Origin of the sequence: Collinsella sp. AF31-11, assembly GCF_003475605.1 — a bacterium.
Classification (GTDB): domain Bacteria; phylum Actinomycetota; class Coriobacteriia; order Coriobacteriales; family Coriobacteriaceae; genus Collinsella.
The window spans coordinates 59,214-116,884 of record NZ_QRQS01000005.1; the positions used below are offsets into that span (position 1 = coordinate 59,214).

General features: G+C 60.5%; 53 protein-coding genes (2 of these 53 cut by a window edge). 50 read left to right on the forward strand and 3 right to left on the reverse strand.

The features are described from left to right. From DWZ22_RS04205 to DWZ22_RS04255, 11 genes are all read left to right on the forward strand, one after another. Positions 1–806: the 3' portion of a tyrosine recombinase gene (locus DWZ22_RS04205; RefSeq protein ID WP_118405514.1), read on the forward strand. 91 nt of this gene lie to the left of the window's left edge; only the last 806 of its 897 coding nucleotides appear in the window; its start codon lies beyond the left edge, outside the window; the stop codon is at positions 804–806. Between the two features lie 219 nt (positions 807–1,025). After that, a complete protein-coding gene (rpsB, locus tag DWZ22_RS04210; RefSeq protein WP_006236109.1) occupies positions 1,026–1,754 on the forward strand; it encodes a 30S ribosomal protein S2 in 729 nt (242 codons plus the stop codon). Between the two features lie 45 nt (positions 1,755–1,799). After that, positions 1,800–2,669, forward strand: coding sequence for a translation elongation factor Ts (gene tsf / locus DWZ22_RS04215; RefSeq protein ID WP_118405515.1), 870 nt, complete (start codon positions 1,800–1,802; stop codon positions 2,667–2,669). A gap of 117 nt (positions 2,670–2,786) precedes the next feature. Next, positions 2,787–3,509, forward strand: a complete 723-nt coding sequence (pyrH, locus tag DWZ22_RS04220) for a UMP kinase (RefSeq protein WP_035138557.1) — start codon at positions 2,787–2,789, stop codon at positions 3,507–3,509. A gap of 2 nt (positions 3,510–3,511) precedes the next feature. Beyond that, positions 3,512–4,048, forward strand: a complete 537-nt coding sequence (frr, locus tag DWZ22_RS04225; RefSeq protein WP_118405516.1) for a ribosome recycling factor — start codon at positions 3,512–3,514, stop codon at positions 4,046–4,048. A gap of 1 nt (position 4,049) precedes the next feature. Further along, the gene (locus tag DWZ22_RS04230) at positions 4,050–4,844 is read left to right on the forward strand and encodes an isoprenyl transferase (protein ID WP_118405517.1); all 795 of its coding nucleotides are present in this window, start codon (positions 4,050–4,052) and stop codon (positions 4,842–4,844) included. Between the two features lie 2 nt (positions 4,845–4,846). After that, complete coding sequence (locus DWZ22_RS04235; protein ID WP_233546445.1) at positions 4,847–5,746, forward strand: phosphatidate cytidylyltransferase; 900 nt, start codon at positions 4,847–4,849, stop codon at positions 5,744–5,746. Continuing rightward, complete coding sequence (gene dxr, locus DWZ22_RS04240; RefSeq protein ID WP_118405518.1) at positions 5,746–6,933, forward strand: 1-deoxy-D-xylulose-5-phosphate reductoisomerase; 1,188 nt, start codon at positions 5,746–5,748, stop codon at positions 6,931–6,933. The genes DWZ22_RS04235 and dxr overlap by 1 nt, the downstream gene beginning before the upstream one ends. Positions 6,934–6,958: 25 nt before the next feature. Beyond that, the gene (locus tag DWZ22_RS04245) at positions 6,959–8,320 is read left to right on the forward strand and encodes an RIP metalloprotease (protein ID WP_117742731.1); all 1,362 of its coding nucleotides are present in this window, start codon (positions 6,959–6,961) and stop codon (positions 8,318–8,320) included. Positions 8,321–8,333: 13 nt separating this feature from the next. Next, positions 8,334–9,416 carry a flavodoxin-dependent (E)-4-hydroxy-3-methylbut-2-enyl-diphosphate synthase gene (gene ispG / locus DWZ22_RS04250; RefSeq protein WP_118405519.1) on the forward strand — a complete coding sequence of 361 codons (1,083 nt, stop codon included), beginning with the start codon at positions 8,334–8,336 and terminating at the stop codon, positions 9,414–9,416. Beyond that, positions 9,417–11,138 (forward strand): proline--tRNA ligase, encoded by a 1,722-nt coding sequence (locus DWZ22_RS04255; RefSeq protein ID WP_233546446.1) that lies wholly within the window; start codon positions 9,417–9,419, stop codon positions 11,136–11,138. It abuts the gene before it with no gap. Positions 11,139–11,318: 180 nt separating this feature from the next. Here the strand turns inward: DWZ22_RS04255 and DWZ22_RS04260 are convergent, their stop codons facing one another. Both DWZ22_RS04260 and adhE read right to left on the reverse strand, forming a co-directional pair. Next, a complete protein-coding gene (locus DWZ22_RS04260) occupies positions 11,319–12,083 on the reverse strand; it encodes an aminoglycoside phosphotransferase family protein (RefSeq protein WP_118405520.1) in 765 nt (254 codons plus the stop codon). A gap of 88 nt (positions 12,084–12,171) precedes the next feature. After that, on the reverse strand, positions 12,172–14,820 hold the full coding sequence (gene adhE, locus DWZ22_RS04265) for a bifunctional acetaldehyde-CoA/alcohol dehydrogenase (protein ID WP_117742734.1): 2,649 nt from the start codon (positions 14,818–14,820) through the stop codon (positions 12,172–12,174). Positions 14,821–15,152: 332 nt separating this feature from the next. On the opposite strand from adhE, the gene DWZ22_RS04270 reads away from it, so the two are divergent. Further along, positions 15,153–15,929, forward strand: coding sequence for a transposase (locus tag DWZ22_RS04270; protein WP_118405521.1), 777 nt, complete (start codon positions 15,153–15,155; stop codon positions 15,927–15,929). A gap of 226 nt (positions 15,930–16,155) precedes the next feature. Here the strand turns inward: DWZ22_RS04270 and rpmB are convergent, their stop codons facing one another. After that, positions 16,156–16,344 (reverse strand): 50S ribosomal protein L28, encoded by a 189-nt coding sequence (gene rpmB, locus DWZ22_RS04275; protein WP_022094725.1) that lies wholly within the window; start codon positions 16,342–16,344, stop codon positions 16,156–16,158. Between the two features lie 451 nt (positions 16,345–16,795). On the opposite strand from rpmB, the gene pyrR reads away from it, so the two are divergent. The 38 genes from pyrR to DWZ22_RS04465 all read left to right on the forward strand — a co-directional run. After that, complete coding sequence (pyrR, locus tag DWZ22_RS04280; protein WP_117742736.1) at positions 16,796–17,380, forward strand: bifunctional pyr operon transcriptional regulator/uracil phosphoribosyltransferase PyrR; 585 nt, start codon at positions 16,796–16,798, stop codon at positions 17,378–17,380. A 4-nt stretch (positions 17,381–17,384) separates the two neighbouring features. Then, positions 17,385–18,329, forward strand: coding sequence for an aspartate carbamoyltransferase catalytic subunit (locus tag DWZ22_RS04285; RefSeq protein ID WP_035138537.1), 945 nt, complete (start codon positions 17,385–17,387; stop codon positions 18,327–18,329). Further along, positions 18,313–19,602, forward strand: a complete 1,290-nt coding sequence (locus DWZ22_RS04290) for a dihydroorotase (protein ID WP_117799092.1) — start codon at positions 18,313–18,315, stop codon at positions 19,600–19,602. The genes DWZ22_RS04285 and DWZ22_RS04290 overlap by 17 nt, the downstream gene beginning before the upstream one ends. Before the next feature lie 116 nt (positions 19,603–19,718). Continuing rightward, a complete protein-coding gene (locus DWZ22_RS04295) occupies positions 19,719–20,486 on the forward strand; it encodes a dihydroorotate dehydrogenase electron transfer subunit (protein WP_117742738.1) in 768 nt (255 codons plus the stop codon). 14 nt (positions 20,487–20,500) lie between these two features. After that, positions 20,501–21,409 (forward strand): dihydroorotate dehydrogenase, encoded by a 909-nt coding sequence (locus tag DWZ22_RS04300; protein WP_006236128.1) that lies wholly within the window; start codon positions 20,501–20,503, stop codon positions 21,407–21,409. Further along, entirely contained in the window at positions 21,403–22,119 is a 717-nt protein-coding gene (gene pyrF, locus DWZ22_RS04305; protein ID WP_118405522.1) for an orotidine-5'-phosphate decarboxylase, read from the forward strand. Before DWZ22_RS04300 ends, pyrF begins: the two co-directional genes overlap by 7 nt. A 240-nt stretch (positions 22,120–22,359) precedes the next feature. Beyond that, positions 22,360–22,668: an integration host factor, actinobacterial type gene (mihF, locus tag DWZ22_RS04310; protein WP_006236130.1), complete on the forward strand. Its 309-nt coding sequence runs from the start codon at positions 22,360–22,362 to the stop codon at positions 22,666–22,668. After that, the gene (gmk, locus tag DWZ22_RS04315) at positions 22,669–23,238 is read left to right on the forward strand and encodes a guanylate kinase (protein WP_117742740.1); all 570 of its coding nucleotides are present in this window, start codon (positions 22,669–22,671) and stop codon (positions 23,236–23,238) included. It abuts the gene before it with no gap. Positions 23,239–23,243: 5 nt separating this feature from the next. Beyond that, positions 23,244–23,525, forward strand: a complete 282-nt coding sequence (locus DWZ22_RS04320) for a DNA-directed RNA polymerase subunit omega (RefSeq protein WP_035138532.1) — start codon at positions 23,244–23,246, stop codon at positions 23,523–23,525. Next, entirely contained in the window at positions 23,526–24,770 is a 1,245-nt protein-coding gene (gene thiI / locus DWZ22_RS04325) for a tRNA uracil 4-sulfurtransferase ThiI (protein WP_118273341.1), read from the forward strand. A gap of 213 nt (positions 24,771–24,983) precedes the next feature. Then, complete coding sequence (locus DWZ22_RS04330; protein ID WP_117735174.1) at positions 24,984–25,697, forward strand: helix-hairpin-helix domain-containing protein; 714 nt, start codon at positions 24,984–24,986, stop codon at positions 25,695–25,697. Continuing rightward, positions 25,694–27,997, forward strand: a complete 2,304-nt coding sequence (locus DWZ22_RS04335; RefSeq protein ID WP_117742742.1) for a DNA internalization-related competence protein ComEC/Rec2 — start codon at positions 25,694–25,696, stop codon at positions 27,995–27,997. Before DWZ22_RS04330 ends, DWZ22_RS04335 begins: the two co-directional genes overlap by 4 nt. A gap of 78 nt (positions 27,998–28,075) precedes the next feature. Continuing rightward, on the forward strand, positions 28,076–29,038 hold the full coding sequence (gene holA / locus DWZ22_RS04340) for a DNA polymerase III subunit delta (RefSeq protein WP_117735176.1): 963 nt from the start codon (positions 28,076–28,078) through the stop codon (positions 29,036–29,038). 133 nt (positions 29,039–29,171) lie between these two features. After that, positions 29,172–29,438 carry a 30S ribosomal protein S20 gene (rpsT, locus tag DWZ22_RS04345; protein ID WP_022094714.1) on the forward strand — a complete coding sequence of 89 codons (267 nt, stop codon included), beginning with the start codon at positions 29,172–29,174 and terminating at the stop codon, positions 29,436–29,438. Positions 29,439–29,534: 96 nt separating this feature from the next. Further along, complete coding sequence (gene lepA / locus DWZ22_RS04350; RefSeq protein ID WP_117735177.1) at positions 29,535–31,346, forward strand: translation elongation factor 4; 1,812 nt, start codon at positions 29,535–29,537, stop codon at positions 31,344–31,346. A gap of 4 nt (positions 31,347–31,350) precedes the next feature. Then, positions 31,351–32,394, forward strand: coding sequence for a tRNA dihydrouridine synthase DusB (dusB, locus tag DWZ22_RS04355; RefSeq protein ID WP_117735178.1), 1,044 nt, complete (start codon positions 31,351–31,353; stop codon positions 32,392–32,394). Between the two features lie 2 nt (positions 32,395–32,396). Next, complete coding sequence (gene hemW, locus DWZ22_RS04360; protein ID WP_118405523.1) at positions 32,397–33,629, forward strand: radical SAM family heme chaperone HemW; 1,233 nt, start codon at positions 32,397–32,399, stop codon at positions 33,627–33,629. 58 nt (positions 33,630–33,687) lie between these two features. Beyond that, positions 33,688–34,791: a DnaJ domain-containing protein gene (locus DWZ22_RS04365; protein WP_199568964.1), complete on the forward strand. Its 1,104-nt coding sequence runs from the start codon at positions 33,688–33,690 to the stop codon at positions 34,789–34,791. Positions 34,792–34,872: 81 nt separating this feature from the next. Then, positions 34,873–36,021: a molecular chaperone DnaJ gene (gene dnaJ / locus DWZ22_RS04370; protein ID WP_117735180.1), complete on the forward strand. Its 1,149-nt coding sequence runs from the start codon at positions 34,873–34,875 to the stop codon at positions 36,019–36,021. 9 nt (positions 36,022–36,030) lie between these two features. Further along, positions 36,031–37,323, forward strand: coding sequence for a MiaB/RimO family radical SAM methylthiotransferase (locus tag DWZ22_RS04375; protein WP_118405524.1), 1,293 nt, complete (start codon positions 36,031–36,033; stop codon positions 37,321–37,323). Next, positions 37,304–38,290 (forward strand): PhoH family protein, encoded by a 987-nt coding sequence (locus tag DWZ22_RS04380; RefSeq protein ID WP_118405525.1) that lies wholly within the window; start codon positions 37,304–37,306, stop codon positions 38,288–38,290. The genes DWZ22_RS04375 and DWZ22_RS04380 overlap by 20 nt, the downstream gene beginning before the upstream one ends. Beyond that, positions 38,287–38,796, forward strand: coding sequence for an rRNA maturation RNase YbeY (gene ybeY, locus DWZ22_RS04385; RefSeq protein ID WP_118405526.1), 510 nt, complete (start codon positions 38,287–38,289; stop codon positions 38,794–38,796). The genes DWZ22_RS04380 and ybeY overlap by 4 nt, the downstream gene beginning before the upstream one ends. Before the next feature lie 9 nt (positions 38,797–38,805). Next, complete coding sequence (locus DWZ22_RS04390; protein ID WP_117735184.1) at positions 38,806–39,183, forward strand: diacylglycerol kinase family protein; 378 nt, start codon at positions 38,806–38,808, stop codon at positions 39,181–39,183. A gap of 12 nt (positions 39,184–39,195) precedes the next feature. After that, positions 39,196–40,224 (forward strand): GTPase Era, encoded by a 1,029-nt coding sequence (gene era / locus DWZ22_RS04395; RefSeq protein ID WP_118405527.1) that lies wholly within the window; start codon positions 39,196–39,198, stop codon positions 40,222–40,224. A 15-nt stretch (positions 40,225–40,239) separates the two neighbouring features. Continuing rightward, positions 40,240–40,989: a DNA repair protein RecO gene (recO, locus tag DWZ22_RS04400; RefSeq protein WP_117742747.1), complete on the forward strand. Its 750-nt coding sequence runs from the start codon at positions 40,240–40,242 to the stop codon at positions 40,987–40,989. Between the two features lie 138 nt (positions 40,990–41,127). After that, positions 41,128–41,406: a 30S ribosomal protein S15 gene (gene rpsO, locus DWZ22_RS04405; RefSeq protein WP_117762997.1), complete on the forward strand. Its 279-nt coding sequence runs from the start codon at positions 41,128–41,130 to the stop codon at positions 41,404–41,406. Positions 41,407–41,555: 149 nt separating this feature from the next. Further along, positions 41,556–43,802, forward strand: a complete 2,247-nt coding sequence (locus tag DWZ22_RS04410) for a polyribonucleotide nucleotidyltransferase (RefSeq protein WP_118405528.1) — start codon at positions 41,556–41,558, stop codon at positions 43,800–43,802. Between the two features lie 375 nt (positions 43,803–44,177). Then, a complete protein-coding gene (locus DWZ22_RS04415) occupies positions 44,178–45,848 on the forward strand; it encodes a ribonuclease J (RefSeq protein WP_089573381.1) in 1,671 nt (556 codons plus the stop codon). Position 45,849: 1 nt separating this feature from the next. Continuing rightward, the gene (locus DWZ22_RS04420; protein ID WP_233546447.1) at positions 45,850–48,630 is read left to right on the forward strand and encodes a DNA translocase FtsK; all 2,781 of its coding nucleotides are present in this window, start codon (positions 45,850–45,852) and stop codon (positions 48,628–48,630) included. Then, positions 48,630–50,141 carry a RodZ family helix-turn-helix domain-containing protein gene (locus DWZ22_RS04425; RefSeq protein WP_118405529.1) on the forward strand — a complete coding sequence of 504 codons (1,512 nt, stop codon included), beginning with the start codon at positions 48,630–48,632 and terminating at the stop codon, positions 50,139–50,141. The genes DWZ22_RS04420 and DWZ22_RS04425 overlap by 1 nt, the downstream gene beginning before the upstream one ends. Positions 50,142–50,167: 26 nt before the next feature. Continuing rightward, a complete protein-coding gene (locus DWZ22_RS04430) occupies positions 50,168–50,665 on the forward strand; it encodes a YajQ family cyclic di-GMP-binding protein (RefSeq protein ID WP_117735189.1) in 498 nt (165 codons plus the stop codon). A 27-nt stretch (positions 50,666–50,692) separates the two neighbouring features. Further along, entirely contained in the window at positions 50,693–52,042 is a 1,350-nt protein-coding gene (gene rimO / locus DWZ22_RS04435) for a 30S ribosomal protein S12 methylthiotransferase RimO (protein ID WP_118405530.1), read from the forward strand. Between the two features lie 99 nt (positions 52,043–52,141). Continuing rightward, entirely contained in the window at positions 52,142–52,690 is a 549-nt protein-coding gene (gene pgsA / locus DWZ22_RS04440; RefSeq protein ID WP_233546452.1) for a CDP-diacylglycerol--glycerol-3-phosphate 3-phosphatidyltransferase, read from the forward strand. Positions 52,691–52,702: 12 nt separating this feature from the next. Continuing rightward, positions 52,703–53,233 (forward strand): CinA family protein, encoded by a 531-nt coding sequence (locus DWZ22_RS04445; protein WP_117742753.1) that lies wholly within the window; start codon positions 52,703–52,705, stop codon positions 53,231–53,233. Between the two features lie 257 nt (positions 53,234–53,490). Beyond that, positions 53,491–54,654 (forward strand): recombinase RecA, encoded by a 1,164-nt coding sequence (gene recA / locus DWZ22_RS04450; RefSeq protein WP_304485477.1) that lies wholly within the window; start codon positions 53,491–53,493, stop codon positions 54,652–54,654. 11 nt (positions 54,655–54,665) lie between these two features. After that, positions 54,666–55,343 (forward strand): regulatory protein RecX, encoded by a 678-nt coding sequence (locus DWZ22_RS04455; protein ID WP_117762991.1) that lies wholly within the window; start codon positions 54,666–54,668, stop codon positions 55,341–55,343. A 272-nt stretch (positions 55,344–55,615) separates the two neighbouring features. Further along, entirely contained in the window at positions 55,616–57,166 is a 1,551-nt protein-coding gene (gene rny, locus DWZ22_RS04460) for a ribonuclease Y (RefSeq protein WP_089573375.1), read from the forward strand. Between the two features lies 1 nt (position 57,167). Continuing rightward, a protein-coding gene (locus DWZ22_RS04465) for an ATP-binding protein (protein WP_118405532.1) crosses the window boundary here: on the forward strand, positions 57,168–57,671 show its 5' portion. Its footprint extends 582 nt past the window's final position; the window shows 504 of its 1,086 coding nt (coding positions 1–504); the start codon lies at positions 57,168–57,170; the stop codon falls past the right edge of the window.

Genomic DNA, 57,671 nt, shown 5'->3' on the forward strand with positions numbered 1-57,671 from the left:
TATGGTGCGAGCGCGAAGGCGTCGATGCGCGTGCCGCCGACGTACGGACGGTTCGCTCCTATTTGGCCGAGCTGTCGCGTGACCAGGTGGCGGCTCGGACCCTTGCGGCGCACTTGTCTGCCATTCGCTCACTTTATCGGTGGATGGCGGCAGAGGGGATCGTTGAGGGCGATGCGGTCTCGGCAATTTCCTCGCCCAAGCTCCCGCGTGATCTGCCCGGTGTGCTGACGAACCAACAGGTGGAGGCGCTCCTCAATGCCCCCGATACCTCAACTCCCGCGGGACTGCGCGATGCGGCGATGCTCGAACTGCTCTATGCATCCGGCGCGCGTATCTCTGAGCTCGCAGCACTCAATATGGAGTCCATCGCTTGGTCCGAGCGAACGTTGCGACTTTGGGGTAAGGGGAGCAAGGAGCGTATCGTGCCGCTCTATCGGCGCGCGCTCGAGGCGACGCGTCTCTATATTGAGGGGGGCAGGCCGGAGTTGCTTGCTCGGGCAAAGCGCCGTGACCCCGCTACCGGGCCGCATCCGCTGCTTATATCGGCGCACGGCAATCGCATGAGCGCCGCCATGCTCAGGCGGCGGTTCCATACGCTGGCGACGCTCGCCGGCATTCCGGCCGACATCGCCCCGCATGCGATGCGCCATACCTTTGCGACCGACTTGCTCGAGGGCGGTGCGGACCTTCGCTCGGTTCAAGAGCTGCTGGGTCATGCGAGCCTGTCCACGACGCAGATCTACACGCATCTCACGCCCGATCGGCTTAAGCGGGCCGTGGCTCAAGCCCATCCCCGCGGCGAATAGTGGCTGGGACGTCCTGCGCCGCACTCAGGTGTGTGGTTTTGATTTCGGGTTGGCAGGAAGATGCATTCCTGCTATCATTCATCGGGTTGCTTCACGGCAACAGGTTTTTATCACGCACGCGCGGCTACTTCATACCGTGGTGCCCGGGCTTTGGTAGCACATGTCCGGGTTGGTTTTGGAGGATGACCCCGCGCGGAGGCAAACCACAGGAGGTTTAACATGGCTACCAAGATTAATATCCGCACCCTGCTCGAGGCCGGCTGCCACTTCGGTCACCAGACCCGTCGCTGGAACCCCAAGATGAAGCCGTTCATCTTCGGTGAGCGCAACGGCATCTACATTCTCGACCTCAAGCAGACCATCCTCGACGCCGACCAGGCCTACACCTTCGTCAAGAACGTCGCCAAGGGTGGCAACGTGCTGTTCGTCGGCACCAAGAAGCAGGCTCAGGAGGCCGTCAAGAACGCCGCTGAGCGCGCCAACATGCCCTACATCAACCAGCGTTGGCTCGGCGGCATGCTGACCAACTTCGTCACCATCCGCTCCCGCATCAACCGCATGGAGGAGCTCGAGGCCATGGTCGAGGACGGCCGCATGGCGGTGCTCCCCAAGAAGGAGCAGGCTGTGCTTGGTAAGGAGCTCACCAAGCTCCAGACCAACCTCGGTGGCGCCCGCGACATGAAGGGTCTGCCCCAGGCTCTCTTCGTCATCGACACCAAGCGCGAGGAGAACGCTATCAAGGAGGCCCAGCGCCTGAACATCCCCGTCGTCGCTCTGATCGACACCAACTCCGATCCCGACGAGGTCGAGTACGGCATCCCCTGCAACGATGACGCTATCTCCGCTGTCACCCTTATGTGCGAGCTCATGGCTGACGCCTGCCTCGCTGGCTCCGGCAAGGAGCAGGTCTCCGAGGCCGAGATGGCCGCTGAGCCCAAGGCCGAGTAAATCAGTCTTAGTTAATTCTTTTTCATCTCTTTGAAAGGAACCACAATGGCCCAGATTACCGCCGCTATGGTCAAGCAGCTCCGCGAGATGACCGACTCCCCGATGATGGAGTGCAAGAAGGCTCTCGTCGAGGCTGACGGCGACATGGACGCCGCTGTCGACGTTCTGCGCAAGAACGGTCTTGCCAAGGCTGCCAAGAAGGCTGGCCGTGAGACCAACGAGGGCGCTGTCGCCTCGTTCGTCTCCGAGGATGGCAAGACCGGCGCTCTGCTCGAGCTCTCCTGCGAGACCGACTTCGTTGGCTCCAACGCCAAGTTCACCGGCTTTGCTTCCAAGGTCGCCGGGGTTGTCGCTACCACCGAGCCTGCTGACGTCGACGCTCTGCTCGAGAAGCCGATGGGCGAGGAGACCGTTTCCTCCGAGCTCACCGAGATGATTCACATCATGGGCGAGAACATGAAGATCTCCCGCTTCGCCGCCCGCAAGGCCGAGAACGGCGCTCTCGCTTCTTACATCCACATGGGTGGTAAGATCGGCGTCCTCGTCGAGTTCGCCTTCGAGAAGGCCGAGACCGCTCAGTCTGAGTCCTTCAAGACCTTCGCTCACGACGTTGCCCTTCAGGTTGCCGCCGTCGCCCCGATCTGTGCCACCCGCGATCAGGTTCCGGCCGAGACCGTCGAGCACGAGAAGCAGATCTACATGGCTCAGGCTGCCGAGTCCGGCAAGCCCGAGGCTATCCAGGAGAAGATGGCTGTCGGCCGTCTGGAGAAGTTCTACAAGCAGTCCGTGCTCACCGAGCAGGAGTTCATCAAGGACAGCTCCCTCACCATCAAGAAGTACGCTGAGCAGGTCTCCAAGGAGCTCGGCGACACCATTACCGTCGTTGCCTTTGACCGTCTGGTCCGTGGCGAGTAAATAAGCTCTTGTAGCTGGTAATGAGCAGGCTGTGGGTTTTACTCACAGCCTGCTTTTTCATGGCTCCCCGTTAAGCCTTTGTTATCATATTGAAAGTCTAATTAAAGGAGGATCGCTTTGTCCGACATCCGATATAAACGCGTGCTTCTGAAGCTTTCCGGCGAAGCACTGATGGGCGACGGCCAATATGGCATCGACCCCAAGGTTACCGACCATCTTGCCAAGCAGGTCAAGGAGCTGCTCGCCGTTGGTCATGAGGTCGGCGTCGTTGTCGGTGGTGGCAATATTTTCCGCGGCATGGCCGGCGCTGCCGGTGGCATGGAGCGTGCTCAGGCCGACTACATGGGCATGCTGGCAACCGTTATGAACGCGCTTGCCCTGCAGGATGCCTTCGAGCATAACGATGTTCCCTGCCGCGTGATGAGCGCTATCCAGATGAACGAGATCTGCGAGCCCTATATTCGCCGTCGCGCCATCAATCACCTTTCCAAGGGCAACGTCGTTATTTTTGCCGCCGGTTCGGGCAATCCGTACTTTACGACCGACACCGCTGCGGCTCTTCGTGCGTGCGAGATCGGCGCCGAGATTCTGATTAAAGCCACCAAGGTTGACGGCATCTACGACAAGGATCCCGTCAAGTGTGCCGACGCCGTCCGCTTTGACAAGATTACCTATCACGAGGTTCTCGTCCGCGGTCTGCAGGTAATGGATTCCACGGCTACGGCACTGTGCCAGGATAACCGTATGCCGATTTTGGTCCTCAACATCGATGGCGAGGACACCGTCAAGCGCGCGCTTTCGGGTGAGCCCGTCGGCACGCTCGTCTATCAGGAGGATTAAGCATGGCAGAGAACATCACCGCCCACATGGACAAGTCACTCGAGTCGCTCAAGCACAACTTCTCCAAGGTCCGTACCGGCCGCGCCAACGCTAACATTCTGTCCGACATCACCGTCGATTATTACGGCGTTCCCACGCCGGTTACCCAGGTTGCCGCCGTTAAGACTCCCGAAGCCCACATGCTGCTCATCGAGCCCTGGGACAAGGCGCTCGTCAACGCAATCGTGAAGGCCATCAGCGCTTCCGATCTTGGTATTACCCCCAACTCCGATGGCACCGTCGTTCGTCTGCCGTTCCCGGCTCCCACCGAGGAGCGCCGTCGCGAGCTCGTCAAGGAGTGCCGCGAGTACGCTGAGCAGGCCAAGGTGTCTATCCGTAACATCCGTCGCGACTTCAACAACAAGCTCGAGCGCGATGAGGAGCTCACCGAGGACGATGTCCGTCGCGAGCAGGCCAAGGTCCAGAAGCACACCGATGAGTATGTCGCCAAGGTCGAGGAGCTTCTGAAGGAAAAAGAAGCCGAGGTCATGGAGATCTAAGGTGCAATACGACGAGCATAAACTGGTCGAGTACTTTGCCGACGCCCCTGTGGGCGTCGGTTTTTCCGACCTTGACCTCAATAACATTCCGCATCATATCTCGTGCATCATGGACGGCAACGGTCGTTGGGCCACATCGCGCGGTCTTGCACGCACCGAGGGCCACAAGGCGGGTATCGTCTCCCTTCGCGAGATTATTACCGCCTGCGTGCGTCTGGGCGTCGACGTGCTTTCGGCCTATGCGTTTTCTACCGAAAACTGGAACCGCCCGCAGCATGAGGTCAACGTCTTGATGCACCTGTTTGCCAAGACGTTTATCGACGAGCTGCCGCTTCTGAAGCGCGAAAACGTGCGCGTCGTCTTTTTGGGTGACATTTCCGCGCTGCCCAAGAAGACCCGCGACGTTTTTGAACGCGGTCTTGCCGAGTGCGCCGATCACACCGGTATGACGCTGGCGCTTGCCGTCAACTACGGCGCGCGTGCCGAGATTACCCGCGCTGTCCGTCAGATTGCGCTCGACGCTGCCGCCGGTAAGATCGATCCTGCCGCAATTGATGACGACATGGTGGCTTCCCACCTCTATACCGCCGGTCTTCCCGATCCTGAGCTTGTGATTCGCACCTCTGGTGAGCTGCGCCTTTCGAACTATCTGCTGTGGCAGGTGGCTTATTCCGAGTTCTACGTCACCGATACCTATTGGCCCGACTTTGATCGCTGGGGCCTTGTCGACGCCATTTTGGCCTATCAGGGCCGTGACCGTAGGTTTGGTGGACTGAACAAGACCGAGGAGGCTTAATCGTGTCCGATCGTCCCAAGGGATCTGCTCCCAAGACGCCTGCGCGCAAAGGTGGCACTGCGGGAGCGCCTGCAGCGAAGAGCGGCACCGGTTCGTGGCTGGCGGGCTTTATTACCCGTGCCGCCGCCGGTATCGTCTACGCCGTCGTCTTTATCCTGTGCCTGGTTTTGGGTATCGTGCCCACGGCCATCTTTGTTTCCGTCATGAGCGGTCTGTGCTGCTATGAGTTTTTCCGTATGACAAGGCTCGATGGCAAGATGGCGAACGAGCGTATGGGTATCGCTGCCGCCGTGCTCTTTCCGCTGTCGGCGTTGGGCGATTCGATGTTGTTGAATGCCCTGCTTTTTGCCCTGATGCTCGCGGTGGGCATTTGGTATGTCTGGTCGCCGCGTACCCGCATCTCTGATGTGGCCGTGACGCTCATGGGTCCCATCTACACTGGCTTTATGCTGTCGGCTATCGTGCTGCTGCGCGATTCCGTGCCCGGTTTTGCCGGCGCTCTGCTTTCGGTGGGCGTTTGCGCGTCCCTTTGGGTCTCCGATTCGTTTGCCTACATCGTGGGCAGCCGTATCGGCAAGCACAAGATGGTTCCCAAGATCTCTCCAAAAAAGAGCTGGGAGGGGTTTGTTGGTGGCATCCTGGGCTCGGTTTTGATTTGGCTCATCCTGTGGGCGACGCACTTCTACAAGCTCAGCCTGCCCTATGCGCTGCTGTGCGGCGTGGTCGTGTCCGTCCTGGGCGTTATCGGCGACCTCATCGAGTCACGCATCAAGCGTGGCGTGGGCGTCAAGGATTCCGGCAATCTTATCCCGGGCCATGGCGGCATGCTCGATCGTAGCGATTCGCTTATCTTCGGCTGCATTACCGCGCAGCTGCTTTTGATGATCGGAGGCGTGCTGTAATGTCATTCCAGACGACGTATGGCCCCGATGGATGCCTCCGTGTTGCCATCCTGGGTTGTACGGGCTCTATCGGCACCCAGGCGCTCGATGTGTGCCGCCAGCATGCCGATCGCCTACAGGTGACGGCGCTGTCCGTTAATTCCAGCACCTCGGAGCTCGTTGCCGCTGCCCGCGAGTTTTCGGTTCCGGCGGTTGCCGTGGCCGATGTCGCTCATGGCGATGACGCCGTGCTGCAGGAGTTGCCCGAGGGAACTAAGCTCGGCGTTGGCGCGCAGGCGGTTTGCGAGCTCGCGCGTCGCGACGATGTCGACTGCGTGCTCGTCGCTATTGTGGGCGCTGCCGGTCTCGAGGCGAGCCATGCGGCCTTGACCTCGAATAAGCGCCTTGCTCTTGCCAACAAGGAGTCCCTCGTCGTCGGTGGCGACTTGCTTATGCCGTTGGCGCAACCGGGCCAGCTTATTCCGGTCGACTCTGAGCACTCAGCCATTTACCAGTGCTATCTGGGGGAGAACCCGCGCGAGGCTCATTGTATTTGGCTCACCTGCTCGGGCGGTCCGTTCTTTGGCCGCACGCGCGACGAGCTCGATTGCGTGACGCGTGTCGATGCCCTCGCACACCCCACGTGGGCCATGGGTGCCAAGATCACTATCGACTCCGCTACCCTCATGAACAAGGGCCTGGAGCGTATTGAGGCCATGCATCTGTTTAACTGCGACCTCGATTTCATTAACGTGGTCGTGCAGCGTCAGTCCAAGATTCACTCTATGGTCGAGTTCGCCGACGGCTCCGTGATGGCGCATCTCGGTGCTTCCGACATGCGTATTCCCATCCAGTTCGCGTTCTCGTATCCCGAGCGTTGGGATACGCCGGCGCCTCGTATCGATTTTCGCGAGTTGGGGCAGCTCACGTTTGATGCTGCCGACATGGATACCTTCCGCTGTCTGGCACTGGCCGAGCGTGCCGGCAAGACGGGTGGCACCATGCCGTGCGTGCTCAATGCCGCCAACGAGGTTGCCGTCGATGCCTTCCTGCACGATGGCTGCAGCTTTACCGATATCGATCGCATTGTGGAATCCTGCTTGGATGCCCACGATATGCAGGCGGTCGATTCGTTTGAGCAGCTTCGCGACATCGATGCGTGGGCGCGTGAAAAGGCTGTGCAGGTGCTCGTCGCAACCCGTTCCTAACCCATAAGGATTGCTATTTCGTTTTATGGATACTGTTCTGAGCGTTCTCTCATCGGTCTTTTGGGGCCTGCTGATGCTTTCCGTCCTCGTGTTTTTGCACGAGGGCGGCCACTTTTTGGCGGCGCGTGCCTGCGGCGTCCGTGTGACCGAGTTCTTTTTGGGCCTGCCGTGCCGCTTTGACATCCATTACACGTCGCGTCGCATTGGAACCAAGTTTGGCGTGACCCCGCTGCTGCTGGGTGGCTACGCTGCCATCTGCGGTATGGACCCGACCGACGTCTCGTGCGCCGATCGCGTGCTCGCGGCTATCTATCGTCATGGTCGCGTGACCGTGGCCGATCTTGCTGTCGAGCTCGAGCTTTCCGAGGAGGATGTGCTCGAGGCATGCGCCCTATTGCTGGGCTGGGGCTCCATCGCACCCTGGTATGAGGAAGGGGAGAAGCCCTCGCCGAGCTACTATCCCACCAAGTATCAGACGCTGCCGCGAGACACGGCAGGCTATACCACCTTTGACGGTCGCCGTTTCGATCGCGAACATTCAACTGCCGAGGGCGATGTGTGGGAGCTGCCGTGCGGCGAGGCCGAGTTCCTTGCGCAAGAACGTTCGCACACCTATCTTGGCCAAGGCTTTCTCAAGCGTGCCTTTATGCTGCTCGCGGGCATTATTGTCAATATCTTGACGGGCTTTTTGCTCCTTATGAGTATCTATTCCATTGCGGGTGTCACCGTGCCGATCGATACCAACGTGATCGGTCAGGTTGACGAGGGGTCTATTGCCGCCAGGGCGGGTATCGAGTCCGGTGATGCGATCCTTTCGGTTGACGGTGTCTCATGTTCCACTTGGATGGACGTCTACGATGCCATCGGTAAGGCCGCCGGTAAGGACGATATTGCTATTGAGTATGAGCGCGATGGCAAGCAGTGCTCGACCTCGGTCGCACTCAAAGAGGATGAACGTCTGGGCGTTTATGCCTCTACGCAGGTGGTCCGCTTGGACCCCATCACCTCGGCGCGCCTTTCCTTCTCGTATGTTGCGCAGACAGCGGAGGGCGTGATGCGCCTGCTCCAGCCGCAGCACACGATGGAGATCCTCGATCAGTCCTCTTCGATCGTGGGTATTAGCGTCATGTCCTCGCAGGCAGCTGCTGCCGGTCCCATCACGTTCTTGTCGTTTGCCGCGCTCATTTCGTTCTCACTGGGCTTTATGAACTTGCTGCCCATCCCGCCGCTCGACGGCGGCAAGCTGCTAATTGAGATCATTCAAAAGATTGCTGGCCGCGAGCTGCCGCTCAAGGTCCAGACGATCGTGAGCTATGTGGGCGTCGCGCTCTTCGCATTGCTGTTTGTCTATATGCTTCGTTCCGACATCCTTCGATTTATTCTGTAGGGGAGTGCTTGGATTGTCTCTATCCCATTCTTCGCCGCGCGAGCTGACGCGCCCCGTGCATGTGGGCGGGGTGCAGATCGGCGGCGGCGCGCCGGTCGTGGTCCAGTCTATGACCTGCACCGATACCGTCGATGGTCTGGCAACGCTTGGGCAGGTCCGCGCTTTGGCACAGGCGGGCTGCGATATCGTGCGCGTGAGTGTACCCACCGAAGCCGCGCTCGAGGGCTTCCGTACCATCTGTGCCGAGTCTCCGGTGCCAATCGTTGCCGATATTCACTTTAACCATAAGCTCGCCATCGGCGCCGTCGAAGCTGGTGCCGCCAAGCTGCGCATCAATCCCGGCAACATCGGCGATTGGGCTAAGGTCGATGCCGTCATCGACGCCGCCGGCGCTGCGGGCTGTGCGATTCGCATCGGTGTCAACGCCGGCTCGCTCGAGCAGGATATCGCCGAGCGCGGCGAGCTTACGCAGCCAGAGAAGCTCGTGATGTCGAGCGAGCGCTTTGTGCGGCACTTTGAGGACCGCGGCTTTACCAATATCGTGCTTTCCGCCAAGGCCCATAGTGTACAGACGACGCTTGATACCTATCGTGCCCTGTCGCGCGAGATTCCCCATGTTCCGCTCCACCTGGGCGTGACGGAGGCGGGGACCAAGCTGCAGGGCACCATCAAGAGCTCGGTGGGGCTGGGCATCCTGCTCTCCGAGGGCATTGGCGACACCATGCGCGTCTCGCTTACGGCCGATCCGGTTGAGGAGCCGCCGGTCGCTTGGGGTATTCTGCAGTCGCTGGGCCTGCGTCGCCGTGGCCCCGAGATTGTCTCGTGTCCCACATGTGCGCGCTGCCAGGTCAATCTCATCGCAATCGCCGAGGAGGTCACCGAGCGGCTTAAGAACTATTCGGCGCCGCTTTCGATTGCCGTGATGGGATGTGCGGTCAATGGCCCCGGCGAGGCTTCTGATGCCGACTTGGGGGTTGCCTGTGGACGAGGTCAGGGCCTGCTCTTTTCGCACGGCCAGATCATTGGTAAAGTAGCTGAGGACCAAATTGTCGACGCGCTGATGGCCGAGGTCGACAAACTTATTGAGGAGAAGTAAATGACTCGAGCAATGTATATGTCTAAGCTGTATGCTCCGACGCTCAAAGAGGATCCGGCCGACGCCGAGCTTGCGAGCCATCGCCTGCTGCTCCGTGCTGGCATGATTCGCAAGGAGGCCGCCGGTCTCTATTCCTATCTGCCGCTCGCATGGCGCTCGATCCGCAAGATCGAGAATATCGTGCGTGACGAGATGGACGCCGCCGGCGCCCAGGAGCTCATGATGCCCATTATGGTCGATGCCGAGCTGTGGCGTGAGTCCGGCCGTATCGATGCCTATGGCAAGGAGCTCGTGCGCTTTGATGACCGCCACGGCCGCGAGTTTGTGCTGGGTCCCACGCACGAGGAGACTGTGACTGCCTTAGTGCGCAACGAGCTACGTTCCTATAAGCAGCTGCCCGTCAATCTGTACCACATTCAGGACAAGTTCCGCGACGAGTTCCGTCCCCGTTTTGGCCTGATGCGCGGCCGCGAGTTCATCATGAAGGACGCCTACAGCTTCTCCGCTACGCAGGAGAGCCTGCAGGAGGAGTACGACAAGATGAAGCAGGCGTACGCCAATATCTGCGAGCGCTGCTACATCAAGGCTCTGCCCGTTGTCGCCGATTCCGGTGAGATCGGTGGCGACACCTCCGTCGAGTACATGGCTCTTGCTGACGCCGGCGAGGCTTCGTTGGTTTACTGCGACGATTGTGGCTTTGCTGCTGACGACGAGGCGGCAAGCACCAAGGTTGTCGTGACCGAGGGCCCCGGCGACGGTACGCTCACCAAGGTCGAGACCCCGGGCATGGGCACCATCGAGGCAGTTGCAAAGTTCTTCGGCTTCCCCGAGAACGGCACGCGCAAGTCGCTGGCACTCATCGACGCTGAGGGCAAGCCTGTCGTGGCCATTGTCCCGGGCGATCATGAGCTCAACGACTGCAAGGCCGAGCACGTCTTTGGCAAGGGCTATCGCATGATGACCGACGAGGAACTCCAGACCTACGGTCTGCATAAGGGCTTTATCGGACCGGTTAACCTGCCCGAGGGCATCCGTCTGGTGTGCGACGAGAGCCTGCGTGAGTCTAAGCAGTGGGCCTGTGGCGCCAACGAGGTCGACTACCACTTTACCGGTGCCTGCCCCGAGCGCGACTTTACCGTCGATGAGTGGGCCGACCTGGTCACCGTCGTCGCCGGCGATCCCTGCCCGCACTGCGGCAAGCCGCTCTCCGCTGCTCGCGGTATCGAGGTCTCCCAGGTGTTCCAGCTGGGCACCAAGTATTCCGAGGCCATGGGTGCCACCTTTATGGACGAGGACGGCAAGGAGAAGCCGCTTATCATGGGTTGCTACGGCGTGGGTGTGTCCCGCTCGCTCGCTGCCGTCGTGGAGCAGCACAACGATGAGCACGGTATCGTCTGGCCGGTCTCCGTTGCCCCGTACGAGGTCGCGGTGATTCCGCTCGATCCCAAGAAGGAGGAGTGCGCTGCCGTTTGTGAGCAGATCGTCGACGGTCTGTGCGCCGAGGGTATCGAGGTCGTCGTCGACGACCGCGATGAGCGTCCCGGCTTTAAGTTTGCCGATAACGACCTCATGGGCTTCCCGTATCAGGTGGTTTTGGGCAAGCGCGGTCTTAAGAATGGCACCGTTGAGCTCAAGGACCGTGCCACGGGCGAGCGCGAGGACGTGGCGATTGACGAGATCGTCGCCAAGGTTGCCGAGCTTGTTAAGGCTGCCCGCCGCTAATCGGCGATTTCGCTTGTAGTTCGATATACGGGACGGCCCCGTATTTCTCCAGATCGGGGAGATGTGGGGCCGTCCTTTTATCTTGTGGCATCCTCGATATCTAAAAGGAAAACCCCACGGCCCATGCGAGCTGCGGGGTTTCCCTTTTGTGCCTCCGATGCGAAATAAATCGCTCAGATATTACTGATAATCGACGACGTCGATCCAGTTCTTAAGGAACTCATCGTTCACGTTGCGCTTACGAGCGAGCTCGGAAGCGGCGACGATGCTCGTCCACTGACGCACGACCTGCATAGGCATGTCGGCGCGGTCGCAGTAGAGCTCCAGGTAGGCCTCGGCCTGGTCCTTGCTGCTGAGGGCAAAGAGCAGGTAGGTGGTGGCAACGTCGGCAGCAGGGGAGCCCTGGGTGGCATGTGCCCAGTCGCAGACGTACAGCTGACCGTCGTCGCCAACGATGACGTTGGAGGGGTTGAAGTCGCCGTGGCAGACCTTGAACTCCTTGGTCATGCCGTCCAGACGCTCCTGAAGGTTGTAGCGCGTGGTGGCATTGAGCTGATCAAGGCTGTCGATCATGCGGGCGAACTTGTCGCGCTGACGGTTGAGCAGCGGGGAGGTGTAGCCGTGGATCTCGATCTGGAGGTCGACGAACATCTCGAGGTACTCACCAAAGCGTTGGGGCTCGGCAGCCATCTTGTCGGCGAGGGTGGTGCCAGCAACCTTCTCGGTCACAAGCGCCCAGCCGTTGGCGTTCTCGAGCTGAGAAACCTCGAGCGCCTTGGGGCTGCGGATGCCGCACTCATTGATGCGGGCAAGATTCAAAGCCTCGTTGAACACGTCGGAGACGGGCTTGGTCTCGTTAAAGACCTTGACAATCTTGTCGCCCAGGTCGTAAACGACCTTGTTGCCACGACGGACGAGCTCGGTCTTGGAATCGGGAAGCAGCATGATTGCATCCTTTCAACGATGCGATAGAAGCAACGGCGGGGGCGTGCGTACACCCGTGCACCCCCGCCGCAAATAACCGTGCTAAAGACTAGCAGACGGCGTAGTCCTGGGGCTCGCGGCCATAGTAGGCGTCCAGGTAGAGCTCCTTGATCTCGCTCATGAGCGGGTAGCGCGGGTTAGCGCCGGTGCACTGGTCGTTGAATGCCTGCTCGGTCATCTCGTCGAGGGTGTCGAGGAAGTACTGCTCGTCAACACCGTAGTCGGCGATGGTCTTCTTGACGCCGATGAAGTCCTTGAGCTCCTCGAGCTTCGTGATGAAGTTCTCGAAGACCTCCTTGTCGTCCTTGCCCTCGATGCCGCAGTACTTGGCCATCTCGGCGTAGTTGTGCAGCGCGTTGGGGTAAGGATACTGGGAGAACGTGCCCATCTTGACGGGAGCCTCGGCGGCGTTGTAGCGCATGACGCGCGTCAGGATGATGGCATTGGCGATGCCGTGGGGCAGGTGATGGAAGGCGCCGAGCTTGTGGGCCATGGAGTGGTTGAGGCCCAGGAAGGCGTTGGCGAAGGCCATACCGGCCATGCATGAGGCGTTGTGCATCTCCTCGCGGGCGTGCGGGTCCTTGGCGCCGTTCTCGAAGCTGGAGGGCAGGTTCTCGAAAACGAGCTTGGCAGCGCGCTCGGAGAGGCCCTTGGTGTAGTCGGAAGCCATGATGGAGACATAGGACTCGATGGCGTGGGTCATGACGTCGATGCCGGAGGCAGCGGTCAGGCCGCGCGGGGCGGTCATGCAGTTGTCGGCGTCGACGATAGCCATGTTGGGGAGCAGCGCGTAGTCGGCAAGCGGCCACTTGATGCCGGTCTCCTTGTCGGTGATGATGGCGAACGGCGTGCACTCGGAGCCGGTACCCGAAGAGGTCGGGACGGCGACGAAGTAGGCCTTCTTGCCCATCTCGGGGAAGGTGAAGATACGCTTGCGGATGTCCATGAAGTCCATGGCCATGTCCTCAAACTTGCACTCGGGGTGCTCGTACATCATCCACATGATCTTGCCGGCGTCCATAGCGGAGCCACCGCCGACGGCGATGATGACGTCCGGCTCAAAGAGAGCCATCTGCTTGGCGCCGCGACGTGCGCACTGCAGCGACGGATCGGGCTCGACGTCGTAGAAGCAGTCGTGGGCGATGCCCATCTCGTCGAGCTTGGCCTCGATGGCGCGGGTGTTGCCATTCTTGAAGAGGAACTGGTCGGTGACGATGAAGGCGCGCTTCTTGCCCATGACGGTGCCGAGCTCGTCGAGAGCGACGGGCGTGGAACCCTTCTTGAAGTAGACCTTCTCGGGAGCGCGGAACCACAGCATGTTCTCACGGCGCTCGGCCACAGTCTTAACGTTGATCAAGTGCTTCACCCCAACGTTCTCGGAGACGGAGTTGCCGCCCCAGGAGCCGCAGCCCAGGGTCAGAGACGGCTTCATGCCAAAGTTGTACAGGTCACCGATGCCGCCATGCGAAGACGGGGTGTTGATGACGATACGGCAGGCCTTCATGACGTGCTCGAACAGGCTGATCTTCTCGGCCTGGGCGGGGTGCACGTACAGAGAGGCGGTGTGGCCCGGGCCACCGGCGAGCACCAGGTGCTCGGCCTTGTCGACGGCCTCCTGGAAGTCCTTGGCGTGATACATGGCCAGGACCGGGGAGAGCTTCTCGTGGGAGAACTCCTCCTTGGCCGGATCGGTGGAGGTGACCTCGGCGATCAGGATCTTGGTCTTAGCGGGAACCTCGATGCCGGCGAGCTCGGCGATCTTGGCGGCAGCCATGCCGGGGATGCGGTGATCGAGAGCGCCGTTCTTGAACATGGCGCCACGCAGGGCCTCCATCTCGGCACCCTGCTTGACGAAGTAGCAGCCGCGCTTCTGGAACTCGGCCTTAACCTGGTCATAGATGCTGTCGATGACGGTCACGGACTGCTCGGAAGCGCAGATCATGCCGTTGTCGAAGGTCTTGGAGTGGATGATGGAGTTGACGGCGAGCAGCACGTCGGCGGTGTCGTCGATGATGACCGGGGTGTTACCGGCGCCAACGCCCAGGGCGGGCTTGCCCGAGGAGTAGGCAGCCTTGACCATGCCCGGGCCACCGGTGGCGAGGATGATGTCGACGTCGCGCATGACCATGTTGGTTAGCTCGATGGAGGGGACATCGACCCAGCCGATGATGCCCTCGGGGGCGCCGGCCTTGACGGCGGCGTCAAGCACGAGCTTGGCGGCGGCGATGGTGCACTTGGCGGCAGCCGGGTGCGGGGAGATGATGATGGCGTTGCGGGTCTTCAGGCTGATCAGCGTCTTGAAGATCGCGGTGGAGGTGGGGTTGGTCGTCGGGATGACGGCGCCCACGATGCCGATGGGCTCGGCAATCTTGGTGATGCCGTAGGCCTCGTCGCGCTCCAGGACACCACAGGTCTTGGTGTTCTTGTAAGCGTTGTAGATGTACTCTGCGGCGTAGTGGTTCTTGATGACCTTGTCCTCAAGAACGCCGCGGCCGGTCTCCTCGATGGCCATCTTCGCCAACGGGATACGAGCCTTGTTGGCGGCCATGGCGGCCTCGTAGAAGATCTTGTCGACCTGCTCCTGCGTGTACGTAGCAAAAAGCGCCTGGGCCTCTCGCATCTGAGCGAGCTTAGCCTCAAGCGCCTCTACGTTGTCCACAATTGCGGGAGTAGTGTTTTCCGGTGACTTTTTCACCATTTGTGTCTCCTTGCGATCGGAGATTTACCCTACGCCTTGCATGATAGCAATAAATAATTCGGTGAGTGGCAAGATTCCTGTAAAAGGCACACTAAAACGCTTCAACAAACTGAAACGTTTCAACTAAAACAATCTTTCTGCTGCATCGCCCCGCTCATTGGGGACAGGCTTACATGAGTGCTTTCACTCATTTGGGACAGACATCGTTTTGCCATTTTGCCGTTCTGGGCCTGTTATTGCCGCTCATTGGATATAAATAGGTTACAGGCTCAGCATTTCGCGTTGCGTCTCTCCTTTTAGGTGTTGCCTGTACAGTTTTGAAAGGAGAGGCTATGCCCCGATGTGCCCGCGCCGTTTCGCTCACCGGCTATTACCACGTCTTTGACCGTGGCAACTCCAAACAGATTATTTTTGAAGATGATTCCGACCGTTATCGTTTCTTATCGGACATCTCGGACAGGTTTGCGCGTCATAAAGTGGCGGTGTTGGCTTGGTGCCTTATGGACAACCACTTCCATTTGATGGTTGATGACCCATATGACAACCTTTCAAAGGCAATGCAGTGCGCACTGACGGCGTATGCTAAGTATTTCAATGGGAAAACGGGAAGAAAGGGCCATCTGTTTGACAATCGCTATTCGCGGGTCGCTGTTGAGACGGACACGCAGGCGGTGCAGCTGCTCGACTATATTCATCTCAATCCCGTGAAAGGTGCGCTCGACTCACTCGAGGCATACCGCTGGTCAAGCTACAAGGCATATCAGCTGGGCTATGATCCCTTTGATATCTGCGATGCGGCCCCCATGCTCGATATTGTCGGAGGCTCCCGTTGCTATTGCGAGCATCTCAAGGAAGTTGCTGGGCGCATCTGGTCAGTGGGGGTTCTTCCACGCCGGCGGATCCCCGATGAGGATGCCCTTGCCGTCGCGCACGAAGTGTTGCCGAGCATAGATCCTGCGCTGCTCAAGGCCCTGCCTCGTCCCGAACGTGATGCGTGTCTGCTGAGGCTCAGGCGGGCGCATCTCACGGTCAAGCAAATTGCCCGTATCACCGGTATCGGCGCTACGAGCGTAACCAAGGCCACCACAGGCTGGAAAGAGGCGGCGTGAGGTATGGATTGGGGCCGATCGAAACGCCGTGAGTTCATCGATGCGCTGCGAGCTTAGGAAAGCGCTCATCTAAGTCTGTCCCCAATGCGTGAAAACACTTATGTAAGTCTGTCCCCAATGAGTGCAAAAGGGCGCCCTCCGTAGGGGAGGACGCCCTTGGTAAGTTCTATGTGAACGCGAGGTCTTTGACCCGGAGAGTCCGAGGTACTTGTTGGTAAGACCTTATTTAGGAGCGCGCAACCTTGCCGGACTTGAGGCAGGTGGAGCAAACGTTCATCTTGCGACGGTGACCATCGACGACGACGTAGACGCGCTGGATGTTGGGGCGGAACTTACGGTTGGTGACGCGGTGAGAGTGGCTGATGGAGCGACCGGCAACGGGGTGCTTACCGCAAACTTCGCAAACTTTGGACATAACTGACCCTCCTTGGGCGACAAACGAACATGTCGCGTTAACAAACAAGCCTGAACTATAGCACAGAAGTCGCTCCCTGTGCGCAATCTACACAGAGATATTCCTCTTTTGGCGATAGTGCGCACGCCACGGCCCTGGACGTAGATCCGATTTGCGTGCAGCAGAGGGGATTATGCCAGCTCGAACCGAGGTTTTCAAGTTCGTCCCACAAATATATATAGGTTTATGGAGCGCCTGCGCCCGTTTATGGATTGCTTTGTATTTATGCTCGCAATTACGCTCGAGGTTGGCTACACTATACCTTGACCATTAAAGGGGTACGAGATACCCACATGGAATTACATAGCTGCCAAAGAGCAGCCCTTCCTGTGGGTGTCTGGTCCGCTTTAAGCGGTCGGGCATCTATTTTTTTGACTGTGTCAGCAGTCAAGACATGTGAGGAAGGAGATCGATGGGCACGACTTCCCCCAAGGCGGTCATCATGGACGAGACCGCCGTCAATCGAGCTATGACCCGCATCGCGCACGAGATTCTCGAGCGCAACGAGGGCTGTGAAGACCTCGCTCTGGTCGGCATCGTCACGCGCGGCGACCTTCTGGCAAAGAAGCTCGTCGAGGAGATCAAGGAGATCGAGGGCGTCGACGTTCCGCTCGGCAGCCTCGACATCAGCTTCTACCGCGATGACTACGCTACCAATTTCGCTCCCGCGATCCACGCCACCAACATTCCCTTTAGCGTCGACGGCAAACGCGTCGTGCTGGTGGACGACATCCTGTATACGGGCCGTACCATCCGCGCCGCTCTCGACGCCGTCATGGACCTGGGTCGTCCGAGCCGCATCGAGCTGGCGGTCCTCGTCGACCGCGGCCACCGCGAGCTCCCCATCTCGCCGGACTTTGTCGGCAAGAACGTTCCCTCGTCGCATGAGGAGAACGTGCACCTATATATGAAAGAAGTCGACGGCCACACCGCCGTCGAGATCAACGACGTCGCGCCGGGTTCCCGCGTGGGCTCCGCGCCGCTGGGAGGTGAGTAGTACCGTGGCGTTCAATCATAAGCACCTGATCGACATTACCGAGTACTCCGAAGAGGACATCAAGCTCATCCTCGAGACCGCCAAGGCGTTCTCCGAGGTCAACGAGCGTGCGATCAAGAAGGTTCCCACGCTCAAGGGCAAGACCATCGTCAACATGTTCAACGAGCCCTCGACGCGAACCCGTAGCTCCTTCGAGCTTGCCGAGAAGCGTCTTTCGGCCGACAGCCTCAACTTCGGCGGCTCCTCGACCTCTACGGTCAAGGGCGAGAGCCTCGTCGACACCGTCGAGACCCTCAACGCCTACAAGATCGACTGCATCGTCGTGCGCGACAAGCACGCCGGCGCTCCCTATATCGTCACGCAGAACTCGCCTGCGAGCGTCATCTGCGCCGGCGACGGCAAGCACAACCATCCCACGCAGGCCCTGCTCGACCTGTACACCATCTGGGAGCACAAGGGTGACTTCCACGGTCTGAAGGTCGCCGTCGTCGGCGATATCGCGCACTCCCGCGTCTGCGGCTCGCTGATCCCCGCCCTTAAGATCATGGGCTGCGAGACCTACGCCGTCGCTCCCGGCACGCTGCTGCCGCCGGCGCCCGAGGTCCTGGGCTGCGACCACGTGACGAGTGACCTCGATTCCGTCCTGCCCGAGCTGGACGTCGTCTACATGCTGCGCGTGCAGCAGGAGCGCCTCGAGGGCGCCCCGTTCCCGACCATTCGCGAGTACCACAAGCTCTTCGGCCTGACCAAGGATCGCGAGAAGCTCATGAAGCCCGATGCGATCATCTGCCACCCGGGCCCCATCAACCGCGGCGTCGAGTTCGACTCCTATATGGCCGACCACCCGCAACGCTCCGTCATCCTGGAGCAGGTCTACGCCGGTATCTGCGTGCGTATGGCTATCCTGTATCTGCTGCTTGGAGGTGCCGATAATGGCCTTGCTTCTTAAGAATGCCCACGTCGTCGACCCGTCCGTCGAGCTTGACGGTGTCGTTGACGTCCTGATTGACGGCGACAAGATCGCCGAGGTCGGCGAGAATCTCGCCGTCGAGGGGGCCGAGGTCCGCGACCTTTCCGGCAAGTACCTCGTCCCCGGCCTGGTGGATATGCACGTTCACCTTCGCGAGCCCGGTTACGAGGTCAAAGAGGACATCGAGAGCGGCACCCGCGCAGCTGCCAAGGGCGGCTTTACCGGCGTGTGCTCCATGCCCAACACCGATCCCGTCACCGATAACGGCACCGTCGTGGAGTTCGTCAAGTCCCGTGCTGCCGAGGTCGGTCACTGCCGCGTCTATCCGTCGGGCGCCATGACCCGCGGTCTTAAGGGCGAGGCCATGTCCGAGATGGGCGATATGGCCGCCCACGGCGCCGTCGCCTTCACCGACGACGGTCGCGGCGTGCAGGGCGCGGGCATGCTCCGCCGCTGCATGGACTACGGCAAGATGTTCGGCAAGGTCTTTATGAGCCACTGCCAGGACGAGGACCTGGTCGGCCACGGCCAGATCAATGAGGGCAAGGTCTCGACCCGTCTGGCTCTCGAGGGCTGGCCGGCTGCCGGCGAGGAGCTCCAGATCGCCCGCGACATCGAGATTGCCAAGCTGACCGGTGCCAAGCTGCACATCCAGCACATCTCAACCGCCCATGGCCTGGAGATCGTGCGTGCCGGTAAGGCCGCTGGCGTTCAGGTTACCTGCGAGGCCACCCCGCACCACATGTTCCTGACCGAGAACGACCTGGACGAGACCTACAACACCTCGCTCAAGGTCAATCCGCCGCTGCGTACCGAGGAGGACGCCGAGGCCATCCGTCAGGGCGTCATCGACGGTACCGTCGACGTTATCGTCACCGATCACGCTCCCCACACCCCGTGGGAGAAGGCCCGCGAGTTCGAGCTTGCACCTTTTGGCATGATCGGCCTCGAGACTTCGCTGTCGCTCGTGCTCACCGAGCTGGTCAATACGGGCAAGATGAGCATGGGCCGCATGGTCGAGCTCATGGCCATCAAACCGCGTGAGATCCTGGGCCTCGACCAGGTTCAGGTCAAGGTGGGCTCCGTCGCCGACCTGACCGTGTTCGACACGTCCGCCACTTGGACGGTCGGCGAGGACGGTTACGAGTCGCGCGCCGAGAACTCCGGTTTTGCCGGCCGCACGCTCACCGGTCGTGCCACCGATGTGTTTGTCGGCGGTAAGCAGACGCTCGCCGACGGCTGCATCTGCTAGCATAGCCTTATCGCTTTTGTGCGCGGTGCCCTTGCGGTGCCGCGCTTTCTGTTCGTTTTGACCATGCAACCGCATGGGGGATTGGAGCGTCTATGCCCACACCTTCCACTGCACGCATGCACGACTTCGAGGTCGTCTCGAACCAGGAGATCGCCGAGGGCATCTTCTCGCTCGTAATCTCGGCCCCCAAGCTTGCAAGTGCGCTCAAGCCCGGTCAGTTTGTGAACATCGCCGTGCCCGGCGATGCGTCCTCGCTGCTTCGCGTGCCCCTGAGCTTCTATCGCGCCGACGCCCAGGCCGGCACCGTCGAGCTGTGGTACACCGTCGTGGGCGACGACACCCGCCGTCTGTCGCAGATGGCCTCTGGTTCCACTTCTAACCTGCTGGGCCCTGGCGGTCGCGGCTGGCTGGTGCCCGAGGGCGCCAAGAAGGCGCTGCTCGTGGCGGGCGGCATCGGTGTCCCGCCCGTGCTCTGCCTGGCGGGCATGCTTGCCGAGCAGGGTGTGGCCGTCGACGTGTGCATGGGCTTTGGCACCGCGTCCAAGGCCGTGGGTATCGATGAGTTCCGCGCGTTGGGCGCCACGGTTAATGTATGCACCGACGACGGCTCGCTTGGCACGCATGGTTTTTGCACCGATCCGGCCGCCGAGCTGCTTGGCGAGGGTGGCTACGACTATGTCGCCAGCTGCGGTCCCGCCGTCATGATGAAGAAGGTCGCCGCCGCTGCCGCCGAGGCCGGTGTGTACTGCGAGGTGTCGCTTGAGCGCATGATGAGCTGCGGCTTTGGCGCCTGCAACACCTGTAACGTCGAGACGGTTGACGGTATGAAGGGCGCCTGCATGTGCGGCCCCGTGTTCGATGCTTCCAAGGTGGTGGTCTTCTAGTGGGTACCGTGAACATGGCCGTCGATTTCGGCGGCGTCAAGATGCAAAACCCCATCAACACCGCAGCCGGCACTTTTGGTTACGGCTGGCAGTTCCAGAACTTCTTCGATGTTTCCCAGCTGGGCGCCATCACCACCAAGGGCTGCGCTGCCGAGCCCTGGCCCGGCAACCCCGCACCCCGTATGGCCGAGATCCCCGGCGGTATGATCAACTCGGTGGGCCTTCAGAACCCCGGCGTGGCCGCCTTTGCCCGTGAGTCCGGCCCTTGGCTGGAGCAGCTTTCCAAGGACGGCTGCCAGGTCATCTGCCAGGTTGCCGGTCACTCTGTTGACGAGTTTGTCCGCGCACTCGAGATGTATGTCGAGCTGTGCCCTTGGGCTGCCGGCTACGAGATCAACGTGAGCTGCCCTAATATCGCCGCTGGCGGTGCCGCCATGGGCTCCACGCCCGAGGGCGCCTCTTCCGTTATGGCTGCCTGCCGCAAGGTGACCGATAAGCCGCTGTTCGTGAAGATGGCGCCGGTCAACGTCGCCGAGATCGCCAAGGCCCTCGAGGCTGCCGGCGCCGACGGCCTTTCGGTCATCAACTCCATTCAGGGCATGGCCATCGACGTCCATACCCGTAAGTCCCGCGTGGCCAAGCCCAAGGGCGGCCTTTCGGGCCCGCTGTGCCACCACATCGCCGTGCGCATGGTCTGGGAGGTTGCCCAGGCCGTCGATATCCCCATCAACGGTGTCGGCGGTGTCATGACCGGCGAGGATGCGGCTGAGTTTATCCTGGCCGGTGCCACCTGCGTGTCGGTCGGCATGGCCAACTTTGTCGATCCGTGTGCTTCGCTCAAGATCGCGCATGAGCTCGAGGCTTGGGCTGAGTCCCAGGGCGTGAAGGACATCAACGAGCTGGTAGGTGCTTTCGAATGCTAGAGACCGATGCCCGCGACCGTGTTATCGTCGCCCTCGACTGCGACCGTGAGCGTGCGCTCGAGCTCGCCCATGAGCTTTCGGGCCATGCCGCCTGGCTCAAGGTGGGCATGACGCTCTATTACGCCGAGGGTCCCGAGATCGTCAAGACGTTCAAGGGCCTGGGTTTTAAGGTCTTCCTTGACCTTAAGTTCCATGATATTCCGCATCAGGTTCGCGGTGCCGCCCGCTCGGCCTCGCTTGCCGGTGCCGACCTGCTTTCGGTTCACGGCTTGGGTTCGGGTGCTATGCTCGCCGCCTGCCGTGAGGGTGCCGAGGAGGCGCGCGAGGACCGCGCCAAGCTCGTTGCCATCACCGTGCTCACGAGCATGAATCAGGATGCCTTGAGCGAGATCGGCGTCGAGTCGCCTGTGGCCGAGGAGGCCGTCCGCCTGGCAAAGCTTGCTCAGGCCAACGGCATCGATGGCATCGTGTGCTCGCCGATGGAGGCTCACGACATGCGTGAGCTGCTGGGTCCCGATACCCTGATCGTTACTCCGGGTGTGCGTCCGATGGGTGCCGCTCTTGGTGACCAGTCTCGCGTGGCGACGCCTTCCCAGGCTATCGAGCGTGGCGCAAGCCACATTGTGGTGGGCCGTCCCATTACTGGTGCCGACGATCCGGTTGCCGCATTTGACGCTATTGTTTCCGAGCTGGTCGAAAACGTCGCCTAAAAGATTCCCTCAAGTCACCACTTTTGGGTATCATTAGCACAAATTTGCCCCTGTACCTGCGAAAACTTTCCTACCCTTTGTGTGGAATCGCAGGGCAGGGGCTTAACTTTGACCTCCGCATATTGCACTTTTCGTAGGTATCGTCTAATCTATGGAGCCGTCGATTGGGCATTTAGTGCGTTTGACGTGCTAAAATGCCAATTACTGCATCAGATATAACCCAACTATTTGGAGGTTCGAATGGCACTCCCTCAGCTTACCGACGAGCAGCGCAAGCAGGCACTTGAGAAGGCTGCTGCCGCACGTCACGCCCGCGCTGAGCTTCGCGAGCAGATCAAGAAGGGCGAGAAGTCCCTCGAGTCCGTGCTCAACTCCGATGACCCCATCGCTTCCCGCATGAAGGTTTCCACCCTCATCGAGTCTCTCCCTGGTTATGGCAAGGCCAAGGCCGCCAAGATCATGGAGGAGCTCGGTATCTCCGCTACCCGTCGCGTCCAGGGCCTCGGCGTCCGTCAGCGCGAGCAGCTCCTCGAGCAGCTGACCAAATAAGTGAGCGCTCAGGATTCCAAGCTCTTTGTGATTTCTGGACCGTCAGGCGCAGGCAAGGGCACGCTCGTCACTCGTGTGCGCGAGCTCCGCTCGAACCTGGGCCTGACGGTTTCGGCTACCACGCGAGCACCACGCAAAGGTGAGGTCGACGGCGTCAACTACTTTTTTCTGACGCGCGAGGAGTTCGACCGCCGCGTGGCAAACGGTGAGTTTGTTGAATGGGCCGAGGTCCACGGTAACTGCTACGGCACGTTGGTGAGCGAGGTCACATCCAAGCTCGCCTCGGGCGCGTCACTGATTTTGGAGATCGATGTCCAGGGCGCCCTGCAGGTGAAGGAGCGTTTCCCCGAGGCCGTGCTGATTTTTATCAAGCCGCCTTCGCTTGAGGTGCTCCGCGAGCGTCTAGTCGGTCGCGGTACCGAGACGCCCGAGACGATTGAGCTGCGCATGGCAAACGCCGCCGATGAGCTTGCCCTTGCCGACCGCTACGACGACGTCGTGGTTAATGACGATCTCGACCGCGCGACCGATGAGCTCGTTCGCGTTCTCGATATGCATGAAAGGATCTGAGGTCCGTGTCCGTTGTAAAGCCTTGCATTGACGATCTTCTGGAGAAGACCGATCACAACCGCTTCCTGCTCGCTTCGCTTGCCTCCAAGCGCGCCTGCGACATCAATAGCATGCTGCGTGGCCAGCACAATCGCGTGCTTGCCGTCCAGGATGTCGATGACATCACCATCGGGCTTTCCGGTGCCGATACTATCTCGATGGCTATGGACGAGATTGTCGATGGCGACATCTCTTACGATGAGGCTCGTTACGAGAAGGCGCTCGGCCACAAGGTTGCTGAAGCCTAAATGGCAGCTCGCGTCTGCCTGGTCCACTATCACGAGGTTGGACTGAAGGGCAAGAACCGCGCACATTTTGAGCATATCCTCATGGATAACATCAAGGCGGCCTTGGCCGCCTTTTCCGTGAATGCCGTGTCTCGAATTTCCGGTTATATCCTCGTGACCTTTAACCAGCATCAGGCCGACGAGGCGGCGCGTGTCATTCGCACCGTTCCCGGCGTTGCTCGTGTGTCTTTGGCGTATCACACCAACCGCGACCCGCAGGAGTACTGCGCCGCCGCCGTGAAGGCGCTGCGCGAGTTTGGTTCCTTCGATTCGTTTAAGGTGCACGCCAAGCGCTCCAACACCGACTATGAGCTCACCTCGATTGATATCAATCGTCAGGTGGGCGAGGTGCTGTGTGAGGCCTTCCCCGATAAAAAGGTTCAAATGCACGACCCCGATGCGATGGTGCATGTGTTGGTGGTCCAGGGCAGCGTTTATGTGTATGCGCGTTCCGAGCGCGGCGTGGGTGGCCTGCCGGTGGGTTCTGCCGGTAAGGTCGTGACGCTGCTGTCGTCGGGTATCGATTCTCCGGTGGCGACCTGGATGCTCGCGCGTCGCGGTGCGGTGTGCGTGCCGGTGCATTTCTCCGGTCGTCCGCAGACGCCCGATACGAGCGAGTATTTGGTGCAGGACATCATCCGTGCGCTTGCACCGGGTGTCCAGATCGGCCGCTTGTACGTAGTCCCGTTTGGCGACTGCCAGCGTGAGATTTCGGTCACCTGCCCCAGCAACTTGCGTGTGATCATGTATCGCCGGATTATGTATTCGGTTGCCGAGCGCATTGCACACATCGAGGGTGCCAAGGCCATCGTTACGGGCGAATCACTTGGGCAGGTTGCCTCCCAAACGCTCGAGAACATCATGGCCGTCAACGAGGCCGTGAAGATCCCTGTGTTCCGTCCGCTCATCGGTTCGGACAAGCAGGAGATCATCGCGCGCGCCGAGGAGATCGGTACGTTCGATATCTCGACTGAGGCCGCTCCCGACTGCTGCACGCTGTTTATGCCGCGCCGTCCCGAGACGCATGCTAAACTCGATGCCGTGCATGAGGCCTGGGAGTTGTTCGATCACGAGGAGATGATCGAGCGTCTGCTCAAGCAGACCGAGTACATCGACTTCGATAGCAACACGTATAAGGCGCCTAAGACCTTAAAACGCAAACATTCGGAGCTTGCTCCGCGTGAGATTTACCAAGATCACGAGTAAATTTGTGCATAGACCGACGATGCGCCTGCATCGTCGGTTTTTTGCCATCTGGGCATTTTGCGACTAAGTGTTCATTTGCTGACGTGTGCCTGAATAAATGGACAGATTTGTGCAAGGTTTTGGTCGGCTTTTGGTTTGACCGCGATAACCGGTTTTGAAGCATGGCTGTTGCAGGGCTCTTTTCCTGACACGATGTTGTTGGGAGGTTTTGCTATGGCGCAGCGCGAACAACACGAACGGGTCAAAAAGATGGACCGCTGGGCGGGCAAGCTGCTCGGTCATAAGGCAGTGGTGGTGGCGATGCTGGGCGTCATTGCGATGGCGAGCGGCTTGGCGATGGCGAACCTTGGCGGCGGTGCCGGCGGTGTGTCGTTTGAGCGCACTGATGGTTCGGGCTCGTTAGTGGAGCCGGGATCCGGCGATGCTTCGAGCGGAAAGACATCCGAAGGATCTTCGACTAAGGCTTCTGCCGCGGCAGAGGTCTATGTCGATGTCGATGGCGCCGTTGTGTCGCCCGGTGTATATCGCCTCAAGGACGGCGCGCGGGTGGCTCAGGCGATTGATGCCGCCGGCGGGCTGGCGCCCGAGGCAGACGTTACGGGGCTCAATCGGGCATCTAAGGTCATCGATGGACAGAAGATTCACGTTCCAACGGTAGGGGAACAGCGGGCGTCCATTGCGGAAGCCGGTGTCGATGGTGGGGCTTCAGCATCATCGGGCGTGAGTGGCGCAAAAGGCCTAGTAAACATCAATACGGCAAGCGCGGCAGAGCTGCAGACGCTTTCGGGCATCGGTCCCTCCATGGCTCAGTCGATTATCGATGAGCGGACAAAGAACGGTGCCTTTGCCTCGGTTGACGATCTGATGCGTGTGTCGGGAATCGGCGAGAAGAAGCTTGCCAAAATCAAAGATTGCATCTGCGTATGAGTGCGACCGAGCGCGAGCATGTGATGCCTCCGCGGCCCCTGATTCCGTGGACGATGGCCCTGTGTGTCGGCATGTGCGTGAGCTGCGCCTTGGTGCTCAACTTGGCCGCTGATGCGCTACTGGGGGAGCAGGCGCCAGCGTTCGGGCCGCTATGGGCTATTCCCGTTGCGGCGGCGGTATTCGTTGCGCTGGCTCAATCTTGTGCGCGGTTTGCCCCTTTTAAGCGGTGGCTGTATGCCGCGTCCGTCGGTCTCGTGGCGGGAGCGGTCGTCTCGGCGTGGTGGGCTGTGGGCGCGCTCAGCGCCTCGAAGGCGCTCGATGGTCGAGCGGCAAGCAGCCTCGAGTTTGTCGTGCAGGGTGATCCATCCATAAACGACGACGTGTATTCCTATACTTGCGAGGCACGCACGGACGGCAAGAGCTTGGCAACGGTTCGCCTATCGTGTGGCCGCGAGCTCAAGGTCGGGGCGCACGTGCGTGTTATCGGTCGCGTTTCACGTTTTGAGAACGATGCGCATGGACGATCGCGCATGCTCCGAGGCGAGGTGCGCAAGGTTAAAGCCGTTCGGATTGTGTCGGTCGATGAGGGCTCTCCGGGGCCGCTGCCTCGGCTGCGAAATGGGCTGCTTGCTTCCATCGCGCCTGCGACCGACCCGGCGCGTGCGCTCATAGCCGGTGTCGTCTGCGGTCGTTCGGCCGAGCTGCGCGCCCAGCCGGCGGGCGACTGGTTTTCGGTGACGGGAACGGCGCATCTTATCGCCGTCTCGGGCAGCCATTTGGCTATCGTGGGGTTTGTAATTGAGGGCGTATTGCAAAAGACTCGGTGCTCACGTGGCCTTCAGCGGGCGATATTGGCGATAACGCTTGTAGGCTACGCTGCCTTTACGGGCGCGTCTCCCTCGGCCGTGCGTGCGTGCTGCATGGTGTTCGCGACGCTTGTCGTAAACGGCGCGGGCCGTCGCCGGCACGGCGCATCGGCACTCTTCGTAACCATGTCCATCTTTGTGCTACTGCGGCCGACGGTGCTGTTCGAGATGGGGTTTCAGCTTTCATGCGCCAGCGTCTTAGCCATCCTGTGCTTTTGCCCCTATGCGACCTACGCTATGGGTGAGCTGGGTGTGCCATCGGGCATTGCCAGCATGCTTTCCGTCACGCTGTGCTCGCAGCTGGCGACTCTTCCCATTACCATTCCTGCCTTCGGTACGTTCTCGCTCATTGCTCCGCTGGCAAATGCGGTCATCGGTCCGGTGGTGAGTCTGCTGCTTGCTGTGTCGATCGTGCTGGTTCCCTTTTCGCTCGTGGCGCCGTTGCGCACTTGGGCGCTCGTTGTGCCCATGATTACCGCCCGTTGCACGCTGTTCTTCGAGCAGCTGTTTGCCGCCGTGCCGGGTGCATCCGTGAGTGTGCCGCCGGATAGCATGTGGATTTACCTAGCGCCGTGTTTGCTGGCGGTTCTCCTGGTCTGGTGGCCGCGCCCTCAGGCACGGCCTATGGCGGTGGGGTTTGCATGTCTGGTGCTCTTGGCTGCGATTCCGTACGTCTACTGGGATCGATTCGCTCCGCCTTCGGTGACGGTGCTCGATGTGGGCCAGGCCGATGCGATTCTTATCCGCCAGGGCGGCGCAGTAGCGCTCGTCGACTGCGGGGTCGACGAGCGCGTGGTAGCGGCGTTGGTTCGCAATAACGTGCACCATATCGATGCCGTCTTTGTGACGCATTGGGATGAGGATCACTGGGGTGGTCTGCCTGCCGTGCTCGAACAGTTTTCGGTTGGAACGATTGCCGTGGCGGCCGAAGCGCTGGAGGATGCTCCTGTCGAGGTATTGAACCGACCTGGCGTGGAGTATCGACAGGTGCGCCGTGGGGATATGGTCGACATCGGCTCATTTTGCGCCCGCGTGATGTGGCCATTCGAGTCCGTGGATGGCGAGGGAAATGAGGACTCGCTTGTCCTGCTGCTCTCTTATGTTCAGGAAGGCATGGGCCTGCGCATGCTCCTCACCGGTGATGCCGAACTCGACCAAGAACGGGAATTCGTGCAGGAGGTGGGGGATATCGATGTACTTAAACTTGGGCATCACGGCTCCAAGGTTTCAGTCGATGGTGAGTTGCTGGACGTCCTGAAGCCCGAGCTTTCCCTCGCGAGCGCGGGCGAGGGGAATCGATACGGCCATCCGTCCGATGCCTGCATCGATTCCGTGAAGGAAGCGGGCGGTGTGTTCGCGTGCACTATCGAACACGGCGACATTACCGTCGCGCCGACTGCGAATGGTTTTGCGATGCGATGCCAGCGACCGTGACGACATCGTTGGCGTGTGGTGGGCCCCTGGGCTAGAATGGCACGGAATGAATACGAAGGCCTGCGGGAGGGGAGCGCAATGTCCGAAACCGGTCTGCTGCCGGCATACCTGATCGTCGGTACCGACGGCGTCAAGCGCGATCACGCCGTCTCGCGTATGAAAGCGCGTCTGGAAAAGTCGGGAATGGTCGAGTTCAACCTCGACGAGCGCGACATGACCAAAGACTCCGATATCGAGTCCATTATCGGATCGCTCAATACCTTTCCCATGGGCAACGAGTTTCGCCTGGTAATCCTTGATGGCTGCTCAAAGCTTGCCAAGGCGGTTTCGGAGCCGCTCGTCGAGTATCTGGCGAGTCCCAGCCCCACAACGGTCTGTCTCATCATCGCCGACTCGCTTGCCAAGAACACGCGCCTGTATAAGGCGATCGCCAAAATCGACAAGAAGGCTATCGTCGATTGCTCGGGTACCAAGCGCTGGGAGCTACCGCGCCGCGTGCAGCAGATGGCGACGCAGCACGGCAAGTCGATCTCGACGGCGGCCGCCGAGGAGCTCGTTTCGCGCTCGGGCGAAAACACGCGCATGCTCGATAACGACCTGGCAAAGCTCTCCCAGATGGTCGAGGCGCCCCAGATTGAGCTCGCCGACGTGGAGCGTTGGATCGTGCGTACGGCCGAGGTTCAGCCCTGGGACTTCCTCAACGCCGTCTCGGCTCGCGATATGCGGCGTTCGCTCGAGCTCTTTAAGCTTCTGCCCTCCAAGAGCTACGTGTGGACCTACACGCTGCTATGCGGTCGCATTCGTGAGCTGATCGTCGCCAAGGCGCTCGACTCTCGTGGGCAGGGGCGTGAACTCGCCGCGACGCTCAAGCTTCAGCCCTGGCAGGTCAAAAATCACCTGACCTGGGCACGTCGTTTTTCGATGACCGAGCTCGTCGCAGCGCTCGAGGGCGCCGTTGATGTGGAGCTCGCGCTCAAGGGTTCGGCCGATTCTGAGACCGCGCTTTTGCTCTGGATTACGAACATCTTGAGAAAATCGTGATGATACCTGCCTATTTGACAAATTCGTTCTATCCCTTTGAGGGGGAGCGTGCTATAGTAGGCGCTTGCATGACCTCACCGTGTCTCAGAGGTGTCATACATTTTTTGCAAGGAACTCGAAAGGAACTCCAGAAGTGGCAAACATCAAGTCTCAGAAGAAGCGTATCCGCACCAATGAGGCAGCTCGCATGCGTAACAAGGCTGTCAAGTCCGAGCTCAAGACGCTGACCAAGCACGTCCAGTCCGCTGTCGCCGAGGGCGACGCCGAGAAGGCCCAGGCTGCCCTCAAGACCGTCACCAAGCGTCTCGACATGGCTGCTGCCAAGCATGTTATCCACAAGAACCAGGCTTCCAACCGCAAGTCCGGTCTTGCCAAGCTCGTGAACAGCATCAACGCCTAAGTTGTAAATTTCACACCACACAGATTACGCGCATAAATGGAGCCTGTTTTATGGAACAGGCTCCATTTTTTGTGCCCCTCGGGTAAGATAGTCCGCATGAATACTTCAATTGACATTTCCCACATCCGTAACTTCTCGATTGTTGCGCACATCGACCATGGCAAGTCCACGATCAGTGACCGCATCCTCGAGCTCACCCATACCGTCGACGAGCGCGACATGGAGTCGCAGCTGCTCGACACCATGGATATCGAGCGCGAGCGCGGCATTACGATTAAGTCCAATGCCGTCCGCGTGTCCTATGACGCCGACGACGGCGAGACGTATCAGTTCAACCTGATCGATACGCCGGGCCACGTGGACTTTACCTATGAGGTCTCGCGTTCGCTGGCCGCCTGCGAGGGCGCGGTGCTCGTTGTCGACGCCACGCAGGGCGTCGAGGCGCAGACCGTCTCCAACGCGACGCTCGCCATGAACGCCAACCTGGATATTGTGCCCGCGATCAACAAGATCGACCTGCCGTCGGCACACCCCGACGAGGTCAAGACCGAGATCGAGGACGACCTCGCGATCCCTGCCGACGATGCCGTATGCGTGTCGGGCAAGACTGGCGAGGGTATCCACGACCTGCTGGAGTCCATCGTCTTCTTGATCTCGCCGCCCAAGGGCGATGCGAATGCGCCGCTCAAAGCACTCATCTTGGATTCTTATTTTGATGAATACCGCGGCGTGGTTGCCACGGTCCGTGTTTTTGACGGCTCCATCAAAAAGGGCGATACCCTGCGCATGATGCAGGCCGAGGGCGACTTTTTGGTCGACGGCGTGGGCGTCAAGCGTCCCGCCGAGACGCCGGTCGACGCGCTGACGGTCGGCGAGGTGGGCTACGTGGTCACGGGCCTGAAGGACCCCGAGGCCGTGCGTGTGGGCGACACCCTCACGTGGGCATCGAATCCCTGCCCCGAGCCGCTTCCGGGCTACCGCGAGGCCAAGCCCATGGTCTATACGGGCCTGTTCCCGATCGATAACAAGGACTACGAGAACCTGCGTGACGCGCTCGATAAGCTGCATGTCAACGACCCGTCGTTGGTGTGGGAGCCCGAGACCTCGGTGGCGCTCGGCTTTGGCTTCCGCGTGGGCTTTCTGGGCCTGCTGCATATGGAGGTCGTCAAGGAGCGTCTGGAGCGCGAGTTCAACCTGGACCTTATCGCCACGAGCCCTTCGGTGGACTATCACGTCTACAAGACCGACGGCGAGATGATCGATGTCCGCAGCCCGCAGGACCTGCCCGAGGCCACGCGCATCGAGCGTATCGAGGAGCCCTACCTCAAGGCCAAGATCATCTGCCCGCCCGAGTATACGGGTGCTGTCATGCAGCTCGCTATCGAGCACCGCGGCGTTACCACCGATATGATCCACCTCACGAGCAAATCGGTCGAGATGCGCTTTGACATGCCGCTTGCCGAGCTCATCCTGGACTTCTTTGACCAGCTCAAGAGCCGCACCAAGGGCTATGCGTCGCTCGACTACGAGTTCAACGAATATCGTCCCTCCGAGCTTGTGAAGCTCGACATCCTGCTTTCGGGCGACGAGGTCGACGCGCTTTCGTTTATCGTGCACAAGGACAAGGCCTATGGCCTGGCCCGCGGCCTGTGCGACAAGCTCAAGGAGATCATCCCGCGTCAGCTGTTCGAGGTACCTATTCAGGGCGCCATCGGCAACAAGATCATCGCCCGCTCCACCGTCAAGGCGCGCCGCAAGGACGTTCTGGCCAAGTGCTATGGCGGCGATATCTCGCGTAAGCGCAAGCTGCTCGAAAAGCAAAAAGAGGGCAAGAAGCGCATGAAGGCTATTGGTTCGGTCGAGGTCCCGCAGGAGGCCTTTATGGCGATCCTCAAGGTGGACGAGTAGGACCATGGCGCTTTCTGAATACAGTACGCGGCTGCTGGGCGCCTATGCCGAGCAGCCGTTCCTTATGGCTCCCATGGCGGGCGTGACCGATCCCGCGTATCGCATTATGTGCCGCCGCCGCGGTGCCAATCTTGCCTATAGCGAGATGGTGAGCGTGGCGGGCCTTGCCTATGCCAGCAATAAGACGTGGCGTCTGGTGCTGCCGGCCGACGAGGAGCAGCAGATTTGCGTGCAGCTCTTTGGCTCCAAGCCCGATCAATTTGCGAGCGCTGTCGCTGCCGTCGAGGAACGCGTGGGCGATCGCCTGTCGCTGATCGATATCAACATGGCCTGCCCGGCTCGCAAGGTCGTCACCAAGGGCGAGGGCTCGGCGCTCATGCGCACGCCCGACCTGGCCGAGAAAATCGTCCAGGCGGCAGTGGGCGTGGCACACGTTCCCGTGACCGTGAAGATCCGCAAGGGCTTTTATGCCGAGGACTGTAATGCCGCGACGTTTGCCCAAATGCTCGAGGGGGCGGGGGCCGCAGCGGTGGCGGTGCATGGTCGCTGTGCCACGCAGCTCTATACGGGCCAGGCCGATTGGTCGGTCGTCGATGAGGTTGCCGACGCTGTCGAGATTCCCGTGATTGGTTCGGGTGACGTGTTCACTGCCGAGGATGCCGCGGAGCATCTGCGCAATTCGGGTGCCAGCGCGGTATTTATCGCGCGCGGCATCTACGGCAATCCGTGGGTGTTCGGCGATGCCCGAGCCCTTGCACTCGATGGCACGCCGGTTCCTTCTCGCTCCTCGGTCGAGCGCCTGGGCGCCCTGCGCGAACACCTGACGCTGACGCACGAGCTTTTGCCGCTTATGTCGCGCGCCCGTACGTATGCAAGCTGGTACTTAAAGGGTATGCCCCATGCAGCCGCTTGGCGCGCCCAGGTGGTGCGCTGTTCCACATACGAGGAGTTTATGGGGCTGGTCGATGATATCGAGCGCGATGTGGTGGCCTGCGAGGCCGCGCTTGCCGCCGGCGAGTCGGTGCCCGCTCATCCGCTGGAGGCCTAAAGGTGTCCGTTACCGCGCTGTATGTGCACGTGCCGTTTTGCGCTCAAAAATGCCGCTATTGCGACTTTGACTCGCGCAGCTTTGCCCCGTGCGACCTGGACGCTGCGCTCGATGCCTATTTTGAGCAGCTGTATGCGCGGCTCGATGCCTTTGGCAACGCTGGGGCACTCAGGCAGATCCGCACAGTCTACGTAGGCGGCGGCACGCCGTCGCTGGCAGGGGAGCGCCTGGTAGAACTTGCCCGTCGTATCTCCATGTGGTGCAAGCCCGTTGAATTTACCTGCGAGGCAAATCCTGAGTCGTTGACCGCTGAGCTCGCCCCGGCGCTTGCCGAGGCGGGTTTCACGCGCATTTCTCTGGGCGTGCAAACCCTCGACAATATCGAGCTGGCTGCTATTGGCCGCATTCACGATGCTAATCGGGCACTTGCGGCTATCGCGACGGTGAAGGACGCTGGTCTCGATGTGTCGTGCGACCTTATGTGTGGCCTTCCCGGGCAGACGGCGGCGAGTTGGCAGTGCACACTCGATGGCGTGCTGGCGGCGGCTCCGCATCATGTGTCGGTCTACCCGCTCACGCTCGAGGAGGGGACGCCCCTTTATCGCATGGCGTGCCGTGACGAGTCGCTCGAGCCTGATGAGGATTTTCAGGCCGCATGCATGGACGTGGCACACGAGCTCCTGGGTGCCGCCGGCTATCACCCGTATGAGGTGGCGAGCTACGCGCTCGACGGCCATGAGTGCGCCCATAACATTGCCTATTGGACTGGACAGGGCTATTTGGGTCTAGGACGCTCTGCCGCGGGTATGCTCGATGCCGAGGATTTCGATCACCTGGCTATGTTGTTCCCTGGCGCGCCTTCTCGAGGCGATGCGTACCGTGTGCGCTTGGTTCAGCGCGACGATGACGCGACGGCGTTCGAGGCCGAATATCTGTCGCAGCGCGAGGCTTCGGCCGAAGACCTGATGCTCGCTTGTCGCATGACGCGCGGTGTTGCGTCCGACCTGTTGGTTCGTGCAGCTTGCGTCATCCCAACGGGCGAGCTGGCAGCTGCCTGCGATCGCGCGCTCGAATTGTGTCTTGCCACTTGGTTGCCCGAGGCGCTCGGGGTCCATGAGGGACCCTTTACTTCGGCAGATGTCGTCTCGGGCCGCGTTCGCGCTCGACTGGCGCCGACCCACCTGGGCTGGCTCGATGGAAATGTTCTGTTCGAGCTGTTTTGGGATCTAGCTTAAGCCGCTCGGGTAGAATTACCGGAATATATACGCTGCTGTGAGCAGGAGGTTGCCGCGCATGGCGACGATGAACGAAAAAGATTACTACGAGATCCTGGGCGTCTCCAAGGACGCCACCTCGCGTGATATTCAAAAGGCCTTTCAGCAAAAGGCCCGCAAGCTCCATCCGGACGTCAACAAAGAGCCGGATGCCGAGGAAAAGTTTAAAGAGGTTTCCGAGGCCTACGCCGTGCTTTCGGATGAGCAAAAACGTGCGCGCTACGACGCCATGCGTTCTGGCAATCCCTTTGCCGGTGCTCCTACGGCTTCGCCCTATGGTGGCGGCTATGCCGGCAGCACGGGTTATGGCAATCCTTTTGAGGGCGGTTTTCCCTTTGGTGGTGCCTGGGGCCAGCAGCGACGCGGCCAGGCTGCCTACAATCCCGAGAACGGCGCCAACGTGGTCGTCGATATCAAACTCGACGCCAAGGAGGCCAAGGGCGGTGCCCGCAAGACCGTCCGCTACACGCGCTTCGACACCTGTAGCAACTGCGGCGGCTCGGGCTCCGTTTCGTCTGAGCATGCCCATACCTGCCCGAGCTGCGGCGGCCGCGGCCACATCGACGTTGACCTGTCCTTCCTGTTTGGTGCGGGCACGTTCCAGTCGGTCTGCCCCGAGTGCGGCGGTTCCGGTAAGGTCGTGGCCGACCCCTGCCCCGATTGCGGTGGCAGCGGTCGTACTCGCGTAACCTCCGAGCAGACGATTGAGTTTCCTGCCGGCACGCACGATAGCGACGAGGTCCGCATTAGCGGCATGGGTCATGCTGGCACCAACGGTGCCGCGGGCGGCGACCTGGTCGGCCGCGCCCATGTTGAGGCCGAGCGCTTGGAAGGCAAAGCTCGTACCGGTTTTTACCTGATGGGCATTGTGGCGCCGTTTTTGGTGCTGTCGGCCATCTCGGGCGTGTTCTCGGCCTTTGCCGTGATGTGCTTTATTCCGTTTACCATGGGCCTGTTCATGGTGCTTTCGGACGGTGTGCTTCATCGCAGCCTGCTGTGGTGGAAGCGTGGTGCGATGCAGTTTGCCAACGGTTTTGCCAACGGCTTCATGTTCGCGCTCGTGTCTGTTTGGTTTGCGAGCTGCTCGCAGCGGGCCATGCTTTCGCCGTATCAAATGCAATAACATCAAACCCTCTGTTTGCGGTCGGCCCAGCTTGGGTATAGGACGCACTGTGACAATAATGAAAGTTGGAAGGATTCGGTCGTGTCGGAAAATAGGGATTACTACGAGGTACTTGGCGTTGACAAGGATGCCGACGCGCGGACGATTAAGCGCGCGTTTCTAAAGAAGGCCCGTACCGTACACCCGGACGTTTCGGACGACCCCGATGCTGAGGCCAAGTTCAAGGAGCTCAACGAGGCCTATTCCGTTCTTTCCGATGAGCAGAAGCGTGCTAACTACGACCGTTATGGCACTGTCGACGGCCCTGGTGGTTCGGGCTACGTCGATATCAACGATATCTTTGGTGGCATGGGCATGGACGACTTGTTCTCGTCGTTTTTTGGCGGCGGTGCCGGCGGTGGCGCCCGCAGCCGTCGTGAGCGTCGTCGCGGCCGCGATATGGCCATCTCTCTTTCGGTGACCCTTGAGGAGGCGGCGCTCGGTTGCAAAAAGACGATTAGTTATGACCGCCTTGCTCCCTGTGAGGATTGCAATGGCACCGGTAGGGCCGAGGGTGCACAGGAAAAGCAGTGCGGCCGCTGCCACGGTACGGGCTATGTCACGACGGTCCAGCGTTCGTTCCTGGGCCAGGTTCAGTCCTCCTCGCCTTGCCCCGACTGCCATGGCGAGGGCACGGTTATCGACCATCCCTGCGAGACCTGCGACGGTCAGGGCCGCACGCCTTCGCATGAAAAGATCGACATCGATATTCCCGCCGGCGTTTCGACCGGTCGCCAGCTGCGTGTGAGCGGCTTTGGCGAGGCCGGCCTTCGCGGCGAGCCTTCGGGCGACTTGATTGTCAACGTGCGCGTCGCCGACCACGAGCGCTTTAAGCGCAACGGTGACGACCTGTACCTCGTGAGCGATATTTCGATTGCACAGGCTGCGCTCGGCTGCGAGATCGAGGTCGAGGGCATTATGCCCGACGAGGTCGTTAAGGTGACGGTTCCCGCCGGTGCCCAGTACGGCGACACCGTGAGCGTCAATAATTACGGCATGCCGCGCATTGGCGGTGGCGGTTCGCGTGGCCGCCTGATCGTGCAACTGCGCGTGGTCGTTCCCACCAATCTTTCCAATAAGCAGCGCGAGCTGCTCCGTGCTTTTGCCGATGAGATGGGCGATGACGTCGCTTCCGGTAAGAAGTCGGTGACCGACCGTATCAAGAGTGCCCTCGACGATATCCTCGATTAAGGAGCCCGCGTGCTCGCACCCCATATTTCCGTCGTCAACCTCGGATGTCGTGTCAACCGGGTTGAATCTGACCGTATCACTGCCGATCTTATGCGCCTGGGCTTTGCCACGGTGGAGCCCCAGGATGCCGATCTGATCGTCATTAACACCTGTGCCGTTACGGGCGAGGCCGAGGCCAAGACCCGTAAGGCCGTCCGCCATGCGCTGGCCCATCCAAAAGACCCCTATGTGGTCGTGACCGGATGCGTGGTCAATTTGCATCCCGAGGAACTGCTGGAGCTTTCGGATCGCGTGATCGCCGAGCCGTCCAAGATCGATGTCGCCGAACGTGTCTGCGAGGTGCTGGGCGTTGAGTCCGATAGCGTTCCAGCCTGCAGTGATGGCGAGGTGGTCGATGCGCTCGGTCGCTCTCGCCTGGGCGTGAAGATTCAGGACGGCTGCAACCATCGCTGCACCTATTGCATTGTGTGGAAGGCACGCGGCCCCGAGCGCTCCGTGCCCGTCGAGTCCGTGCTCGAGCAAGTTCGCGAAGCCCAGGAGGCCGACGTGCCCGAGGTGGTGCTGACCGGTGTGAACCTGGGTGCCTACGATGGCAAGAGCGCGACCGATGAACATGTCGAAATCGATGAGCTGCTCGAGGCCATTATGGAGCGCACGTCTATTCCGCATGTGCGCATTTCCTCAGTCGAGCCCATGGATATCTCTGAGCGCCTGCTTAAGGTTATGGCTCGCTATCCGCAGCGTATCGCCCCGTTTTTGCACCTGCCCGTGCAGTCTGGCTGCACGGCGACCCTGCATCGCATGGGCCGTCCCTATAGCGCCGAGGCCTTTGAGGACACGGTGCGCATGATTCGCGCCAACCTGCCGCAGGCGTCTCTTTCGTGCGACGTTATCGTCGGTTTTCCCGGTGAGACGGATGAGGAGTTCGAGGAGTCGCTGGCGCTATGCCGTCGCGTGGGCTTTTCGCGCATGCACGTGTTCCGCTATAGCAAGCGCCCCGGCACCCTCGCCGCCGACATGCCCGACCAGGTACCACCTGAGGTCATGGCCGAGCGCAGCCGCCGCATGCGCGCGGCTGCTCAGGAGCTCGCCATTGCCGACGCTCGTCGTCGCGTGGGAACCGTTGAGCGCGCCGTGCTCGAGTATGGTGACAACCTGACACTCGGCTCGTTCCATCATGCCCGTCTTGACGATACCTGTGGACTTACAGCTCCGTGCCTGCTCGATGTTACTATCATCGGAGTCGATGATTCCGGCTTGGTCCATGCATGCAGGGAGGTTCATGGAAGCCTCGAAGATTAGACTTACCGTTCCCGAGGGAATTGACCCCTCGCGCGTTTTGGGCGCCGGCGACGGCGTCCTTCGTGCGCTCGAGAGCTTGGTTCGCGCCCATGTGGTCGCCCGTGGCGATAGCATCGCCGTGAGCGGTGACCCGGACGAGGTCGAGCTCGTGGCGCGCTTTTTCGAACATGCTTTTCGCGAGGCGGCGGCCGGCCGTACCCTTTCTGCCGACGATGTCTCGCGTTGCCTGGCCGTCTTGCGCGACGGTGAGCACGAGGCTACGTCGCTTCGCGAGGACGTGCTGCTTTCGTATCGCGGCCGCGTCATTCGCCCCAAGACGCTCGGGCAAAAGCGCTATGTGGATGCTATCCGCTCGCATACCATCACCTTTGGCTTGGGTCCTGCCGGTACCGGTAAGACCTATCTGGCCATGGCGCTCGCCGTCGCTGCGCTTAAGCGTCATGAGGTGGGTCGCCTAATCTTGACGCGCCCGGTTGTCGAGGCGGGGGAGAACCTGGGCTTTTTGCCCGGCACCCTCGAGGAAAAGATCGACCCGTATATGCGCCCGCTCTACGACGCCCTTTTTGACATGATGGATCGCGAGCGCACCGATGAGCTTATGGAACACGGTGTGATCGAGATTGCCCCGCTCGCCTACATGCGCGGCCGTACGCTGAGCGATCCCTTCGTGGTACTCGACGAGGCACAAAATACCACGCCCGAGCAGATGAAGATGTTCCTGACGCGCTTGGGCTTTAACTCCAAGTTTGTGATTACTGGCGACCTGAGCCAGCGCGACCTGGTGGGTCGCCGTGGCGGCCTTGCCGATGTTGAGCGGATTTTGGGCCGTGTCGACGATGTGGCGTTTGCACACCTGGAGCATGCCGACGTGGTGCGCCATGCCCTGGTGGGTCGTATCGTCGAGGCATACGATGCTTATGATGATGTTCGCGAGAAGCGCGCACACGATCGAAAGGAGCCCCGTTGAGTGTATTGATCAGCAACGATGCCGAGCTCGATACGCTGCTCGACGCGCAAGAGGTGGAACACATCTGCGAGGTTGTGCTCGCCGCTGAGGGCGTTGAACGTGAAGTCGAGATTTCCCTTTCGTATGTCGACGAGGACGAGATGCACGGGCTCAACCACGAGTGGCGCGGTATCGACCGCACCACCGATGTACTCTCGTTCGAGTGCGATTCGGCCTTTGACGATGACATTCCCGCCGATGTGACGCTCGAGCTCGGCGATATTATCTTGGCCCCGCAGGTTATTGCCCGTCAGGCCCCCGGTTTTGGCAATAGCCCCGCTGGCGAGTGCCGTCTGATGCTCGTACACGGCATGCTGCACCTGCTGGGCTATGACCACATCGAGGACGACGAGGCCGAGGTCATGGAGGCCCGCGAGGACGCCATCCTGCGCGATCTAGCGCTCGAGCGCGGCGAGGACCCCAAGCTAGTCCACGTCGGCCCCATCACCAACCACGTCCACGACTAGGAGCCGTCTATGATTCCCGGATCGAACAAGGACCATCCGTCCTTCTTAAAGTCGTTTTCCTACGCCATGGAGGGCTTCGTCACCGCCGTCAAGACCGAGCGCAACATTAAGGTCATGCTCGTTGCGGGCGTGTGCACCGTCGTTGCCGGCTGCATCGTGGGGCTCGACATTGCCGAGTGGGCCACGATTATCATCTGTTGTGGCCTGGTGATTCACGGCGAGCTGTGCAACACCGCTATGGAGGCCATCGTCGACCTGGCGACCCAGGAACTTCATCCGCTGGCCAAGCGTGCGAAGGACATCGCCGCCGCCTCTGTATACGTTCTTTCCATCACCGCCGCGATTGTGGGCTTGCTGGTATTTGCCCACGCGCTCGGCTTTATTTAGAAAGGGATTCCCATGTCCGACAATATGCAGCCTACCGATGAGGTTCTGGACGAGGTCGAGGAATTCGACCCGTTTGAGGGCATGAGCGATGAGGAACTCGACGCCCTATGCGACGAGGATGACGGTCCTATGGGCTTTGGTGACGTGGAACCCGGTTTCCGCAGCGGCTTCGTGGCCCTGGTCGGTCGCCCTAACGCCGGCAAGTCCACGCTACTTAATGCCTGCTACGGCAAAAAGGTTGCCATCACCTCGCCGGTGGCACAGACGACCCGCCGCCGTATGCGCGCCGTCGTCAATCGTCCCGGCTACCAGCTGGTCTTTGTCGATACCCCGGGTATTCATAAGCCCAAGGATGGCCTGGGTTCCGAGCTCAACAAGAGTGCGCTGTTCGAGCTGAACGATGTTGACGTCGTCGCGTTTTTGATTGACGCCACCAAGCCGATCGGCAGGGGAGATGCCTGGGTTGCCGAGCGCGTCAAGAGCGCCCGCTGCAAGAAGGTCCTGGTGCTCACCAAGGCCGATGAGGCCGACCCCGCACAGGTCATGGAGCAGCTCAAGGCAGCCCACGAGCTCATGGACTATGACGACGAGATCGTGACGTCGTCGGTCAAGAACTTTAACGTCGATGCCTTCATCGAGACCGTTGCGCACTTTTTGCCCGAGGGTCCTCGCTGGTTCCCCGAGGACATGGGCACCGATGCTTCCGACGAGACGCTCGTTGCCGAGTTTGTGCGCGAGAAGGTTCTTCACCGCACCCGTGATGAGATTCCGCATTCCGTGGGCGTGATCTGTGATGCGCTCGAGCAGACCAAAAAGGTGTTGCGCGTACATGCCACCATTTACGTCGAGCGCGAGGGCCAAAAGGGCATCATCATCGGCAAGGGCGGCGAGATGATCAAACATATCGGCATCGATGCCCGTCGTGATCTTGAGCGCATCTTTGGCACGCAGGTCTTTTTGGAGCTGGACGTAAAGGTCAAGGCCGGTTGGCGCGACGACGAGGCTCAGATTCGCCGTTTTGGCTACAATGCCGAAGATTAAGGACGCGCGACGCGCATGGCAGGCTCCCGGACATATCGCACGAAGGTCCTCGTCCTCGATAAGACGAAGCTCAAAGAGACGGACCTGATCCTGACGATGCTTGACGAGCGGGGTCGGCAGGTTCGTGCCGTGGCAAAGGGCGCGCGCAAACCCGGTGGGCGCTTGGCAGCGCGCTGCGAGCTGTTCTGTACCGTCGATATGCTGCTCGCACATGGACGCTCGCTCGATGTGGTTTCCCAGGCCGAGCTTATGGAAGCGCCGCTCGGCGCCGCGCCCGATTACGAGACGACCTGCGCCGCAAGCGCGATTGCCGAGGTCGCGCGTGTGTGCTCATTCGAGGACGCCGAGGACCCGTTTACCTTTGCCATCACGCAGCGGGCGCTTGCCCTGGTGGGCGGCGGGCTCGACGCGGCGCATATGGACCTGCTCGTGGCGGCATATGTCTTTAAGCTGCTATCGCACGTTGGCTACCGACCCGATTTTTCGGCTTGCGTGCTGTGCGGAGACCCTATGCTGTCGTATTTTTCGCCCCAGGCCGGCGGGCTCATGTGCGGGTCGTGTGCGTCTAGCGTTCCGGGTGCCGAGCTGGTGTCGACCGGTGAGGTCGCGTGGCTGCGCGCCCTCATGTCCATGACCTTCGATGCGCTTATGGCCGAGAGGGTCGACCCCCATACCGCTGCCTTTTTGTTGGGGCTTTCACATGTTTGGGCTGCGACGCACACCGATCAGCGCCTCCGTGCGATGGAATTCATGTTGGGTCGGTGATGATGCACAGACGCGGGCTGCTTGTGGTAACATACCGCCCTGTTAGTACCTCGACCTTGGATGCTCGCTCCACCGGCGGCTTCCCAGTCCGAGGCGAATAGTGTCGCCCGCGGGCGACAAGAAACGAAAGGTGAAACAATGACTGTTTCCAAAGAGCGCAAGGCGGAGCTGACCGCCCAGTTCGGTAACTCCCCGGTCGACACCGGTAACCCCAAGGTTCAGGTCGCCATCCTGACCGAGCGCATCAAGGAGCTGACCGAGCACATGAAGTCCCACCAGAAGGACTTCCACACCCGTCGTGGCCTGCTCATGCTCGTCGGCCGTCGTCGTCGTCTTCTCTCCTACATCAAGAAGAACGACATCGTCGAGTACCGTGAGCTCATCAAGGCTCTGGGCATCCGCGACAACATCCAGTAGGATTTGTACATGCTAAGAGCGTCCTGCGCAGCGGGGCGCTCTTTTTGTGTAAGGGCGTGAACAATCACGCTCTGAAGCGTGGCGGGGGCAGGGGGCCCGCGTCACATGAGAAGCCCGCAGGCAAGGGGCCTGTGGGGTAAAGGAGAACAATGACACTCGTATCCAAGACCTTTGAGCTGTACGGCAAGACCTACACCTTTGAGTCGGGCGAGCTTGCCAAGCAGGCCACCGGCGCCTGCCTGGTCAAGCAGGGCGATACCACGATGCTCGACACCGTGGTCGTCTCCAAGGAGCGCAAGAACTACGACTTCTTCCCGCTGACCGTCGACTTCAACGAGAAGATGTACGCCGCTGGCCGCATCCCGGGTGGCTACCTTAAGCGTGAGGGCCGTCCCAGCGAGAAGGCCACGCTCACCGCGCGCATGATCGACCGTCCGATTCGCCCGAGCTTCCCGGACGGCTTCCGCAACGAGGTGCACATCGTCGCCACCTCGCTTGTCGCCGACCAGGTCAACCCCTTTGACGTCATCAACGTTATGGGTGCCTCTCTGGCCATGACGCTCGGCGGCGTGCCCTTCGAGGGCCCGCTTGCCTGCGTGCGCATCGGTCGTAACGTGGAGACCGGCGAATTTATCGTCAACCCCACCTACGAGGAGCGCGAGAACTCCGATCTGGACCTGGAGCTGGGCGGCTCTGCCGACTTCATCTCGATGGTCGAGGCCGGCGCCGAGGAGATCTCCGAGGACGACATGCTCGCCGCCATGAAGTTTGGCCAGGAGGCCCTTGCCGCCTTCTGCCAGGCTCAAGACGAGTTCGTCGCCGAGTGGGAGCAGGTCAACGGCCCCATCGTCAAGAAGGAGTACCCGCTCGATCAGCCCGTCGAGGAGGTCCAGGAGCGCATCTTCGCCCACTACGACGAGATGGCAGCCGCCCTGCGCGACGCCGACAAGCTCTCCCGTATCGGCAAAGTCGAGGCCCTGAAGGAGTCCATCCGCGCCGAGTTCACCGAGGAGGAGCAGGCCGCTTGGGAGCGCGAGATTCCCGTGGCGCTGAAGAAGCTCGAGAAGAAGGCCATGCGCACCATGGTCGTCGAGACCGGCGAGCGCGTTGACGGCCGTGCCGCCGACGAGATCCGTCCCATCATGGTGAAGGACAACTACCTGCCGCTCGTTCACGGCTCCGGCCTGTTCCAGCGCGGTCAGACCCAGGTGCTCTCTGTCTTGTCACTCGGCATGCTTAACGAGGGCCAGCGTCTGGATACCATCGAGCCCACCGAGGGCAAGCGCTACATGCACCACTACAACTTCCCGCCGTTCTGCACCGGCGAGACCGGTCGCATGGGCAGCCCCAAGCGCCGCGAGATCGGTCACGGCAACTTGGCCGAGCGCGCCCTGCTTCCGGTGCTCCCCGACGAAAACGAGTTCCCCTACGCCATCCGCGTGGTCTCCGAGGTCATGGAGTCCAACGGCTCCTCTTCGATGGCTTCGACCTGCGGTTCCACGCTCGCCCTTATGGACGGCGGCGTGCCCATTAAGCGCCCGGTCTCCGGTATCGCCATGGGCCTGATCCAGGAGGAGGGCAAGACCGTGGTCCTGTCGGATATCCAGGGTCTCGAGGACTTCCTGGGCGACATGGACTTTAAGGTCACCGGCACCACCGAGGGCATTACCGCCCTGCAGATGGACAACAAGGCCACCGGCCTTACCTTCGACATCCTGGCCCGCGCCCTGCAGCAGGCCAAGGAGGGTCGTGCGTACATCCTGCAGAAGATGCTCGATGTGATCCCCGAGCCGCGTCATACCACGCGCAGCACCGCTCCGCGCATCGTCTCCATCCAGGTTCCGACCGATAAGATCCGCGACGTCATCGGTTCCGGCGGTAAGGTCATCCGCAGCATCCAGGACGAGACCGGCGCTTCGGTTGACATCCAGGAGGACGGCACCGTCTTTGTCGGCGGCACCGGCGAGTCCGTGGACCAGGCCGTCGAGCGCATCAAGCTCATCATCAAGGTTCCCGAGCCGGGCGAGGAGTACACCGGTCGCGTCGTCTCCATCCAGCCCTTCGGCGCCTTCGTGAACCTGCTGCCCGGTAAGGACGGCCTGCTGCACATTTCCCGCGTTGCCAAGGGCCGCGTCGAGAAGGTTGAGGACGTCCTCAACGTTGGCGACGAGGTCAAGGTCGTCGTCATCGAGGTCGACGATCGCGGCAAGATCTCGCTCGATCGTCTTGACAAGCCCGAGGCCCCGGCTCGCGCCGAGGGTGCCTCCGAGGGCGACGGCGAGCACTTCCAGCGCCGTGAGCGTCCGCGTCGCGAGCGCTCCGAGCGCAGCGACCGTCCGCGCCGTCCCGGCGACAACGGAGGCCGCAAGCCCCGCCGTCACCACGACGCCGAGTAACAGCTAAACATAAGCAGCTCAACAAGGGCGACTCCTAAGGGGGTCGCCCTTTTCCTATTCCCGGCGGGGGCCGCGGGTAAAGTTTCCTGCTCTACAGTCCTGCTCGCACGGAGAGCACATTAAGTGCTCTCCGGCTCGTGCGGAACTCGCGATAAACTTTACCCGCGGCCCCCGATGGCCACAGACCGGTGGGATAGATCGGTTCAGATGGGGCTTTAATGCATGGGTGGTCTGTTGGTGGGCAAATGGGTATCATACTGAGGTTACTGCATCGACTCTGCGATGCTTTGTTGTATGTGCCCGGCGGTCGGTTTGCCAGAAGCGCCCCGTCGGTTGTTCCAGACCCGTTTCGAAGAAAGGAAACCACACTTACCTATGGCAGCTAAAAAATCATCTCCCTTGAAGATCATCCCGCTCGGCGGCCTTGATGGCATCGGCAAGAACATGACGGTCTTTGAGTGCGGCGACGACATGGTGCTCGTCGACGCCGGCCTCATGTTTCCGGATGACTCCCAGCCCGGTATCGATCTGGTGCTTCCCGACTACACCTATGTCCTGGAGAACGAGGAGAAGCTCCGCGGTATCATCGTCACCCACGGCCACGAGGACCACACCGGTTCGCTTCCGTATCTGCTGCAGGACCTCAACAACAAGGTGCCCATCTTCTCGAGCAAGCTGACGCTCGGCTTCATCGAGGGCAAGCTTTCCGAGTTCCGCATCCGCGCACCCAAGTTCCGCGAGGTCAAGGGCGGTAGCCATGTCAACCTCGGCGGCATCTCGCTCGACTTCTTCTCGATGACACACTCCATCCCCGGCGCTCTGGGCGTGTTCATCCGCACCAATCAGGGCACCGTTATGCACACCGGCGACTTTAAGCTCGACCAGACGCCCATCGACGGCGTTACGCCCGACTATGCCGCTATCAGCCGCTTTGCCAAGCAGGGCATCGACCTGCTGCTTTCCGACTCTACCAATGCCACGGTTCCCGGCTTTACCAAGTCCGAGGCCGAGGTTGGTCCCAACCTGCTGCACGCCATCAAGAATGCGCCGGGTCGCGTGTTCGTCGCGTCGTTCTCGAGCCACATCCATCGTCTGCAGCAGATCTGCGATGCCGCCCGCAAGTGCGGCCGTAAGGTCGTTGTGACCGGTCGCTCCATGCTCACGAACACCCGCGTGGCGCGTGAGCTGGGCTACCTCAACATCGACGACGCTGATATCATCGATGCCTTCGACATTGATAACCTGCCCGACGACAAGATTGTCGTCATGTGCACCGGTTCGCAAGGTGAGCCGCTGTCGGCCCTGTCCCGCATGGCCAATGGCGAGCACAAGACGCTCTCCATCCACGAGGGCGATACCGTTATCCTTTCGGCAACTCCTGTTCCCGGCAACGAGAAGGCCGTCCAGCAGGTCGTCAACAGCCTGGCCAAGCTCGGCTGCGACGTGTGGGATAAGAACCGCGCTCTCGTCCACGTCTCCGGTCACGGTAGCCAGGAGGAGCTCAAGCTCCTGATGGCCATGGCCAAGCCCACGTATTTTATGCCGGTTCACGGTGAGGCCGTGCATCTGCGGGCACACGCCCAGCTGGCCCGCAAGATGGGTCTCAAGGACGACCATATCTTTATCCTCGATAACGGTGACACGCTCGAGATGCGCGGCGGTATCGTCAAGCGCGGTACGCCCGTCGAGTCTGGCGTCGTCTACGTCGACGGCCTGCGTATCGGCGATACCGACCCCATCGTCCTGCGCGATCGCCAGAAGCTCGCCAACGACGGTATGGTTACCGCTGTTGCCATCGTCTCGCTCAAGCACAAGAAGATCGAGGCCATCGAGTTCTCGGGCCGCGGTGTTTCGTTTGCCATCGACGACCAGTTCTCCGAGGATGCCTCCGCATCCATCATGAAGACGATCGAGAAGGGCAAGTTCAGCTTTACGAGCAGCGGTTCCGATGCCATTCGCAAGGCCGTGCGCGATTCGCTCTCTAACTTTATCTGGAGCCGTACGCGTACCCGTCCGATGATCATCCCGGTCGTCATGGAGGTTTAGTTTGGCGCGCGGATCTGCACAAAACGCCAAAGGCAATAAGGCCAATAACCAACCGGCATCTGCTAAGGGTGCCGGTTCCCATCTGCGTGCCAATAAGGGCCACGAGGCAGACTTCGACGATTTTGAGCCCTTGGTCGAGCCCTCAGCCAATCGCGATATCGCCGGCGTGGTCATTGCCGTTTTGGCGATTGCGTCCTTTATTGCCGTGATTTCGCCGGCGACTGCACCCGTTACAGCTGCGGTTGCCGGTTTCTACCACTTAGGCTTTGGTCTGGGCGCCTACGTGTTGCCGATCGTCATCTTGCTGTTTGCCGCCACGCTCTTTTTAGGCGAGGACTCGCCGCTCAACGTGCGCTCTGTTGCGGGCGGCGCCGTGGTCTTTATCGCCGTCGTCTCCATTCTTTCGCTGATGGTGCCGGGTACGAGCAACTCGTGTGACCTTATGTTTACTCCGCAAAATCTGTCCGCCTCGGGTGGCTACATCGGTGCGTTTATTGCGAGTGCGCTGCAGAATGCCCTGGGTAAGCCTATCGCGATGGTTGTCCTGCTGGGCCTTGTCGTCGTGGGCCTGGTTATCATTGGCTTTTCGGTGGGCGGCGTGCTGCGCTCCGCCCGCGATTGTGCGACAGATTTTGCCGAACGCCGTCGTGCCGATGTTAACGCGAGCCCGTGGGGTGACGATGAGGCCCTGTCGGTGCCTGGTGTCGCCCGTCCGCATCTGAGCATTCTTCGTCAAAAGGCCTCTGATGTTGCCATGACCACGGTCATGGGCAACGATGCGGACCCGGTTTTGGACGATGACGACGAGGATGAGGATCCGTTTGTCGACGTGTCCGATGCCGTGGAGGCTGAGCGCGCTAAGACGACGCTGCTGCCGCGCCGACATGCCAAGAAGGGCAAAACGGTTCCCAAGCTCAATACGAGTGAGCCCGATCCGTCTTGGTCCGAGAGCGAGATTGAACTTACCGAGGGTGATGACGAGGACGACGAGACTCCGATTGAGACCGCAAAGACAACTTTGCTGCCGCGTCGCCATGCAAAGCGCGGCCAGGTAACCGGCCAGCTTTCGATGGAAGACGACCCCGATAAGATTGACGAGTCCGAGCCGCCGTTTGCCGTGAATCCTGTCTCGGCAGCACCTCAGATTCCCGACTTCTTGAAGCATCCCAAGGTTGCCGATAGCGCTGCCTCGAGTGCTGTCGAATCGGCTGCGGCTCGTGATGGGGGAGTGGACGACGACGCTGCAGATAACGAGGGCGAAGAAGGGGATGGCCTCAAGCTTCCGCCGCTCGAGATCCTGCATGCCAACCCGCAGTCGGCTTCTGCCGCGTCTTCGGACAAGGAGCTTGAACAGACTGCCGAGTCGCTGCAGTCCACGTTGCTTGAGTTTGGCCGCAGTGCCCGCGTGGTCGGCTGGATCGCCGGCCCTACGGTGACGACCTTTAAGCTGCAACCTGGCGAGGGCGAGCGCGTGAGCAAGATTTCGAGCCTCGAGGACGATATCGCGCTTTCGCTCGCTGCTCAGTCGGTGCGTATCTTTGCCCCGATTCCCGGCACCTCGCTCGTGGGCATCGAGATTCCCAACCGCAAGCGCCAGAACGTCAATCTGGGCGACGTGCTGCCCTATGTGAAGGGCGGTCCGCTCGAGCTCGCCATCGGCCGCGACGCCGAGGGCACGCCGGTCGTCGCCGATCTCGCCAAGATGCCCCACCTGCTGATTGCCGGTACCACGGGCTCCGGTAAGTCGGTCATGATCAACTCCATCATCACGACCTTGCTCATGCGCGCCCTTCCCGAGGACGTTCGCCTGATCATGGTCGACCCCAAGCGCGTCGAGCTTGCGGGCTATAACGGTCTGCCGCATCTCTATGTGCCCGTGGTGACCGAGCCCAAGCAAGCCGCTAGCGCTCTGCAATGGGCCGTGTCCGAGATGGAGCGTCGCCTGAAGGTCTTCGAGCGTCTCAACGTGCGTAAGATCTCGACCTACAACGAAAAGCAGGCCGCCGGCGAGTTTGAACATTACGACAACCCGCCGCAAAAGATGCCCTACTTGGTCATCATCATCGACGAGCTTTCGGACCTGATGATGGTCGCCGGCAAGGATGTCGAGGCGTCGATCGTTCGTATCGCTCAGCTGGGCCGTGCCGCCGGTATTCATCTTATCGTGGCCACGCAGCGCCCCAGCTCCAACGTGGTGACAGGTCTCATCAAGGCCAACATCACCAACCGCATCGCCTTTAACGTCGCCACGGGCATCGACTCGCGCGTCATCATCGACCAGATGGGTGCCGAAAAGCTCACCGGTTTGGGTGACATGCTGTTCTCCAAGGTCGACTGGGGCAAGCCTCGCCGTATCCAGGGCTGCTTTGTTTCGGACGACGAAATCAACGAGATTGTCGAGTTCGTCAAGTCGCAGAGCGAGCCCGACTACCACGAGGAGATCCTGTCTGCCGTGGCGCCCGCTTCCATGTCCATGGCGGGTGGCGGCGGCATTGTCCGCACCGGAGTCGCCGAGCCGCAAGACGATGATCCGCTCATCTGGGAAGCCGCCCATATTGTGGTGGATTCGCAGCTTGGCTCCACATCTGGCCTGCAGCGTCGTCTGAAGGTTGGCTATGCGCGCGCCGGGCGTATTATGGACATGCTGGAAGAAAAGGGTGTCGTCGGCCCGCCCGACGGTTCGAAGCCGCGCGAGGTTCTGCTGGACGAGGAGGGACTTGCCGCGCTGAAATCTGTCGACGCCGAGATGGCACGTGAAGATCGTGAGTTTGGAGGATTCTGATGGCTGCACGCTTTGGTGACATGCTGCTCGAGCAGCGTCGCCGAATGGGCCTTTCCATTCAGCAGGTCGCCAACACCATCAAAATCAGGCCGCAGATCATCGAGTTTTTCGAGACCGGTAACTTTGCTTCGATGCCGCCGCGCGGCTATGCGCAGGGCATGATTTCGAGCTATGCTCGCTTTTTGGGCCTCAATCCGCGCGAGGTCGTCAATGCCTACTTTGACGACCTGATGGCATACGAACGCGAGACGTCGCAGCAGGGCGGTCGTTTTCAGGACGCCGCCGGCTACGTCAATTCGCGTTCCTCGGTCGATAACGGGCGCTTTCTGATGGTTCAGGGCGGTCGTTCGACCCGCTATGGACAGCGTCCTCAGCAGGCCGGTTATATTACCGAGACGGGTTCGGGCGAGGAGATTCGCTCACAGCGTGACCGGTTCCGCAGTGCGCCGATGCCCGAGGACCGTGCACTCCCCGCTGCCCGCGGCGTGGCGCGTGACCCTCGTGCCGGCTACGGCGACGGCGGCTATTCCGATCGCGGTTACCGTGGTGTCTCCACCGGACGCTCTCGCGGTGGCTATGCGGATGCCGATACTACGCAGGTGACGCCGCGTCTTCGCTCTCAGTCTCAGCCGTGTGGCCAGCGCCCTTCGGCTCCGCGTTCGGGCCAGCGTGGCTATCAAGGCCGCGGTGAACTTGCGCCCCGCTCGGGTCAGCGCGGCCTTCAGGGCCAGGGTGGCTATCGTGGTCGTTCCGATAGCAATCGTGGTCGTATGCCTCAGGGAGGCGGCCGCAGCAGTTCCAGTCGTGGACGCGGCGGATCTCGTACTCCTCAAAACAACGGGCTCGATCCGCGTATCGTCTACGCTGGCATCGGTGCCGTGACGCTGCTGCTGATCGTGCTCATCGTGGTACTTCTGCGCGGCTGCGCATCTTCGACGCCCGAGACCACGCCCGAGACGCCCACTGCTACCAAGACGACGACCAAGAAGTCTTCTAAGAAGACCGAAACGGTCGACGAGGACGAAGACACCGATGAGTCGACGGATGAGTCGACCGATTCGGACGCCACCAAGACGACGGCTAAAAAGGAAGAGAACGAGGTAACGAAGGTCAAGGTCTCCGTTGCCAAGGGAAAGACCGCGTGGATTGAGGTCAAGGTCGATGGAAAGTCGGTCTATGGCGCCCAGGCGACTGGCCCCTTTGAGCAGGAGTACACGCCCGAGTCCTCGATCGAGATCACCACGTCCAAGCCTTCCGATGTCACCGTTACCAAGAACGGCGAAAAGGTCCGTTACGATACCAAGACTTCGGGCGTGGCGCGTGTGACGATCACCGTTCCCAAGAAGGAGACGACTGATTCCGAGAATGGTGAAAGTTCTGATGGTGCCGACACCACTGATGGTACCGATACCACCGACGGCATCGATGCCCAGTCCACGGATGGCGCCGATACCGCAACTGACGGTCAGACGCCCACCGATTCTACCGACTATTCGTACGATAGCTATTAAGCCGCTCGTACGCGAAAGGAAACATCATGGCTAAAGATTCCAGCTTCGACGTCGTGTCCGAGGTCAACATGCAAGAGGTCGACAACGCCTTCCAGCAGACCACGCGCGAGATTTCCCAGCGCTATGACCTGAAGGATTCTGGCGCCACGATCGAGCTTTCGAAGGGCGACAAGCTCTTTACGATCAACGCCCCGGCTGACTTTGTCTCCAAGCAGATCATCGATGTCCTGAGCTCCAAGCTCATCAAGCGCGGCATCGACCTCAAGGCTGTCTCGTGGGATGCTCCGCAGGCGGCATCGGGCGGCACCGTGCGCGTGCTCGGCCATATCGTCGAGGGTATCGACCAGGCGACCGCCAAGAAGATCAACAAGGACATCAAGGACCAAAAGCTCAAGGTCAAGGTGGCCATCGAGGCCGACAAGCTGCGTGTTTCCTCTGCTTCGAAGGACGCGTTGCAGACCGTGATTCAGTTCCTGCGCGACCAGGACTACGGCCAGCCGCTGCAGTTCACCAACTACCGCTAATATCATTCGAAAGGACCGCTCTCCAACATGGATACACCGTTGGGCTCCGTGCTCTACATCACCCTCGGGTGCGCTAAGAACGAGGTTGACACCGACCGGATGCGTTCTCTTTTGACCGCCGCAGGCTACGAGGAGGCATTCGACCCGCAGGAAGCCGATATCGCCATTGTCAATACATGCTCGTTCCTCGCCTCCGCAACGTCTGAGAGCATCGAGACCACGCTCGAGCTCGCCAATGAGGTGCAGGACGGCGTTCGCTCCTGTCCCATCGTCATGTGCGGTTGCGTGCCGTCGCGCTATGGCGACGACCTGCCTGACGAGCTGCCCGAGGTCGCTGCCTTTGTGAAGGCCGACGAAGAGGACGGCATCGTGGCGGTCATCGATGGCGTGCTGGGTGTCGAGCGTGAGATCGCCGCCTATATTCCGCAGGTCAAGCGCACTGTCGAGGGCGCTGTCGCCTACGTCAAGATTTCCGATGGCTGCAACCGCTTCTGCAGCTTCTGCATGATTCCCTACATCCGCGGCCGCTATCATTCGCGCAATGCCGAGAGCATCATCTCCGAGGTGCGCGACCTGGTTGCCGGTGGCGTGCGAGAGATCGTGCTGATCGGCCAGGACACGGGCATCTGGGGCACCGACTTTGCGGATGAGGGCGTCGTCGAGGGTTCGCCGCGCAATCTGGCGCAGCTGCTGCGCGCAGTCGCCGAGGCCGTGCGCCCGCAGAACGTCTGGGTCCGTGTGCTCTACCTGCAGCCCGAGGGCATGACCGATGAGCTCATTGAGACCATTCGCGATACGCCCGAGGTGCTGCCCTATATTGATATCCCCGTGCAGCACTGCGATGCTCGCATACTCAAGGCCATGCGTCGCTCCGGTTCGCGCCAGGAGCTCGAGGACCTGTTCCGCGATCTGCGTGAGCGCATCCCCGGCATCGTGATCCGTTCCACGGCCATGGTCGGCTTCCCGACTGAGACTGACGACGAGTTCCGCGACCTTATCGACTTTATGGACACCGTCGGCTTTGACTACACGAGCGTCTTTGCCTACTCGCGTGAGGAGGGCAGCCTGGCCGCCAAGATGGAGGGTCAGGTCGACGAAGAGGTCAAGCTCGAGCGCGCCCAGGAGGCCATGGACCTGGCCGAGTCGCTCGGTTTTGCCGCCACCGCCGCACATGTGGGCGAGCGCGCCCAGGTGATCGTCGACGGTATCGAAGAGACCGAGGACGGTGCCGAGCTGATTGGCCATGCTTGGTTCCAGGCGCCCGATTCCGATGGCGCGGTGCATCTGGATGCCAGCGAGGCATCTGTGGGCGATATTCTGACCGTCGAGTTTACCGATAGCTTCTGCTATGAGCTTATCGGTCATGTTGTGGAGTAGGAGCGCGTTGTGGCTAACGAGAGTAATAAGGAACTGACGAGTGTCTGGACACCCGCCAATATCGTGACGTGCGTGCGCATCGTCTTTATCCCGGTGTTCATGATCGTGTCGGCGCTGTCTCACACGAGCGTTGCCGGTACGGATTGGAGCACCTTCGACGGCCCGCTCGCCGCCGCCGCCTTTATTCTGTACGTCATCCTGTCGTGCACCGATAAGGTTGATGGCTACTTGGCTCGTTCGCGCAACGAGATTACCGACTTCGGTAAGTTCTTGGATCCCATCGCCGATAAGCTGCTCGTGTTCTCTGCCCTGCTGCTGTTCTTGGACTTTGGTGCCGTAACCGTGTGGTCGGTGTCCATTATCCTGTTCCGCGAGCTGCTGGTGAGCGCCCTGCGCATGGTTGCGAGTGCCGCTGGTGTGGTCGTTGCCGCCGATAAGCTCGGCAAGTACAAGACGGCGACCACGATGGTCTCCATCTGCGGTTACCTGTGCGTCTTTGCGATGGCCGGCTTGCACCTTGGCCCGGTGGCGCTGACGCTCGGCATCTACTCTTTATCGCGCTTCCTGTACGCCGTTGCCGTTGTCCTGACCGTTATCTCGGGCGCCCAGTACTTCTGGCACTGCCGCAAGATCGTCTTTTCGGTCTAGGTCCTGGTGGGTATGACGGACTCTTTTGAGCAGATTTCCGCTCATAACGAGGAGCTGGCGCGCGATATTGTCGAGCGCGCGAGCGCTCGGGGCGTGACGGTTTCGACGGCTGAGTCGCTGACGGCAGGTATGATCTCCTCGACGATCGCCGATATCCCGGGCGCCTCGGCGGTGCTGCGTGGCGGTGCGGTAACCTACTGTGATGAGATCAAGCATCGCGTGCTGGGTGTTGAGCAGGAAACGCTCGACCGCTATACCGCGGTGTCGCATCAGACCGCGCGCGAGATGGCGGCGGGGTCGCTAGATCTGTACCAGAGCGATGTTGCCGTGAGCGCAACGGGCTATGCTGGTCCCGGCGGCGGTACCGAGGACGATCCGGCTGGCACCTTCTATATTGGCTGGGCGTATCGCACGGTCGATGGGGAAGTGCCGGTCGTGGATTCTGTGCGTTGCCACTATGAGGTCGACCGTTCGTGTGTTCGTGCCCATGCGGTCACGGAGGCATTGGGACGCATTGCCCTTGTGCTCAACTCTATGGAATAGGCGTGTTTTAAGGGGCCTTAGGGCCCCTTAATTGTGGAGATAGGGACCTCTGGCGAATTTAGCGTTTGTGCTGGTCATAGGTGTATTTTCTCCTTCCTTGTTTTTATTTGGCCCTATGTGGTCAAGCATTTGGCCAGTGTTTGGTCGGCGTTTGGTTGGGTTTTGGAAAGACTGCCTGCATATGATTGGTCTGAACGGTTGACCACGAACAGTCGTTCGTTTATTATCGATGCAGGTTGTTAAGAGGAGGGCTATTCATGGCCAAGAATTCAGGTCCCGTACGTACCGTCCATGCACCCACGACGGGTAAAGAGCGCGAAGAGATGATCGCCACCACCAAGGCCGAGATCGAGAAGAAGTTCGGTCAAGGTTCCATCATGAGGTATGGTGACGGCGGCCCCGAGCTCGAGGTCGAGGCCATTCCCACGGGCGCTCTGGCACTTGACGCCGCTCTGGGTATCGGCGGTGTGCCGCGCGGTCGTATTGTCGAGATCTACGGTCCCGAGTCCTCCGGTAAGACGACGCTTTCGCTCGAGATCCTGGCCGAGGCCCAGGCAATGGGTGGCGTTGTGGCATTTATCGATGCCGAGCACGCGCTCGATCCCACGTATGCCGCGCGCATTGGCGTGGATATTGACGAGGTGCTCATTTCCCAGCCCGATACGGGTGAGCAGGCGCTCGAGATTGTTGACATGCTCGTGCGTTCCGGCGCCATCGATGCCATCGTCGTCGACTCTGTCGCCGCGCTGACTCCGCGTGCCGAGATCGAGGGAGAGATCGGCGATACCACGGTCGGCTTGCAAGCTCGCCTGATGAGCCAGGCGCTCCGAAAGCTCGCCGGCTCGCTGTCCAAGTCCAACACGACGTGCATCTTCATTAACCAGCTGCGTGAGAAGATCGGCGTCATGTTCGGCAACCCCGAGACCACGACGGGCGGCCGCGCCCTTAAGTTCTTCTCTTCGGTGCGTATCGACATTCGCCGTATCGACAGCATTAAGCTTAAGGACGAGGTTATCGGTAACCGCGTGCGCGCCAAGGTCGTTAAGAACAAGGTGGCAGCTCCGTTCCGTTCTGCTGAGTTCGACATCATGTACGGCACAGGCATCTCTAAGGAGGGCTCGATCTTGGACATGGCTGTCGAGTGCGGCATTTGCAAGAAGATGGGCTCCTGGTTTGCCTATGGCGAGGACAAGCTCGGCAACGGTCGCGAGGCCGCCAAGGCGTTCCTGCGCGAACACCCCGATTGCGCCGACGAGATTGAGCATAAGGTTCGCCTTGCCTGCGGACTTGAGTTTGATGACGATGCTCCGTCCGAGGTCGAGCTGACCGATCAGCCGGCTGCGGATCAGCCTTCCGGCGAGGAGTTCGACGAGCTTTACGCCATCGATGGGTCCGCCATGCTCGATGACGACGACGAGTAGCGGTTACGCTCATGTCGTATACGGTGACCGAGGCCACGGTCGTCTTTCCCGATAAGAAGGCTGCCTCCTCGTTCTCGAGCGGATATGAGTCCAAAAAGCCTTGCGCACATATCGATTGTGAGCTTGAGGGCGGTTTTAAGCGGTCCATTTGGATTCCCGTGCGGGTCGCGCGCCTGTATGTCAAAAACCGCCCCGATTTTCCCTGTGATTGGGATAACTTTCGTGAGGCGGTTCAGCTCATCGAGCGTAAATGTGCTCTCACCATGGTGACCGAGATGTTGTCGCGACGCGACCATGCGACGGGTGAGGTCCGTGACAAGTTGGCTCGCTACGGCTTTCGCCATCCTGCGATCGATTTCGCCGTCGAGCGCGCCACCGAGTATCGCTTTTTAGACGAGAACCGCTTTTGCTCGTACTTTATCGAGGAACGCAAGCGGCGCGGTTGGGGACAGCGCAAAATCGAGACCGAGCTCAAGCGCCGTCATGTTGTGCTCGATGACATTCCCGGTTATCCCGAGGATTATTTTGCTGTCGAAGACGATTTGGCGCGTGCGTCAGCCCTGCTCGCCAAGCGGCGTGTTCCAGAGACGCGCGGATTCGAAAAACTGGTTCGGTTTTTGATGGGCAAGGGCTTCTCGTATCACATCGCCGCCGATGCCGTTAAGGCGCGTCTCGATGCCGAATGCTAGGAATGTGCGCTTTAAGCGTATGCGTTTTGTGGCCCTGCCGTTCACCTTGTTTTAGCCGCCGTACGGGGGCCATTTATTTGACAGTTGTTGTGGTTCAACGTACGATAAACACTGTCATTTGCTTTGTGATATGTGCTCATCTGTGATGAGTTTGTTTATATGTTTATCTGTATCCGACCCGCATAAGCTGCGCCCATATTACTCAAATGTCGCGAGCCGTTCGTAAGGACGGTTCGCTTTGTTGTGCAACGAATCCATCAAAAGGAGTGAGCATGCCTATCATCGCAGCGCTCGTTGGCATCGTTTTGGGTGCCATCGCCGCCATTGCCTACATGCGCACCGCCAAGCAGGGTAGTCTTCACGAGGCCGACGAAAAGATCCAGTCGGCACATGCACAGGCTGAGTCCTTGATCGGTGATGCAAAGCGTCAGGCCGAGACCCTCAAAAAAGAGGCTCTGCTTGAGGCCAAGGAAGAGATCATCAAGAACAAGCAAGCTGCCGAAGCCGAGGACAAGCAGCGTAAGAACGAGATTCGTACGCTCGAGAACCGCGTGATGCAGCGCGAGGAATCCCTCGATCGCCGCAACGACGCTCTCGACAAGCGCGAGCATCAGCTGTCCAGCCAGGCCGGTCAGGTCGAGAAGCGCTCCCGTGAGCTCGAGGAGCTCTGCGCAAAGCAGACCTCCGAGCTCGAGCGAATCGCCGACCTTACCCGCGAGGACGCCCACAAGGAGCTTCTCGATAAGGTTCGCGGCGAGGTCACCCACGAGGCCGCCACGATCATTCGCGAGTCCGAGCAGCAGGTTCGCGCCGAGTGCCATAAGACTGCCCAGGAGATCTTGTCCCTGGCGATTCAGCGCTGCGCTGCCGACCACACTGCCGAGGTTACCGTTACCTCTGTGCATATTCCCTCTGATGACCTCAAGGGCCGCATCATTGGTCGCGAGGGTCGCAACATCCGGACCTTTGAGCAGGTTTCCGGCGTCAACCTCGTGATCGACGACACGCCCGAGACCGTCGTTCTTTCGAGCTTCGACCCGGTCCGTCGTGAGACCGCCCGTGTCGCCCTCGAGAACCTCATCGCCGACGGCCGCATTCACCCTGCTCGCATCGAGGAGATGTATCACAAGGCTGCCGACCTGGTTCAGCAGCGCGTGCGCGAGGCTGGCGAGCAGGCTGCCTTCGATACCGGCATCCACGACCTACACCCTGAGATCGTCAAGACCCTTGGTGCCCTGCGCTACCGTACCTCGTTTGGTCAGAACGTGCTTCAGCACTCCCTCGAGGTCTCTGATCTGTGCGGCGTGATGGCTTCCGAGCTTGGCCTGGATGTTGTGACCGCTAAGCGCGCCGGCCTGCTGCACGACCTGGGCAAGGCAATCGACCACGACGTCGAGGGCCCGCATGCCGTCATCGGCGCCGAGCTTGCCCGCCGTTATGGCGAGAAGCCCGTTATCGTCCACGCTATCGAGGCTCATCATGCCGATGTCGACCCCAACACGGTGCTCGATGTCCTGGTACAGGCCGCCGATGCTGTCTCTGCCTCTCGCCCCGGAGCCCGTCGCGAGTCTGCCGAGAACTACATCAAGCGTCTTGAGAAGCTCGAGGAGATTGCCAACTCCCATGACGGCGTCGAGCGTACCTATGCCATGCAGGCCGGTCGCGAGGTCCACGTCATGGTTCAGCCGGATAAGATCTCCGATGCCCAGTCCACGGTTCTGGCTCACGATATCGCCCATCAGATCGAGGAAGAGATGGAGTATCCCGGTCAGGTGCGCGTCGTCGTAATTCGCGAGAGCCGCGCTGTCGATATCGCAAAATAACATGAGCGACGCGAACGAGCTCATCTCATTTATCGCGTCGATGTCGGGGGAGGGCAACCTTCGCGTCGAGGAGAACCTTGGCGAGGGGTATGTCCGCCTCCGCGTTTCGGAGGCTGAGCGGCGCCAGGCAAAGCACGACATTCAGCATGTCGAGGATATCGTCATAGAAATGCTCCGCAATGCTCGAGATGCCGGCGCCGACAAGGTCTATCTCGCCACGACCAAGGAAGATGGCGTCCGCACGCTTGTCTTTCTGGATAACGGTTCGGGCGTTCCGCAGGATATGCAAGAGCGAATCTTCGATGCCCGCGTTACCTCCAAGCTCGAGAGCATGAAGATGGACCGTTGGGGCGTTCACGGTCGTGGCATGGCATTGTTTTCGATCAAACAGAACACCGACGAGGCCCGTGTGGTCACGTCCGGCGTCGATCTTGGTTCAGCCTTCAAGGTGAGCGTCGCAGTCGACCGCCTCAGTGAGCGTGTCGATCAGTCCAGCTGGCCCCAG

Coding starts and splice junctions, on each gene's coding strand:
- rpsB (WP_006236109.1), top strand. CDS start 1,026: ATGGCTACCAAGATTAATATCCGCACCCTGCTCGAGGCCGGCTGCCAC.
- tsf (WP_118405515.1), top strand. CDS start 1,800: ATGGCCCAGATTACCGCCGCTATGGTCAAGCAGCTCCGCGAGATGACC.
- frr (WP_118405516.1), top strand. CDS start 3,512: ATGGCAGAGAACATCACCGCCCACATGGACAAGTCACTCGAGTCGCTC.
- dxr (WP_118405518.1), top strand. CDS start 5,746: ATGTCATTCCAGACGACGTATGGCCCCGATGGATGCCTCCGTGTTGCC.
- DWZ22_RS04245 (WP_117742731.1), top strand. CDS start 6,959: ATGGATACTGTTCTGAGCGTTCTCTCATCGGTCTTTTGGGGCCTGCTG.
- DWZ22_RS04255 (WP_233546446.1), top strand. CDS start 9,417: ATGACTCGAGCAATGTATATGTCTAAGCTGTATGCTCCGACGCTCAAA.
- DWZ22_RS04260 (WP_118405520.1), bottom strand. CDS start 12,083: ATGCTGCTTCCCGATTCCAAGACCGAGCTCGTCCGTCGTGGCAACAAG.
- adhE (WP_117742734.1), bottom strand. CDS start 14,820: ATGGTGAAAAAGTCACCGGAAAACACTACTCCCGCAATTGTGGACAAC.
- DWZ22_RS04270 (WP_118405521.1), top strand. CDS start 15,153: ATGCCCCGATGTGCCCGCGCCGTTTCGCTCACCGGCTATTACCACGTC.
- rpmB (WP_022094725.1), bottom strand. CDS start 16,344: ATGTCCAAAGTTTGCGAAGTTTGCGGTAAGCACCCCGTTGCCGGTCGC.
- pyrR (WP_117742736.1), top strand. CDS start 16,796: ATGGGCACGACTTCCCCCAAGGCGGTCATCATGGACGAGACCGCCGTC.
- DWZ22_RS04290 (WP_117799092.1), top strand. CDS start 18,313: ATGGCCTTGCTTCTTAAGAATGCCCACGTCGTCGACCCGTCCGTCGAG.
- DWZ22_RS04295 (WP_117742738.1), top strand. CDS start 19,719: ATGCACGACTTCGAGGTCGTCTCGAACCAGGAGATCGCCGAGGGCATC.
- DWZ22_RS04300 (WP_006236128.1), top strand. CDS start 20,501: ATGGCCGTCGATTTCGGCGGCGTCAAGATGCAAAACCCCATCAACACC.
- pyrF (WP_118405522.1), top strand. CDS start 21,403: ATGCTAGAGACCGATGCCCGCGACCGTGTTATCGTCGCCCTCGACTGC.
- mihF (WP_006236130.1), top strand. CDS start 22,360: ATGGCACTCCCTCAGCTTACCGACGAGCAGCGCAAGCAGGCACTTGAG.
- thiI (WP_118273341.1), top strand. CDS start 23,526: ATGGCAGCTCGCGTCTGCCTGGTCCACTATCACGAGGTTGGACTGAAG.
- DWZ22_RS04330 (WP_117735174.1), top strand. CDS start 24,984: ATGGCGCAGCGCGAACAACACGAACGGGTCAAAAAGATGGACCGCTGG.
- DWZ22_RS04335 (WP_117742742.1), top strand. CDS start 25,694: ATGAGTGCGACCGAGCGCGAGCATGTGATGCCTCCGCGGCCCCTGATT.
- holA (WP_117735176.1), top strand. CDS start 28,076: ATGTCCGAAACCGGTCTGCTGCCGGCATACCTGATCGTCGGTACCGAC.
- lepA (WP_117735177.1), top strand. CDS start 29,535: ATGAATACTTCAATTGACATTTCCCACATCCGTAACTTCTCGATTGTT.
- dusB (WP_117735178.1), top strand. CDS start 31,351: ATGGCGCTTTCTGAATACAGTACGCGGCTGCTGGGCGCCTATGCCGAG.
- DWZ22_RS04365 (WP_199568964.1), top strand. CDS start 33,688: ATGGCGACGATGAACGAAAAAGATTACTACGAGATCCTGGGCGTCTCC.
- DWZ22_RS04380 (WP_118405525.1), top strand. CDS start 37,304: ATGGAAGCCTCGAAGATTAGACTTACCGTTCCCGAGGGAATTGACCCC.
- DWZ22_RS04390 (WP_117735184.1), top strand. CDS start 38,806: ATGATTCCCGGATCGAACAAGGACCATCCGTCCTTCTTAAAGTCGTTT.
- era (WP_118405527.1), top strand. CDS start 39,196: ATGTCCGACAATATGCAGCCTACCGATGAGGTTCTGGACGAGGTCGAG.
- recO (WP_117742747.1), top strand. CDS start 40,240: ATGGCAGGCTCCCGGACATATCGCACGAAGGTCCTCGTCCTCGATAAG.
- rpsO (WP_117762997.1), top strand. CDS start 41,128: ATGACTGTTTCCAAAGAGCGCAAGGCGGAGCTGACCGCCCAGTTCGGT.
- DWZ22_RS04410 (WP_118405528.1), top strand. CDS start 41,556: ATGACACTCGTATCCAAGACCTTTGAGCTGTACGGCAAGACCTACACC.
- DWZ22_RS04415 (WP_089573381.1), top strand. CDS start 44,178: ATGGCAGCTAAAAAATCATCTCCCTTGAAGATCATCCCGCTCGGCGGC.
- DWZ22_RS04425 (WP_118405529.1), top strand. CDS start 48,630: ATGGCTGCACGCTTTGGTGACATGCTGCTCGAGCAGCGTCGCCGAATG.
- DWZ22_RS04430 (WP_117735189.1), top strand. CDS start 50,168: ATGGCTAAAGATTCCAGCTTCGACGTCGTGTCCGAGGTCAACATGCAA.
- rimO (WP_118405530.1), top strand. CDS start 50,693: ATGGATACACCGTTGGGCTCCGTGCTCTACATCACCCTCGGGTGCGCT.
- pgsA (WP_233546452.1), top strand. CDS start 52,142: ATGATCGTGTCGGCGCTGTCTCACACGAGCGTTGCCGGTACGGATTGG.
- DWZ22_RS04445 (WP_117742753.1), top strand. CDS start 52,703: ATGACGGACTCTTTTGAGCAGATTTCCGCTCATAACGAGGAGCTGGCG.
- recA (WP_304485477.1), top strand. CDS start 53,491: ATGGCCAAGAATTCAGGTCCCGTACGTACCGTCCATGCACCCACGACG.
- DWZ22_RS04455 (WP_117762991.1), top strand. CDS start 54,666: ATGTCGTATACGGTGACCGAGGCCACGGTCGTCTTTCCCGATAAGAAG.
- rny (WP_089573375.1), top strand. CDS start 55,616: ATGCCTATCATCGCAGCGCTCGTTGGCATCGTTTTGGGTGCCATCGCC.